The 57,671-nt window shown below is 68.2% G+C and carries 48 protein-coding genes and 1 pseudogene (1 of these 49 running past the window's edge); 28 read left to right on the forward strand and 21 right to left on the reverse strand.

What is annotated here, in order from left to right; all coding sequences use genetic code 11:
* Positions 1-49 precede the first annotated feature (49 nt).
* The 4 genes from N416_RS0113590 to N416_RS0113605 are packed head-to-tail and all read left to right on the forward strand — an operon-like array spanning position 50 to position 3,378.
* Positions 50-799 carry a DUF2786 domain-containing protein gene (locus tag N416_RS0113590; protein ID WP_024442653.1) on the forward strand — a complete coding sequence of 250 codons (750 nt, stop codon included), beginning with the start codon at positions 50-52 and terminating at the stop codon, positions 797-799.
* Positions 796-1,305: a TIGR04338 family metallohydrolase gene (locus N416_RS0113595; protein WP_024442654.1), complete on the forward strand. Its 510-nt coding sequence runs from the start codon at positions 796-798 to the stop codon at positions 1,303-1,305. Before N416_RS0113590 ends, N416_RS0113595 begins: the two co-directional genes overlap by 4 nt.
* A gap of 59 nt (positions 1,306-1,364) precedes the next feature.
* Positions 1,365-2,987: a TNT domain-containing protein gene (locus N416_RS22175; protein ID WP_024442655.1), complete on the forward strand. Its 1,623-nt coding sequence runs from the start codon at positions 1,365-1,367 to the stop codon at positions 2,985-2,987.
* Between the two features lie 58 nt (positions 2,988-3,045).
* Positions 3,046-3,378, forward strand: a complete 333-nt coding sequence (locus N416_RS0113605) for a hypothetical protein (protein ID WP_024442656.1) — start codon at positions 3,046-3,048, stop codon at positions 3,376-3,378.
* Between the two features lie 111 nt (positions 3,379-3,489).
* Here N416_RS0113605 and mymT read toward each other — a convergent pair whose 3' ends face one another.
* Entirely contained in the window at positions 3,490-3,639 is a 150-nt protein-coding gene (gene mymT, locus N416_RS22660) for a metallothionein MymT (RefSeq protein ID WP_081654569.1), read from the reverse strand.
* Between the two features lie 122 nt (positions 3,640-3,761).
* Here mymT and N416_RS0113610 point away from each other — a divergent pair, with 122 nt between their 5' ends.
* Both N416_RS0113610 and N416_RS0113615 read left to right on the forward strand, forming a co-directional pair.
* The gene (locus N416_RS0113610; RefSeq protein ID WP_024442657.1) at positions 3,762-4,421 is read left to right on the forward strand and encodes an O-methyltransferase; all 660 of its coding nucleotides are present in this window, start codon (positions 3,762-3,764) and stop codon (positions 4,419-4,421) included.
* Positions 4,422-4,550: 129 nt separating this feature from the next.
* Positions 4,551-4,994 carry an SPW repeat protein gene (locus N416_RS0113615; protein WP_036458012.1) on the forward strand — a complete coding sequence of 148 codons (444 nt, stop codon included), beginning with the start codon at positions 4,551-4,553 and terminating at the stop codon, positions 4,992-4,994.
* A gap of 57 nt (positions 4,995-5,051) precedes the next feature.
* Here the strand turns inward: N416_RS0113615 and ilvD are convergent, their stop codons facing one another.
* On the reverse strand, positions 5,052-6,773 hold the full coding sequence (gene ilvD, locus N416_RS0113620; protein WP_024442659.1) for a dihydroxy-acid dehydratase: 1,722 nt from the start codon (positions 6,771-6,773) through the stop codon (positions 5,052-5,054).
* Between the two features lie 76 nt (positions 6,774-6,849).
* Between ilvD and N416_RS0113625 the strand changes: the two genes are divergently transcribed.
* From N416_RS0113625 to N416_RS0113640, 4 genes are all read left to right on the forward strand, one after another.
* Entirely contained in the window at positions 6,850-7,422 is a 573-nt protein-coding gene (locus N416_RS0113625; protein WP_024442660.1) for a DUF305 domain-containing protein, read from the forward strand.
* A complete protein-coding gene (locus N416_RS0113630) occupies positions 7,419-7,712 on the forward strand; it encodes a metal-sensitive transcriptional regulator (RefSeq protein WP_024442661.1) in 294 nt (97 codons plus the stop codon). Before N416_RS0113625 ends, N416_RS0113630 begins: the two co-directional genes overlap by 4 nt.
* A 79-nt stretch (positions 7,713-7,791) precedes the next feature.
* Positions 7,792-9,003 (forward strand): MFS transporter, encoded by a 1,212-nt coding sequence (locus N416_RS0113635; protein WP_024442662.1) that lies wholly within the window; start codon positions 7,792-7,794, stop codon positions 9,001-9,003.
* A gap of 161 nt (positions 9,004-9,164) precedes the next feature.
* The gene (locus tag N416_RS0113640; protein ID WP_024442663.1) at positions 9,165-10,295 is read left to right on the forward strand and encodes a L,D-transpeptidase family protein; all 1,131 of its coding nucleotides are present in this window, start codon (positions 9,165-9,167) and stop codon (positions 10,293-10,295) included.
* 726 nt (positions 10,296-11,021) lie between these two features.
* Here the strand turns inward: N416_RS0113640 and N416_RS0113645 are convergent.
* Positions 11,022-13,007, reverse strand: a complete 1,986-nt coding sequence (locus N416_RS0113645; RefSeq protein ID WP_024442664.1) for a M13 family metallopeptidase — start codon at positions 13,005-13,007, stop codon at positions 11,022-11,024.
* Positions 13,008-13,058: 51 nt separating this feature from the next.
* On the opposite strand from N416_RS0113645, the gene N416_RS0113650 reads away from it, so the two are divergent.
* Together N416_RS0113650 and N416_RS0113655 are read left to right on the forward strand one after the other, a co-directional pair.
* A complete protein-coding gene (locus tag N416_RS0113650) occupies positions 13,059-13,775 on the forward strand; it encodes a hypothetical protein (RefSeq protein WP_024442665.1) in 717 nt (238 codons plus the stop codon).
* A complete protein-coding gene (locus N416_RS0113655; protein ID WP_024442666.1) occupies positions 13,772-14,485 on the forward strand; it encodes a hypothetical protein in 714 nt (237 codons plus the stop codon). Before N416_RS0113650 ends, N416_RS0113655 begins: the two co-directional genes overlap by 4 nt.
* A gap of 23 nt (positions 14,486-14,508) precedes the next feature.
* On the opposite strand, the gene N416_RS0113660 is transcribed toward N416_RS0113655, so the two are convergent.
* On the reverse strand, positions 14,509-15,003 hold the full coding sequence (locus N416_RS0113660) for a helix-turn-helix transcriptional regulator (protein WP_024442667.1): 495 nt from the start codon (positions 15,001-15,003) through the stop codon (positions 14,509-14,511).
* On the reverse strand, positions 15,000-17,996 hold the full coding sequence (locus tag N416_RS0113665; protein WP_024442668.1) for an MMPL family transporter: 2,997 nt from the start codon (positions 17,994-17,996) through the stop codon (positions 15,000-15,002). The genes N416_RS0113660 and N416_RS0113665 overlap by 4 nt, the downstream gene beginning before the upstream one ends.
* 388 nt (positions 17,997-18,384) lie before the next feature.
* Here N416_RS0113665 and N416_RS23915 point away from each other — a divergent pair.
* Positions 18,385-18,687, forward strand: a pseudogene (locus tag N416_RS23915) (hemophore); the annotation flags it as partial.
* Positions 18,688-18,703: 16 nt separating this feature from the next.
* Here N416_RS23915 and N416_RS0113675 read toward each other — a convergent pair.
* Entirely contained in the window at positions 18,704-19,837 is a 1,134-nt protein-coding gene (locus N416_RS0113675; RefSeq protein WP_024442670.1) for a YbhN family protein, read from the reverse strand.
* 189 nt (positions 19,838-20,026) lie between these two features.
* Here N416_RS0113675 and N416_RS0113680 point away from each other — a divergent pair, with 189 nt between their 5' ends.
* Positions 20,027-21,193 (forward strand): AI-2E family transporter, encoded by a 1,167-nt coding sequence (locus N416_RS0113680; RefSeq protein WP_024442671.1) that lies wholly within the window; start codon positions 20,027-20,029, stop codon positions 21,191-21,193.
* Here the strand turns inward: N416_RS0113680 and N416_RS0113685 are convergent.
* The 3 genes from N416_RS0113685 to trmB all read right to left on the reverse strand — a co-directional run bounded on the left by N416_RS0113685 (position 21,153) and on the right by trmB (position 25,608).
* On the reverse strand, positions 21,153-24,056 hold the full coding sequence (locus tag N416_RS0113685) for an MMPL family transporter (RefSeq protein ID WP_024442672.1): 2,904 nt from the start codon (positions 24,054-24,056) through the stop codon (positions 21,153-21,155). The two genes, N416_RS0113680 and N416_RS0113685, sit on opposite strands and share 41 nt — an antisense overlap.
* Before the next feature lie 74 nt (positions 24,057-24,130).
* The gene (locus N416_RS0113690) at positions 24,131-24,826 is read right to left on the reverse strand and encodes an NYN domain-containing protein (protein ID WP_024442673.1); all 696 of its coding nucleotides are present in this window, start codon (positions 24,824-24,826) and stop codon (positions 24,131-24,133) included.
* Complete coding sequence (trmB, locus tag N416_RS0113695) at positions 24,826-25,608, reverse strand: tRNA (guanosine(46)-N7)-methyltransferase TrmB (protein ID WP_024442674.1); 783 nt, start codon at positions 25,606-25,608, stop codon at positions 24,826-24,828. The genes N416_RS0113690 and trmB overlap by 1 nt, the downstream gene beginning before the upstream one ends.
* A gap of 157 nt (positions 25,609-25,765) precedes the next feature.
* Between trmB and N416_RS0113700 the strand changes: the two genes are divergently transcribed.
* From N416_RS0113700 to fadD4, 4 genes are all read left to right on the forward strand, one after another.
* Positions 25,766-26,710 carry a hypothetical protein gene (locus tag N416_RS0113700; protein ID WP_024442675.1) on the forward strand — a complete coding sequence of 315 codons (945 nt, stop codon included), beginning with the start codon at positions 25,766-25,768 and terminating at the stop codon, positions 26,708-26,710.
* Positions 26,707-28,185 (forward strand): hypothetical protein, encoded by a 1,479-nt coding sequence (locus tag N416_RS0113705; RefSeq protein WP_024442676.1) that lies wholly within the window; start codon positions 26,707-26,709, stop codon positions 28,183-28,185. The genes N416_RS0113700 and N416_RS0113705 overlap by 4 nt, the downstream gene beginning before the upstream one ends.
* 206 nt (positions 28,186-28,391) lie before the next feature.
* Complete coding sequence (locus tag N416_RS0113710; protein ID WP_024442677.1) at positions 28,392-30,212, forward strand: phosphoenolpyruvate carboxykinase (GTP); 1,821 nt, start codon at positions 28,392-28,394, stop codon at positions 30,210-30,212.
* Positions 30,213-30,356: 144 nt separating this feature from the next.
* Entirely contained in the window at positions 30,357-31,874 is a 1,518-nt protein-coding gene (fadD4, locus tag N416_RS0113715) for a fatty-acid--CoA ligase FadD4 (protein ID WP_024442678.1), read from the forward strand.
* A 21-nt stretch (positions 31,875-31,895) separates the two neighbouring features.
* On the opposite strand, the gene N416_RS24270 is transcribed toward fadD4, so the two are convergent.
* Positions 31,896-33,275, reverse strand: a complete 1,380-nt coding sequence (locus N416_RS24270; RefSeq protein ID WP_024442679.1) for a PGRS repeat-containing protein — start codon at positions 33,273-33,275, stop codon at positions 31,896-31,898.
* 279 nt (positions 33,276-33,554) lie between these two features.
* Between N416_RS24270 and N416_RS24275 the strand changes: the two genes are divergently transcribed.
* On the forward strand, positions 33,555-35,885 hold the full coding sequence (locus N416_RS24275; RefSeq protein WP_024442680.1) for a PGRS repeat-containing protein: 2,331 nt from the start codon (positions 33,555-33,557) through the stop codon (positions 35,883-35,885).
* Positions 35,886-35,959: 74 nt separating this feature from the next.
* Here the strand turns inward: N416_RS24275 and N416_RS0113730 are convergent, their stop codons facing one another.
* On the reverse strand, positions 35,960-37,111 hold the full coding sequence (locus N416_RS0113730) for an acyl-CoA dehydrogenase family protein (protein ID WP_024442681.1): 1,152 nt from the start codon (positions 37,109-37,111) through the stop codon (positions 35,960-35,962).
* 27 nt (positions 37,112-37,138) lie between these two features.
* Here N416_RS0113730 and N416_RS0113735 point away from each other — a divergent pair, with 27 nt between their 5' ends.
* Positions 37,139-38,107, forward strand: a complete 969-nt coding sequence (locus N416_RS0113735; protein WP_024442682.1) for a MaoC family dehydratase — start codon at positions 37,139-37,141, stop codon at positions 38,105-38,107.
* Positions 38,108-38,116: 9 nt separating this feature from the next.
* Here the strand turns inward: N416_RS0113735 and N416_RS0113740 are convergent, their stop codons facing one another.
* Genes N416_RS0113740 through N416_RS0113750 form a run of 3 tightly spaced genes read right to left on the reverse strand, consistent with a single transcriptional unit; the run spans position 38,117 to position 41,234 of the window.
* Positions 38,117-39,274: an acyl-CoA dehydrogenase family protein gene (locus tag N416_RS0113740; protein ID WP_024442683.1), complete on the reverse strand. Its 1,158-nt coding sequence runs from the start codon at positions 39,272-39,274 to the stop codon at positions 38,117-38,119.
* A 1-nt stretch (position 39,275) separates the two neighbouring features.
* The gene (locus tag N416_RS0113745; RefSeq protein ID WP_024442684.1) at positions 39,276-40,334 is read right to left on the reverse strand and encodes an acyl-CoA dehydrogenase family protein; all 1,059 of its coding nucleotides are present in this window, start codon (positions 40,332-40,334) and stop codon (positions 39,276-39,278) included.
* Positions 40,335-40,337: 3 nt separating this feature from the next.
* A complete protein-coding gene (locus N416_RS0113750; protein ID WP_024442685.1) occupies positions 40,338-41,234 on the reverse strand; it encodes an alpha/beta hydrolase in 897 nt (298 codons plus the stop codon).
* A gap of 89 nt (positions 41,235-41,323) precedes the next feature.
* Here N416_RS0113750 and N416_RS0113755 point away from each other — a divergent pair, with 89 nt between their 5' ends.
* Together N416_RS0113755 and N416_RS0113760 are read left to right on the forward strand one after the other, a co-directional pair.
* Entirely contained in the window at positions 41,324-42,553 is a 1,230-nt protein-coding gene (locus N416_RS0113755; protein ID WP_024442686.1) for an alpha/beta hydrolase, read from the forward strand.
* 44 nt (positions 42,554-42,597) lie between these two features.
* The gene (locus N416_RS0113760) at positions 42,598-44,016 is read left to right on the forward strand and encodes a wax ester/triacylglycerol synthase family O-acyltransferase (RefSeq protein WP_024442687.1); all 1,419 of its coding nucleotides are present in this window, start codon (positions 42,598-42,600) and stop codon (positions 44,014-44,016) included.
* 3 nt (positions 44,017-44,019) lie between these two features.
* On the opposite strand, the gene fadD12 is transcribed toward N416_RS0113760, so the two are convergent.
* Together fadD12 and N416_RS0113770 are read right to left on the reverse strand one after the other, a co-directional pair.
* A complete protein-coding gene (gene fadD12, locus N416_RS0113765; protein WP_024442688.1) occupies positions 44,020-45,654 on the reverse strand; it encodes an acyl-CoA ligase FadD12 in 1,635 nt (544 codons plus the stop codon).
* A 5-nt stretch (positions 45,655-45,659) separates the two neighbouring features.
* Positions 45,660-46,400: a 1-acyl-sn-glycerol-3-phosphate acyltransferase gene (locus N416_RS0113770; RefSeq protein ID WP_231384258.1), complete on the reverse strand. Its 741-nt coding sequence runs from the start codon at positions 46,398-46,400 to the stop codon at positions 45,660-45,662.
* Between the two features lie 189 nt (positions 46,401-46,589).
* Here N416_RS0113770 and N416_RS0113775 point away from each other — a divergent pair, with 189 nt between their 5' ends.
* Genes N416_RS0113775 through N416_RS0113790 form a run of 4 tightly spaced genes read left to right on the forward strand, consistent with a single transcriptional unit; the run spans position 46,590 to position 50,439 of the window.
* A complete protein-coding gene (locus tag N416_RS0113775) occupies positions 46,590-47,420 on the forward strand; it encodes an arylamine N-acetyltransferase (protein WP_036458018.1) in 831 nt (276 codons plus the stop codon).
* Entirely contained in the window at positions 47,420-48,046 is a 627-nt protein-coding gene (locus N416_RS0113780; RefSeq protein ID WP_024442691.1) for a S1 family peptidase, read from the forward strand. The genes N416_RS0113775 and N416_RS0113780 overlap by 1 nt, the downstream gene beginning before the upstream one ends.
* A 50-nt stretch (positions 48,047-48,096) precedes the next feature.
* Entirely contained in the window at positions 48,097-49,932 is a 1,836-nt protein-coding gene (locus N416_RS0113785; protein WP_024442692.1) for an acyl-CoA dehydrogenase, read from the forward strand.
* A gap of 15 nt (positions 49,933-49,947) precedes the next feature.
* Positions 49,948-50,439, forward strand: a complete 492-nt coding sequence (locus N416_RS0113790) for a hypothetical protein (RefSeq protein ID WP_024442693.1) — start codon at positions 49,948-49,950, stop codon at positions 50,437-50,439.
* Between the two features lie 8 nt (positions 50,440-50,447).
* Here the strand turns inward: N416_RS0113790 and N416_RS0113795 are convergent, their stop codons facing one another.
* The 3 genes from N416_RS0113795 to N416_RS0113805 form a co-directional block, all read right to left on the reverse strand.
* Entirely contained in the window at positions 50,448-51,203 is a 756-nt protein-coding gene (locus N416_RS0113795) for a hypothetical protein (protein ID WP_024442694.1), read from the reverse strand.
* 64 nt (positions 51,204-51,267) lie between these two features.
* A complete protein-coding gene (locus tag N416_RS0113800) occupies positions 51,268-52,740 on the reverse strand; it encodes an aldehyde dehydrogenase (protein WP_036458026.1) in 1,473 nt (490 codons plus the stop codon).
* A 54-nt stretch (positions 52,741-52,794) separates the two neighbouring features.
* Complete coding sequence (locus N416_RS0113805; protein WP_024442696.1) at positions 52,795-53,562, reverse strand: class I SAM-dependent methyltransferase; 768 nt, start codon at positions 53,560-53,562, stop codon at positions 52,795-52,797.
* Between the two features lie 43 nt (positions 53,563-53,605).
* Between N416_RS0113805 and N416_RS0113810 the strand changes: the two genes are divergently transcribed.
* Positions 53,606-54,760 carry a glycosyltransferase family 4 protein gene (locus tag N416_RS0113810; RefSeq protein ID WP_024442697.1) on the forward strand — a complete coding sequence of 385 codons (1,155 nt, stop codon included), beginning with the start codon at positions 53,606-53,608 and terminating at the stop codon, positions 54,758-54,760.
* A 12-nt stretch (positions 54,761-54,772) separates the two neighbouring features.
* Here the strand turns inward: N416_RS0113810 and N416_RS0113815 are convergent, their stop codons facing one another.
* A complete protein-coding gene (locus tag N416_RS0113815; RefSeq protein WP_024442698.1) occupies positions 54,773-56,104 on the reverse strand; it encodes an amidase in 1,332 nt (443 codons plus the stop codon).
* Between the two features lie 80 nt (positions 56,105-56,184).
* On the opposite strand from N416_RS0113815, the gene N416_RS0113820 reads away from it, so the two are divergent.
* Positions 56,185-56,610: a thiol-disulfide oxidoreductase DCC family protein gene (locus N416_RS0113820; protein ID WP_024442699.1), complete on the forward strand. Its 426-nt coding sequence runs from the start codon at positions 56,185-56,187 to the stop codon at positions 56,608-56,610.
* A gap of 144 nt (positions 56,611-56,754) precedes the next feature.
* Here N416_RS0113820 and N416_RS23550 read toward each other — a convergent pair.
* Positions 56,755-57,671: part of a hypothetical protein coding region (locus N416_RS23550; protein WP_024442700.1), annotated on the reverse strand (this coding region is incomplete at its 5' end). 345 nt of the annotated region lie beyond the right edge of the window; the window shows 917 of its 1,262 annotated nt.

The following is a 57,671-nucleotide window of genomic DNA, read 5'->3' on the forward strand; positions in this document are numbered from 1 at the left end:
GTCAATGAGACACGCCCTGGTGTCGCCGGCGTCGGTTAGCGTGGCGGCCATGAGCGACGACAAGATGTTGGCGCGGATCGCCGCCCTGTTGCGCCAGGCCGAGGGCACCGACAACGCCCACGAAGCCGACGCATTCATGGCGGCGGCGCAACGGCTCGCCACCGCGACCTCTATCGACCTGGCGGTGGCTCGTGCGCACTCAGCCACCCGAACAGCGGCCACCGCGCCGGTGCAGCGCACCATCACCATCGGAGCGCCCGGTGCGCGGGGGCTGCGCACCTATGTGCAGCTGTTCGTCGGGATCGCCACGGCCAACGACGTGCGTTGCGACGTGGCGACCAATTCGACCTATGTGTACGCCTACGGCTTCGCCGAGGACATCGACGCCACCCACGCCCTCTATGCCAGCCTGGTCGTTCAGATGGTCCGGGCCTCGGACACCTATATCGCCACCGGCGAGCACCGCCCCACCCCGACCATCACCGCTCGGCTGAACTTCCACCTGGCGTTCGGCGCGCGGGTCGGCCAGCGGCTGGCCGAGGCCCGCGATGAGACCCGACGCGATGCCGAGAAGGATCGGAACAGGGCGCCGGGTACCGCGATCGCGTTGCGTAACAAGGAGCTGGAACTGCGCGACTTCTACCGCGGTACGTCGAAGGCGCGCGGCACCTGGCGGGCCACCCGGGCGTCGGCAGGGTATTCATCCGCGGCGCGTCGGGCCGGGGATCGGGCTGGGCGCAAAGCCCGGCTGGGCGACAGTGCTGAGCTGTCGGTGGCGCGGTCCGCGCTGGAGCGGTGAGCGGCAACGCTTCAGAGCGCGATGGTCAGCGCGCCAAGGTCTACGCCGCGGAGGTCTTCATCCGCACCTTGTTCGACCGCGCCGCCGAGACCGGCAGGCGCAATCTGGAGTTCTTCGGTGCCGAGCTGACATTGCCGCCCGAGGCCCGCTTCGGTTCGGTGGCCGCCGTCCAGCGCTACGCCGATGACGTCATGGCACTGTCGACGGTGCGCGCTCGGTGGCCCGATGCGACGCAGTTGACCGTGCGCGCACGCCGCGGCGCCACGGCGGCGCATTACGAAAAGATCGGCGCAGCAGGCGTTATCGCCGTGCCGGATCAACGCGGCGTGGACTGGGCGTTGCGAGAACTGGTGGTGCTGCATGAGATTGCGCACCATCTGTGTGATGCTCGGCCGCCGCACGGCCCGGAGTTCGTAGCGACGTTCTGTGCGTTGGCCGAAATGGTGATGGGCCCGGAGTTGGGCTATGTGCTGCGGGTGGTGTTCGCCAAAGAGGGTGTGCGGTGACGTGCGCTCCGGTGCGGTGTCGGTCATGATCTGACGATGGCGAGTAGCGCGGGTGCGCCGTGAGTCGTCCGAGCCTGCAGCATCTCGGGCTCGGTGACCTTGTTGCCGCCGCGGGCGGTGATCCGTGGGCCGTTGACGACGGCGTGCAGGCCGGCAGCCCCGCCCAGATCAACTTCCTGGCGCAGGCGTTTCATTCGGCGGCCGGCTCGTCCACCGCGGCCGAGGAAGCCTTCCGCACCGCCCAGCAGCACTTCGAGCAGTACAACCGCGAGAACGGCGAGCAGCCGATCAACAACAGCGCCGAGGTGCAACGGGTCAAGGACGGCCTGCGCGCCTCCAACCAGCAGCTCGGCCAGATCGCAGCCGACTTGGAGACCATCGCCGCCGCCCTGGCCCAGGCCCGGCAGCGCTGCGATGAGCAGATCGAGGCGCTCAATGCGAATCTGCGGGGCTACGACGATTATCTGGCTGACTACAACACCCACTACTTGGCGTATACGTTGCACGGCGACGACGTTGATGGCCTGATCGAAAAGTGTTGGGACGGTGCGATAACCGACACACGGACGGTCCTGTCAAACGTCACGCTCATCCGCGGCGGCTATGCCAAGGTGCTGCAGTCTGCGCTGACGAACCTGCGGGTCAAGGATGGCTACGACCTCGGTGTCGTGGCACGCAGCTTCGAGGCCGACCGCGACGTGCCGGCAGACGGCGTGCCCGCTGCGCCGGTGCCGTTGAACCCCGCGGATGTGGAGAGTTTCAAGGTCTTGGCTCGGGACATCCTGGCCAACGACGGAGTTCCGCCAGATCAGATCGAAGCGCGCATCAACGCAGCGGTGCTGCAGGCCCAACAGCCGCTATCGCGCTACGTTGCCCCCGAGTCGCAGCGGCGGGCGCCGTTGGGGTTCGGCGATGCCTTCGGGGAACGTTGGCGAACCACCGAAGAGGCCGTCAAGAACCTGCTCGGGCAGGGCGGACCAGGCGCCCCCGGCGTCCTGGAATCGTGGGGTGGCCTGGCCAAGGGGCTCGGTGACTCCTTCCTCAACCCGGTCGGCGCGGGTGTCGCCCAAGTCAAAGACGCCCTGAATGCGCCCAGTCCCGCATACTTTCTGGGCGAGAAGGCTTTCGATGTCAGTTCGGCCGCAGTGACCCTTCCCTTTGGCGCGGAGGGAGCAATAGTCCGTGCGGGGCTGCCCGCCGAAGTTCTGACCGAGGGCGGTGCGCCGGCGGCTGTTCTGCGGGGCTGGAATCCGACCGGCGGTCTGTCGTGGCAAGAATTTGAGGCCAGCTTCGGCAGGCCTGAAACCCGGGTCTGGCCTGAAAACGGCGGGTTCCCGGCGGGCTATATTCCGCAGCCCGCACAGTTGACTGAAGGTACGATTATCGACAGGTTCGGTACTGAATGGGGCCACTACCTCTCGCCAGACGGCACACCATTTGCGGACCGGTCTTTGGCGCCGGAATCGGTCGGTTCGGACTACAATCGATATATTGTCACCGGGAAACCATTGCCTGACGGCTGGGAAATAGTGCAAGGGCCAGTTGAGCCTTACTACGGACAGGCGCCATCGCCAAATGCGACGCAATATGTAATCACTGCGCCCGACGGCATCCGGCCATCCGTGTGGGAGCTCGTAAGACGAGGGGTTCTCGATGAGTATGGACCGCCCTTTGGACGATAAATCCAACGCGCTCCAGGTGGAGATCGATCAACTGTCGGAAGCCCTAGGTGCCCGGTCCATGCCTGTCGGGCTACGGACCAATGACGGGCTCAATATCTTCGTCGACGAGGATGGCTCCTACCACTTCACCTTCTACGAGCGGGGAAAACTTGGATTCGACCGGGTGGGAAGTCTCGATGACCTACTTTATTGGTACTGCGCAGGTATCGTCTCGCGACAAGCATCTAGGGAAGTCGGTGACCGTCGAGAGCGTTTCAGGTATGAATACGAGGTGCTAAGCGAATTCAATATCGGCTGGGCGAAGAGAAATGTCCGTGAGACCGCGGCCCTCTTCCGCAACGGGCAACCGCAGGACATTGCGCTACTTCCAGACATCGGCGAACCCTTGTGAACTATCTGCGCCAGTCCTGTCGGAGCTTTAGCCCCCCGGTGGTGTACACCAAGGAAAGGCGTCCGGTGACGCACAACGGTCGAGGTTGTGCGTCACCGGCGCCGTCTGTTGTCAGCTCTTGACGGGTACCAGCTCGTCGCCGCAGGTGCAGCGGTAGGCCTGCCCCGAGCCAGAGCAGTGGCACGCCGTCTCGATGCGGACGCGGCAGCCGCAGCCTTCGTGGCCGCACGTCAGCAGGGTTCCATCCTCGTAGTTCGCCATGTGTCACACCTTCCTCTGTGATCCCCGGCGGCGGCCGGGTGCCCTGACTATATACCCCATAGGGGTATGGGGTAAAGAAAAATCAGGAGTCAGAACGGCGATCGCGGGCTAGCGTGGATGAAGTGACTGAAAAGCCCACGCCCCGCGATGTCGATGCCTTGCTGGACAACCTGTTCGCCGGAGAAGACCCGGCGTTGACAGCGGCGCTGGCCGCCAGCGACGATGCCGGTCTACCGCCCATCGCGGTCTCGGTACAACAGGGCAAGTTCCTGAATCTGCTGGCGACCGCGACCCGTGCCACCCGCATCCTGGAGATCGGCACGCTGGGTGGCTACAGCACCATCTGGCTGGCGCGCGCCGTCGGGCCGACTGGCTCGGTGGTGACGCTGGAGTACGAACCCACGCATGCCGAGGTGGCTCGGGGCAATCTGGACCGGGCCGGCGTCGGTGATCGCGTGCAGATTCGGGTGGGCGCCGCGCTGGACACCCTGCCCACGTTGACCGGCGAGCCGTTCGATCTGGTGTTCATCGACGCCGACAAGGAGAACAACGTCGGCTACCTGAACTGGGCCGTGCAGCTAAGCCGTCCGGGCTCGGTGATCGTGGTGGACAACGTGATCCGCGAGGGCGCGATCCTTCAGCCGCGCTCCGACGACGCGACGGCGCGCGGCAGTCGGGACGCCTTGGAGCTGATGGGCAGGCACCCGCGGCTGCGGGCCGCCGCCGTGCAGACAGTCGGGGCCAAGGGCTGGGACGGCTTCGCCCTGGCCGTCGTCGACTAGGAGTGGCCTGGCGCCGTTTGGCGGCGGAATTTTTCGTTGCTGACGAACAGCGTTCGGGCGTAGTCTTTCACCAGATGGATGGGTGCATCCGGCGTGAAACCGCCTGTTGCATAACAGAAAGGTTACGAAATGAGTACGGTCCATTCATCAATAGAAAACCACCCTGACCTGTTAGCTCTGCGCGCACGGTACGAACGCGTCGCCGAGTCGATGACGGCTCAGGGAACCTTCGGATTGACCCTGCTGACGGCCGTCTACGGGGCGGTATCCCCGTGGGTCGTCGGATTCGACGCGACCACCAGGCTGACCATCACCAACCTGGTCGTCGGACTCTGCGTCGCCTTCCTCGCGTGCGGGATGGCGGCGGCACTGGATCGCATGCACGGGCTCGCCTGGACCCTGCCGGTCTTCGGGGTGTGGTTCATCGCGTCGCCCTGGATTCTGATGCACGGATCGCCGAGCACCGAGATGATCTGGTCCAACGTGATCACCGGTGCGGTGTTGACGATCCTCTGCCTCAATGCCGCGTACTTCGGTATGCGGGCGCGCGGTGAGTCAGCCAGGCACGCCTGACGAACTCCCCGCGAGTGGTCCCCTCGCAGGCAGGTGGGCCCCAGGGGCCGCCGACGGTCAGCCGCAGACGGCGCCGTGGGCGGCGGAGCCCACCAGCTTGCGGTACTTGGCCAGCACGCCGGTGGTGTAACGCGGCGGTGGCGGGGTGAAACCCTGGGCGCGGGCGGCGAATTCATCGGGATCCGCCACCACGTCCAGGGTCGCGTTGGCCACGTCGAGGCGGATGGTGTCGCCGTCGCGCAGGAACGCAACCGGTCCGCCGTCCACCGCCTCGGGGGCGATGTGGCCGACGCACAGGCCGGTGGTGCCGCCGGAGAACCGACCGTCGGTCAGCAGCAGGACGTCCTTACCGAGGCCGGCGCCCTTGATGGCCCCGGTGATCGCCAGCATCTCGCGCATCCCGGGCCCGCCCTTGGGTCCCTCATAGCGGATCACCACGGCGTCGCCGGCGCTGATCGTGCCGTCTTCCAGCGCGTCCAGCGCTGCCCGCTCGCCGTCGAAAACCCGCGCGGTGCCTTCGAACACGTCGGTGTCGAAGCCGGCCGACTTGACCACCGCGCCCTCCGGCGCCAGCGTGCCGCGCAGAATGGTGATGCCGCCGGTCGGGTGAATCGGGTTGGTCAACGCGTGCAGCACCTTGCCGTCGACGACCGGGGGATTGAGCTCGGCGATGTTCTCCGCCATCGTCTTTCCGGTGACGGTCAGGCAGTCGCCGTGCAGCAGACCGGCTTCCAGCAGGGTCTTCAGCATGACCGGCACGCCGCCGATCTTGTCGATGTCGTACATGACGTGCGCCCCGAACGGCTTGACGTCCGCCAGGTGCGGCACCTTGGCACCCACCCGGGAGAAGTCGGCCAGGGTCAGATCCACCTCGGCCTCGCGGGCGATCGCCAGCAGGTGCAGCACCGCGTTGGTCGATCCGCCGAACGCCATCACCACCGCGATCGCGTTCTCGAACGCCTCTTTGGTCAAGATGTCGCGGGCCGTGATTCCCCGGCGCAGCAACTCCACCACCGCCTGGCCGCTGGCGCGGGCATACCCGTCGCGGCGCCGGTCGATCGCCGGCGGCGAGGCGCTGCCCGGCAGCGACATACCCAGTGCCTCAGCCGCACTGGCCATGGTATTGGCGGTGTACATGCCGCCGCAGGCGCCCTCGCCGGGACAGATCGAGCGCTCGATGATGTCGACGTCCTCTTGGGACATCAGTCCGCGCGAACAGGCGCCGACCGCCTCGAACGCGTCGATGATCGTCACCTCGCGCTCGGTGCCGTCGGACAATTTTGCGTAGCCCGGCATGGTCGAGCCCGCGTAGAGGAAGACCGAGGCCAGGTCGAGACGAGCCGCGGCCATCAGCATCCCGGGCAGCGACTTGTCGCAACCGGCCAGCAGCACCGAGCCGTCCAACCGCTCGGCGCACATCACGGTCTCCACGCTGTCGGCGATGACTTCGCGCGAGACCAGCGAGAAGTGCATGCCCTCATGGCCCATCGAGATGCCGTCGGAGACCGAGATGGTGCCGAATTCCAGCGGGTAACCGCTGGCTTCCAGGACGCCCTCTTTGGCGGCCTTGGCCAACCGGTCCAGCGACAGGTTGCAGGGGGTGATCTCGTTCCACGACGAGGCCACACCGATCTGGGGCTTGGCGAAGTCGTCGTCGCCCATGCCGACCGCCCGCAACATGCCGCGGGCGGCGGTCTTCTCCAGGCCGTCGGTGACGTCACGACTGCGCGGTTTGATATCGACGGACGCCCCGGCGGCGTCGGTGCTCGGCGAATTCACCAGCTCAGTATGCCGGTAGGGCTGGACCGGGCCAAACGAATAAATACCCCGCGGGGGTATGCGTTAAGGTGGGCGCATGAGACCGGTCCCCACCGTCGTCGTCGCGGCCATAGTCAGCATTGCCGCCGGCGGTTGCCAGCACGCGCCCACCCCGGCGCCCGAAGCGTCGACCAGCGCGGCAGGAATGAGCACCGGTAGTCCCGGCGACGTGAGGTTTCTGGAAGACATCGTGATCCACCACCAGCAGTCCTTGGAGCTGGCGGCCATGGTGTACAGCCAGAGCGGCGACCCGGCGCTGGTGGCGTTCGCCGACCAGAGTGCAGCCCAGCAACGCACCGAGCTGCAGGGTTGCCAGGCGCAGCTGCTGCAGTGGGAGGTCCCCGGCGGGGGCCCCGACCGCGACCACGCCGCGGACATTCCCGGCATGGTGGACACGGCCACCATCGACAAGCTGCGCACCTTGCGCGGCCCGGCATTCGACACGCTGTGGCTGCAAACGATGATCGCCCATCACCGCGGCGCGATCGCGATGGCGCAGAACCAGATTCAACACGGCAAGAGCCCGGAGGCGATCAGCATCGCGCAATCCCTCCTGCCGTTTCAGCAAGCCGAGATCAATCAGATGAACCGACTGTTGGGGGCGCCATGACCACCGAGGCTCCGGGGTACTCCCCGCGAAAAGACAACTACGCCAAACGGCTGCGTCGCATCGAAGGCCAGGTGCGCGGCATCGCCAAGATGATCGATGACGACAAGTACTGCATCGACGTCCTCACCCAGATCAGCGCGGTCAACAGCGCGCTGCGGTCGGTGGCGCTGAACCTGCTCGACGAACACCTCGCGCACTGCGTCAGCGGGGCCGTCGCAGCCGGTGGCGCTGAGGCCGACGCCAAACTCACCGAAGCCTCGGCGGCAATTGCGCGGTTAGTTCGTTCCTGACCCGCTCGCCGTTACCATGTGAGCCGGCAGTTACCGGGAGCGCCATGCGCCACACACCCCTCGACGCTGCCCCCAACACATGACTGTCGAAACCGGAAATGCCCGATTGCGGCCGTGGACACCACAGACCACGGCGCGGTTGGCGATCCTGTCCGCCGCGGCCTTCATCTACGCCACCGCCGAGATCCTGCCGGTAGGCGCGCTGCCCGCGATCTCGGCCGGTCTGAACGTCAGCGAAGCGCTGGTCGGGACGTTGCTGGCCTGGTATGCGGTGGTGGCAGCGGCGACAACGCTTCCGCTGGTGCGCTGGACCGCGTTCTGGCCGCGCCGCCGGGTGCTGCTGCTCACGCTGGTCTGCCTGACCGCTTCACAGGTGATTTCGGCGCTGGCGCCCAACTTCGCCGTGCTGGCCGGCGGCCGGGCGCTGTGCGCCGTCACGCACGGCCTGATGTGGTCGGTGCTGGCGCCCATCGCCACCCGGTTGGTGCCTCCCAGCCATTCGGGCCGCGCGACGACGGCGATCTATGTCGGCACCAGCCTCGCGCTGGTGGTCGGCATCCCGCTGACGTCGGCGATGAGTCTGCTGTGGGGGTGGCGGTTGGCGGTAGTGGTGATCACGGTGGCGGCGGCGGCCATCACCCTGGCCGCCCGCATAGCGCTGCCGCCCCTGGTGCTCACCACCGATCAGCTGGCGCTGGTCGGAAACCATCACCACCGCAACGGGCGACTGGTGGCGGTGAGCACGCTGATGCTGATCGCCGTCACCGGGCATTTCATCTCCTACACCTTCATCGCGGTGATCATCGGTGATGTGGTCGGTGTGCCGGGCGCCCGCCTGGCGTGGTTGCTGGCCGCATTCGGTGCCGCCGGGTTGATCGCGATGCCGCTGTTGGCCCGGCCGGTCGACCATCGGCCCAAGCTGGTCACCGGCGGCTGCATGGCCGCGATGTCGGCGGCGTTCGTCGTCCTGGCGGCGCTGTCCATCGGCGGGCATCACACCACCGGCACGACGGTGGCGGGCGCGGGCGCGATCGTACTGTGGGGGGCAATGGCGATGGCAGTGTCGCCGATGCTGCAGTCGGCGGCCATGCGCACCGCGCCCGACGATCCCGACGGTGCGTCGGGGCTGTACGTGACGGCGTTTCAGGTCGGCATCACCGGCGGCTCGCTGGCCGGCGGGCTGCTGTTCGAGCGGGCCGGGACCTCGGCCATGCTGGCGGCCTCGGCACTGCTGGTCGGTGTCGCCGCGGTCGGCATCGCGGCCAGTAAACGCCTGTTCGTAGTTCCCTGAAGCTTTTGCAGCGGTAACGTTCGCCACTTCGCCGGCCGTCAAAAGGCCAGTTCAAGACCATCGTCTAACACGTGTTGCGTCGTATGTCGCCCGTTTGGAGAGTTAGCTGGAGACCATCCTGTGAGACACTGGAGATCAAGATCGTGACCGGAGGTAGGTAGATGTCGGGATGGAAGCTCGCGCAACTCGGCGCGTGGCTCAGCACCGCTGGTTTGGCCGTCAGTCTCACGCTCGGTTGCGGAACAGCACTGGCCGACCCGCCGCAGCAGCCCGGCGACCCAGCGGCCGCCGACGCCGGCCCGGCCGACCCGGCGGCGCCGCCCGCGCCTGAGTTCCCGCAGTTCCCGCCGCCCCCGGCGGAGCTGCCCCCGCCCCCGCCGGGCGACCCGATCGCGTTCCCGCCGCCGCCACCCGAACTCGCGCCCGGCCTACCCGCCGCGCCCGAGGGCGTCCCCCCGGGTCCGGACCCGCAGGCAGTTCCGGCTGGGTCGACAGACCCCGCAGCCCCGGGGCAGCCCGGTGCGGTGCCGGCCGCCGCGTCCGGACCGGTCGTGGGACAGAACCCGGAGCCGTTCACCGGCACAGCGCCGTTCCTGCCGCCGTCGTTCAACCCGGTCAACGGATCGATGGTGGGTGTCGCCAAGCCGATCATCATCGACTTCCAGCGGCCGATCGCCGACAAGGCGATGGCCGAGCAGGCCATCCACATCTCGTCGAACCCGCCGGTGTCCGGCAAGTTCTACTGGATGACGCCCAGCCAGGTGCGGTGGCGTCCGCTGAACTTCTGGCCCGCCCACACCGTCGTCAACATCGACGCAGGCGGCACCAAGTCGAGCTTCCGCACCGGTGATTCCCTGGTGGCGACCGCCGACGACAAGACCCATCAGATGACGATCACCCGAGACGGCAAAGTGGAGAAGACCTTCCCCATGTCGATGGGGATGAGCGCCGGGGGACACGAGACCCCCAACGGCACCTACTACGTGCTGGAGAAGTTCCCCACGGTGGTGATGGATTCGTCCACCTACGGCGTTCCGGTGAACTCCAGTTGGGGATACAAGCTCACCGTGCAGGATGCGGTCCGGATCGACAACAGCGGGGGCTTCGTGCACAGCGCGCCGTGGTCAGTGGCCGATCAGGGCAAGCGCAACGTCAGTCACGGCTGCATCAACCTCAGCCCGGCCAACGCCAAGTGGTTCTACGACAACTTCGGCAGCGGCGATCCCGTCGTGGTGAAGAACTCCGTCGGTACCTACACCAAGAACGACGGTTCGCAAGACTGGCAGATGTAGGCCCGCGAGAGGGCATGGCAGCTGGCCGCGATGGTGGCCTGCCGACATAGCTGATAGCAACCTCCGTCGCCGGGCTCATCGCTGGGGCCCGTGAGGCGGTACGTGCAGACCACGTGACGTGGGAACCGGGACAATCGAGCTTTTTAAGCTTGGGGCGCGACAGCGACGTACTACTCCCAACTCCGCCAAAGTAGGATTACTATCCACTAGAGTGCACCATGGACCGCGCCGCCGTCATGTCGGAATGCGCTGGAACCTTCGGAGGACACACATAGTGAAGTCAAGTAGGTCACTTGCTCAGGTAGTGACGATGACCGCCGGAGTCCTGGTGCTCTGCCTTGCTCCGGCCGCAGCTGCTGAAGGCGACCCGCACGTACCGGACGCCCGGGCGGACTGGTGTCCTGGTGGTCACTTCTTCGAGCAGGGAGGAAGACAGTCGTGTTGGGGAGAGAAGTTCCCCGACGGCAGCGTCTATGTCCAGGATGGCGGATTCGGGCCGAGCGGTCCCTTTGGCCCGTTCAGTTGGAACTCGCCGTCCTGCTGGGGGCCGGGAACGACACGGAATATATTCATGCCCAACGGCAGATGTGGTTAGACAGGAGCGGGTGACGCCCAGCTTCCATCGGGAGTTGCTGGCTGGGGCTCACTGGCAAAAACCGCTGTGCCTGTCACCACCGGCAAAAGTGCCACCGTCTCGGTGCTCACCCCGTCGAACTGAGCCCCCGCTCAGTTCCAGATCCGGACCCGGGCAGCGGGCTCAAGGTAGAGCGCGTCGTCTGGCGTGACGTCGAAGGCGTCGTAGTAAGCGTCCATGTTCCGGATCACCCCGTTGCAGCGGAACTCCGGCGGAGAGTGCGGATCCACCGCTAGACGCCGGATCGCCTCGGCGTCACGGGATTTCGTGCGCCACACCTGCGCCCAGCCGAAGAAAACGCGCTGGGTGCCGGTCAACCCGTCGATCACCGGGGCCTCGGCGCCGGCCAGGGACAACTGGTAGGCCAGCAGAGCAATGGACAGCCCACCGAGATCGCCGATGTTCTCACCAACGGTGAAGGCGCCGTTCACGTGGCGGTCGCCGTCCAGTTCACGCGGCACATATTTCTCATACTGGGCGATCAACGCCTTGGTGCGGCAACCGAATTCGGCGCGGTCGGCATCGGTCCACCAATCGATCAGGTTGCCGTCGCCGTCGTACTTGGCGCCCTGATCGTCGAACCCGTGCCCGATCTCGTGGCCGATCACGGCGCCGATCCCGCCGTAGTTGGCTGCGTCGTCGGCGCCGGCATCGAAGAACGGCGGTTGCAGGATCGCGGCGGGAAAGACGATCTCATTCATTCCCGGGTTGTAGTAGGCATTGACGGTCTGCGGTGTCATGAACCATTCGTCGCGGTCTACCGGCCCGCCCAACTTGGCCAGTTCGCGGTCGTAGTTGACCGCATAGCCGCGTAGGTAGTTGCCGTACAGGTCGCCTCGGTCGGTGACCAGCGCGGAGTAGTCCCGCCACTTTGCGGGATAGCCGACCTTGGCGGTGAACTTGTCCAGCTTGGCCAGCGCCCGCTCGCGCGTTTCCGGTGTCATCCAATCCAGATTGGTGATGCTCGCCCGGTAGGCCTCGCGCAGGTTGCCGACCAGCTCATCGATGCGTGCCTTGGCGTCCGGCGGGAAATGCTTTGCCACGTAAAGCTTTCCGACGGCATCGCCCATCAGGGACTCCACCACGGACACGCCGCGCTTCCAGCGGTCCCGGATCTGCTCGGTGCCCGACAGTCGGCGTCCGTAGAACTCGAAGTCCTCGGCGATCAACTCTTCGGTCAACAGCCCGGCGCGCGCATGAATGACCCGCCAGCGCGCCCAGTCCTGCCAGTCGGCGAAGTCCGCGCTCTCCCACAATGCGGCGAACGCCGTCAGGAAATCGGGTTGCCGCACGACCAGCTCGCCGGCAGCAGCCACCGAGACGCCGAGCGCACCGACCCAGCCGGCCCAGTCGAAACCGGGCGCCTCGGCCGGCAGCCCGGCGAAGGTGCGCAGGTTGTAGGTCAGCTCGGCGTCGCGGCGTTTCACCACGTCCCAGTGCGCGCTCGCCAGTCGGGTCTCCAGCGCCACAATGCGTGCCGCGGTCGCGGCGTGCGCGTCCGGTTGCCCGCCGTAGACCAGAGCGAACATCGCCGCGATGTGCTCCGGGTAGGCCGCCAGAATCTCGGCGTGCTGTTCCTCGCGGTAGTAGGACTCATCGGGCAGTCCGATGCCCGACTGGTTCAGGTGCAGCAGGTAGCGAGTCGAGTCCTTCGAGTCGGTGTCCACGTAGAGCCCGACGCCGCCGCCGACCCCGATGCGCTGGCCCGCGCCCACCACCCGCGCCAAGGCGTCGCGGTCACCGGCATCGTCGATGGCGGCCAGCTCCCGGCGCAGCGGCTCCACTCCGCGCTCACGGACGGTCTGCTCGTCGGTGAAGCTGGCGTAGAGGTCGCCGATCCGGCGCTCATCGGTGCCCGTGGCCGCGGTCGATCCGCTGGCTTCAATGAGCAGGTCGCGAACCTGGATTTCGGCCCGATCGAACAGGGCGCGGAAGGCTCCGTCGGTGGCGCGGTCCGGGGGCATCTGGTAGCCGTCGAGCCAGCGGCCGTTGACATGACCGAACAGATCGTCCTGCGGGCGGACACCACTATCTACGTAGCTGAGATCAAGCCCGGAACGGGTGGCTGGTGAGGTCACCGTCCCATCCTTCCACGACGGATGCCGCAGCTCTCCTGTAGCGTCACCGCCATGCCTGACGAGCAGCAACCCGACGACGCCACCGAGGTGGACCAGGAGCTCACCGAGCCCGATGCCGTCACTGGCGAGAGCCTCGAGGACCCGGCCGCCGCAGAAAAGGTGCACGAAAAGGCGCCGGCGAAGACCGGCAAGAAAACCACCCACGCGCAACCGGCTGCGGCGGCCTCCGGCGGTGGACTCTCCGGCTACGGGTGGGGCTCGGTGGCCCTCGGCGTGGTCGCGGTGGCGGCGCTGATCTTCAGCCTGATCACTTGGTACGAACACCACGAAGATGTCAATGAGCGCGGCTACCGCAGCCGGGTGCTGCAGACCGCCGCCAGCTGGACCAGCGTGCTGATCAACTTGAACGCCGAGAACGTCGAGAAGGGCATGGCCCGGCTGCGCGACAAGACCGTCGGCGAACTCAACAGCGAGTTCGATGCCGCCTTGGCGCCCTACCGTGACGTGGTGCAGCGAATCCAGTCGCGCAGCACCGGCCGGATCGAAGCTGTCGCCATCGAGCTCGAGCACCACGACCTCGACGAGCCGGCCGCGACCGGCAGCGACGAGCCGTCGAACCCCGGCCGTACCGACCCGGTGATGGTGATCGCCACTTCGATCGCCGAGAACGTCGGCGGCAGACCCCAGACCGTGCACTGGGCTCTGCACCTCGACGTCACCGACGTCGCCGGCAACATGATGATCTCCCGATTGAGGTCGATTCGATGAGCAAGCTGGAACTCTTGAAATCGCAACCTCTGTGGCGGGTGGTGTTCGTCGACATCGCCGCGCCGCTGGCCGCGGTCGGGGGTCTGCTCCTGGTGGGGCTGACGCTGGACTGGCCGGTCTGGTACGTGTCGCTCTGCTCGGTGTTGATCCTGCTGATCGTCGAAGGCATGGTGGTCAATTTCGTGCTGCTGCGCCGTGACGCGGTCACGGTCGGCACCGACAACGAGCGGCCCGGTCTGCGCTTCGGGGTCGTCGGACTGGCCGCGGCCGCGCTGGTGGCCGCGGCGGTGCTCGGATACCTGCGCTGGACCGTTCCCGACCGCGACCTGGAGATCGACTCGGGTGAGGCGGTCAAGACCGCCGTCGCCATGGCCGAAGCTGCGGCCACGGTCTCGCCGGCCAACCCGGACGCATCGATCGAGAAGGCTGCCACCTACATGGTCCCGGACCGGGTCAATGCGTTCCGGGAGAGCATTGGCCGGACCGCCACCGACATGGCCAACCGCAACATCGCGGTGGAGGCGCAGACGCTCAGTGCCGGTGTCGAGGCGCTCGGGCCGTCGGCAGCGCGGGTGGCGGTCGTGATGCGCAGCGTCCAGACGGTGGCGAACCAGCAGGTCAAGCAGTCGGTTGTGCCGGTGCGCCTGACGCTGACCAAGCGCGGCGGAAAGTGGCTGGTGCTGGAGATGTCACCGATCCACGCCCGCTGACCCGCCGGGCGGGGCGGCCGGCGTCAGACGGCGTCGGGCGTCTCGCGGGTGTGCAGCTTGACGAAGCGGTCGGACAGTCGGCGCATCCGGATCATCAGTGAGGCCGGTGGGCTGACTGTGCCGTTGAGGTAGTCACCAAGCGTGTCGGCGGGAACCCCCACCCGCGAGGCGAACTCTTGCTGGCTCAATCCCGACCGCTCGATCAGCACCCGCATGTGACGCGCGACCTCCGCGCGCTCGTTGGCCTCCAGATGCGCGCGGGCACGGGTCAGGACCTCCGACAAAGCTTTGGCGATACCGAAGGATTCGGTGCCTTCCAGCACCTCTTCGACCTGGCGGGCGGTACGGCCGTAAGGATCGCGCTTGAGTGCCACCACGATGAGCTGCCAGGTGGCGATGTCGCCGGTCTGTAGCGCAGCCCGGATGGCCGACGTGGGCCAGAACTCGACCGGCCGGTCGGTGTCGCCGGACGGCTGCCGGGGCAGCGGCCCACGGCGTCGGTCCGCGGCCAACGTCACCTCGCCTCCTCGAGCATCGCCACGGCAACTGCCAGGCAGCGCCCTTGGACGTGTTCCCAGTCCGTACTCGCCCCAAGCGCATCGTCGCCGGGGGTGTAGTCGCCGCGTGCGGTGGGCTCCGGATCGGCGAGTCGACATACCAGCTGGGTGGCCATCCAGTGTCCGTCGGCTGGTTGACCAGAGTAGTACGCATCAATTCCGCTGAGGGCCCCAGCAACGGTTTTCGGGCCCAGCGCATCGGCGAGGTCGGCCAGCCCGGCATAGTCGCGCGGGCTGTTGCGTGCCAGTACCAGGTAGCCCGCCAGGCGCAGGGTTTCGGCACCGGTGGGGATCTGCAGCCGGTCTCCGGTGGGCAGTTGGACGGCCGCGGCCTCCATCGGACGGCACCGGGTCAACGCCGGGACGTCGAGCCCGATCTCGCTGGCCGCCCATGACTCGGTTTCCAGCGCGTCGAGCGCGATGGCGAGCCGGCGTCGCCACACCGTGACCGGGTGAACCGGACGAATGGTGCGGGGCTGCGCCCGGACCGTGCCGGCACGCGACTGCCAGCCACCTGTCAGCCGGGCCAGCGCGTGGCTCACCCCTCTGCCGCCCGCCGTGGGCGGTGCTGCCGGCCCGGTGGTGACCGGCACCGCTTCGATCTTGCTGGTGGCCATCTCGGCCACTCCGCAGCCGCGTAGCGCCAACGGGTCGCTGACACAGACCGCGTCCGGAACCAGCCCTTTGAGCCGGGCCGCCGACTTGACCACCACACGAAGGTCAGCGCTGGGCGTGATCAGCGCGGAGATGTCATCGGGTATCACCACGACGTCACCCAAATCCACTGTGGGCAGCGGCTTTTCAAAGTCGACCGACGGCAGGATCCGGGCCAGCCAGCGCGGCAGCCACCAGTTCCACTCGGCGAACATCGCCATCAGCGCCGGAACCAGCACCAGCCGAACCACGGTGGCGTCGACCGCGATCGCCACCGCGCAGGCCACCCCCAGTTCGGCCACCAGCGGCATCCCGGCAAACGCGAAACCGATGAACACCGCGATCATGATCAGGGCGGCACTGGTGATGGTGCGCGCGCTGGTGCTCACCCCGTAGGCGACCGCGTCGTGGGTGTTGCCGGTCTGCAGGAAACGCTCGCGGATGCGGGTCAGCAGGAAGATCTCGTAGTCCATCGACAAGCCGAACGTCATCGCCAGCACGAGCGGCGGAATGAACGTGTCGATGGAACCGGTCGATGCGAAACCGAACCGTTCCAGCCAGCCCCACTGGAACACCATCACCAGGCTGCCGTAGGCAGCTGCCACCGACAGCACCGTCATCACGACGCCCTTGAGCGCCAGCAGCACCGACTGGATGGAGACCAACAGCATCAGGAAGGCGATCAGCGCCACGAAAACCAGCACCATCGGTTCGGCCGCTGCGACCCGGTCGTCGAAGTCCTTGATCAATGCGGTCGGTCCGCCGACGTCCACCTGCACTGCCGGCGAGCCGGCCGCTTCCGGCAGGTGTTCGCGCATCCAGTCCACGGTGGTCCGTGCGGCCATGTCCTCGGGATCGACGGACAGCACCGCAGACAGCAGGCCGCTGCTGTTGTCGTTGCCGAAGACCGGCGGGGACACCGAAGCGATGTTGGGGGCCTGCGACATCTCCTGGCGGATCGCCGCAAACGTCTCGGCGTGGGCCGGCGCCGAGGCGTTCGCGCCGGGGATGGTCACCAACACCCGGACCGGTCCCAGCGCGCCCGGACCCAGGGCTTGGGCTGCCGCGGCCACCCCGCCCCGGATCTCGTGGGAGGAGTCGAACTGGCGAAGCATGCTGTTGCCCAGCGACAGCGACAGCGCCGGCGCCGCGAGCGCCAACAGGAATCCCGCCGCCGCCAACGCCGAGGCCCAGGGGCGCCGCATCACCGACGCCGTCCAGCTGGTCCAGAACCGCGACTGAACGGTCTGGGGGCTGCGTGCCCAGTGCAGCAGCGCCGACCGTTTGGCCACTGCCCGGCCGAACACGGCCAGCACCACCGGGGTCAGGCTGACCGACGCCAGCACCGCCACCGAGACAGCCAGGATCGCTCCGGTCGCCATCGACACCAGCACCGGCGTGTTGATCAGATAGATCCCGGTCAGGGAGGCCACCACGGTGAGGCCCGACAGCACCACGGCCAGCCCGGACGTCGCCATCGCCGCATCGACGGCCTCCTGCGGCTGGCGGCCGGCCCGCAGTTCCTCGCGGTAGCGCATCAGAATGAAGAGCGAGTAGTCGATCGCCAGTGCGATCCCGAACATCGACACCGTCGACGTGACGAATACCGACATCGTGGTGAACAGCGACAGCAGATAGACCAGTCCCATGGTGACGATCACTGTGCCGATCCCCAGCGCCAGCGGGATGGCGGCGGCCGCCAGTGAGCCGAACACTGCCAGCAACACGACCAACACGATCGGAAGATTCCAGCGCTCTGCCGCGCCGATGTCCTGTTTGGTCTTCGCCGACGCCGCGGCGCCGAGGGCACCCTGCCCGATCACGTAGAGGTTGACCGAACCGTTTTCGACCCGGCCGGGATGTTCGTCGGCCACGCCCAGCTTGGTGCGCAGCTTCTTGGCGACGTCGACGGCGCCGGTGTTGTTGAAATCGACTCGCAGGGACACCACGTATGGCCGGTCGGGACGCGGCGGCGGTTGCGTCGTATCGGGCAGCACCGTCACGCTGGGAACCTCGCCGGCAGCCCGCTGCAGCAGCGCGACGGCGTCTTTCATGTCCAGGTAGGTGGCGTCGGCGCGGGGTGCGGCCACCAAGGCCAGCGGTGAGGCGCCCTGCTCGGGAAAGTGATCCTCGAGCTGGTACTGCACATGCAGCGACTGCGATCCCTGGACCTCGAAACCCCCGCCGGTGAGATGACCGGACTGGGTGGCCGCCAGGTAGAGCGAGGCGAGCACAGCAAGTAACCACCCTGTGAAGACCACCCAGCGGAATCTGCGCAGGTTGTTGCTGAAGCGCATCATGAACTGCTGGATTTCGTCTCTCCCCGCTCTCGCCCGCACCGGTGCGTCGCGTGCTGCGAGCCTACCGCAGCAACCTATTGCACTGGCCGTTTCTGTCGCCTCTGAGCTGCTCCGATGCCGTCCGGGAACCACACTGTGACCAGGCTGACCTGTGCTCGGGTGGCGGCACCGGGTGGTTACTGTCAGGATGGGGAAAAGGCCGTCTTTCGATCTGCCGTTGCTGCCGGGGGGCATCGCGCGCACACCAGACCATCGTCGAAGCGTCATCCGCAATGTGGCGGGACTCGTCGGGGCGGATCGGAGATCTCGCCAGTCGTGAGGAGAATTCGTGAACATCACCCGCGCCACGGTGCGTCGCAGTCTGTCGGGCAAGGGCGTCCTTGCCGCCGTGCCTGTCGTTCTGGGCGGGGCCGTCACGGCCGCGCTGCTGGCCACCCCGTCGGCACCCTCGGCGACCGCGGCCAAAGACCCCTGCGTGGCCAGCGAGATCGCCCGGACCGTGGGCAAGGTCGTCACCTCGACCGGTGACTACCTGGACTCGCACCCGGACACCAACCAGGTGATGACCGGCGCGCTGCAGCAGCAGCCCGGCCCGCAGACGCTGGCAAACCTCAAGGCGCACTTCGACGCCAACCCGAAGGTCGGCGACGACCTGGCCAAGATCACCGCGCCGGTCCAAGAGGTGACCGACCAGTGCAAGCTGGCGGTCAGCCTGCCGCAGGTGCTCGGGCTACTGCAGGCCGTGCAGGCTCAGGGCGGCCTGCCCGGGGGCGGACTGCCCGGGGGACTGCCGGTAACCGGCCTGCCGGTCGGTGCGGTGACCCAACCGGTCGCGGTTCGCTGAGGACCGCCGCGTACTCGTCGGTGTCGCGGTCGGCCGCGTTGTCGGTGCGGAAGACGAAGAAGAACACGACCCAGCCGGCGGCCGATATCAGCACCCAGCTGATCATCCGGTAGATCAGCACCGCAGAGATGGCGTCGGGCACCGTCAGCCCGCTCGACACCAGGCCAGGCACCAGCACGGCCTCCACCACCAGAAGGCCACCGGGAATCAGGGGAATGGTCCCCGCCGCGCGGGCAGCGGCGTAAGCCACCGTCAAACCGGCAACCGATGCCCGCCCACCGGTGGCATAGGCGGCGCAGGCCAGGCAGGCCACATCGGCCACCCAGTTGAACAACGACCAGCCGAACGCCGTCGACAAGTCCCGGCGGCCCAGGCTCACCGATTCCAGCTGGCCCAGCAACCGGCGCCAGGTCGCCATCCCGGCGTCGGTGGGCCGGGCGCGCATCGAGTTGAACCAGGACAGCACGCGGACGCCGATGCCGTCGATCAGTTCCGGTCGGGTGGCGACGGCCTGCGCCAGCAGGAGCAGCGCGATGAAGCCGCCGAGGGTGAACAGCAGGGAGAACGGGTTGCTACGGGCCCCGAGCAGGAAAGCACCGCCGAGGCCCAGGAGGGCCAGCCCGACCGCCTGAAGTACCCCCGACATCACCAGCTGCCATGACGCCACCACCGGAGTCGCGCCCCACCGGCGTTGCTGCCGGTACAGGAAGGTGGTCGACAGCACGGGGCCACCGGGCAAGGTGGTACTGAGCGAGTTGGCCGCGTAGAAGGCGGCCTCGGACTGCCGCTGCGACACGTGCACACCGGCCGAGCCCAGCAGCGTCCGCTGGATCTGCGCGAAGCTGTGCATCGATGCCGCCGCGGCCACCACCGCCCCGATCAGCCAGCGGGCGTCGGCCCGGCACAGGCTGCACCACGCGGCGGAAACCTGGTCCCACACCAGCACGAGTTCAACCGTGAGCACGATCGCCACCAGACCCACCAGGACCGGGCTCACCCACCGGTATTTGCCAACGGAGCGCTGTGAACCCGAGGGGTCTCGCCCGCCGACGCCATGAACGACGACGTCGGGAACGACGCAGTCGTGCGAAACGGGGGCGTGGGGCACGAATCCAAAGGTTAGCCGCGCTAGGTCGATATTCGGCTACCTGATGTGCACCCGCTGCGGCATCGTTACGCTACCGGAATGTCAGCCAGCGCAGACGAATCCGTACATCCGACGGTGCGCAAGGCGGCCGCGTGGGCCTGGCGCCTGCTGGTGCTGTTCGCCGCGGTGCTGCTGGTGCTGCTGATCATGCGGCGCCTCGAAGTGATCGTCGTCCCGGTGGCGATCGCGATGATGGTGTCGGCTCTGCTGCTGCCCGGCGTGGACTGGTTGTCCCGGCACGGCGTGCACAGGGGTCTTGCGGTGTTCCTGCTACTGCTGAGCGGCCTGGCCGTGCTCGCCGGGTTGCTGACCTTCGTCGTCGACCAATTCATCGACGGGGTGCCCGAGCTGGTCGATCAGGTCACCCAGGTGGTCAACTCGACCCAGCACTGGTTGGTCGAAGGGCCTCTGCACCTGAGCAGGGAGCAGATCGACAGCGCCGGAGACAGCGTGGTCAACGGACTGCGCAACAACCAGGCGAAACTGACCAGCGGTGCGCTGTCGACAGCCGAGACCATCACCAAGATCTTCACCGGCGCGTTCGTGGTGCTGTTCACGCTGATCTTCTTCCTCTACGGTGGCCGCGACATCTGGCGGTTCACGGTGAAGTTCTTCCCGAGCCAGGTGCGCCCCACCGTGCACGCGGCCGGTGTGGCGGGATTCGAATCACTGATCGGCTATGTGCGGGCCACCTTCCTGGTAGCCCTGGTCGACGCCCTGGGAATCGGCATCGGCTTGGCCGTGATGGCCGTGCCGTTGGCGTTGCCGCTGGCCTCGTTGGTGTTCCTGGGGGCCTTCATCCCACTGGTCGGTGCGGTGCTCACCGGGTTGCTGGCCGTACTGGTCGCCCTGATCGCCAAGGGGTGGATCTACGCTCTGGTCACCCTGGGGCTGATCATCGCGGTCAACCAACTGGAAGCCCACGTGCTGCAGCCGCTGGTCATGGGGCGTGCCGTCTCGATCCACCCGCTGGCGGTGGTGTTGGGCATCTCCACCGGCGGAATCCTGGCCGGCATCGTCGGTGCGCTGCTCGCCGTTCCGTTGATCGCCTTCGTCGACCGGGCGGTGCGAGTACTGGTCGGAACCTCGGCTTCAGGTACTCCGGACGCGGAGGATGCCCTGGAAGTCGTGGATGACGATACGCCGGACCCAGAATCCGGCGACGTCAGTACCGACCCTCCCGACGCAGCAGTTCAGCAGCGCTGAGACCGCCGGTGGTACCGCGCCGCTGCGGGGTCTGCGGGTCATCCGTCGCGTCGTCGCCGGGCTGATCGCCGACCGCGGCGAACTTCTCGGTGGCCGGGTTCTCGGGGTCGGCTTGGGGGCTCTGAACCGGGATCGCCGTCGTGGGGGCGTTCTCGGTGTTGTCCGCGTCCCCAGTGGGTTTGGGCAGGGACCGGGTCCGCTCGTCGGAAGCGTCCGGCTCAGGTTCCCCCTGCCGGCCGCGGCGGGCCTGAGGCGCCTCACGGCCGCCGCGCAGTTCGCCCAGCCATGACTCGATTTCGCGCTCCTCGCCCGCGCCCGGGGACTCCTTGCCGGGGGACGCCACTCGCTCGGTCGCCGGGTCCGCTGCCGAGAAGCGGGTGGTGGGCGGTTCGGCGGGGCCGGTGTTGATCCGATTGGTCCGGGCGTTGGACGGATTGCCGCTCACCGGCCGGGTCGGCAGCTGTTCTGCGGCACGCTGCGCCGGGGCAGCGCGGCCCGGCGAGGGGTGGGTCGGGTCGTGGGTCGGGCGCGGGGCTGCCGCACCGGCGGGGGCCGGCGCGACAGTTGCCGTCGCGGGACGGCGGGTCACCCGGCGCCGCTCGTCGGGCAGCCGGATCTCGCCCAGACCGATCCGGTTCTGCAGGCGCTTCATCCAGCGGGGCGCCCACCAGCAGTCGTCGCCGAGCAGCTTCATCACCGACGGCACCAGGAACATCCGGACCACGGTGGCATCCAGCAGCAGTGCCGCCATCAGACCGAACGCCAGGTACTTCATCATCACCAGGTCGGAGAACACGAACGACGCGGCAACCACGGCGAGGATCAGCGCGGCAGCGGTGATCAGCCGGCCGGTTGTGGCCGTGCCGATCCGGATCGCCTCGGTGGTCGACATCCCGGATTCTCGTGCCTCGACCATCCGGGAGACCAGGAACACCTCGTAGTCGGTGGCCAGACCCCAGCCCACCGCAACGACCAGCGCGATGACCACCACCATCAGTGGCGTCGGGGTGAAGTTCAGCAGGCCGGCGCCGTGCCCGTCGACGAACATCCAGGTCAAAATGCCCATCGTCGAGCCCAGCGTCAACGCGCTCATCACGGCTGCTTTCAATGGCAGCACCAGTGACCCGAACGCCAAAAACATCAGCAGCGTCGTGGTGATCAGCAAGATCGCCAGCATCAACGGTCCCTGAGCAACTAGCGCATGGATGCTGTCCTGCTCGAGCGCTGGTGTCCCGCCGACCAGCACGTCCAGACCCTTGGGTGTGCTCATGGCGCGCAGCGCCTTGATCTTCTGCGCGGCGTCGTTGCGGTTGACCAAGCCGTTCTCGATCACCCGGACGGAGTGGTCTTTCGAGGCCCCCGGAAGGTAGGGGCGCTCCTTCCACATCTCGGCCGGATCGTCGTCGGGAACGACGAACCCGTTGATCGCCATCGCGCGGTTGCGGATATCGGCGACCTGCTGGTCGGTGACCGGCTTGTCGGAATCGCTCTTGATCACCAGGGTCAGCTTCTCGGTGCGGAAGCCGGGGAAGATCTCGTCGAAGTGCTCTTGGGCAACCCGGGCGGTGTTGTCCGGCGGCAGATACTTCTCGCTCATCCCGCCGAACGACAACTTCCCCAGCGGGATGATCAACAGGATCATCGCGATCACGATCGGGATCGCGAACGCCAGCGGTCGCTGCATGACGAAGTTGACCAGCTTCCCCCAGAACCCGGCCTCGACTTCTTCGCGGGTCTTGGTCTTCTGGGTCTTCTCGGCGAGCCAGCCGATGATGCGGTTGTGGATCTCCCAGTCCCGCAGGATCGGCACCCGGTAGAGGGTGCGCACCCCGAGCGCGTCCACGTTCTTGCCCAGCACGCCCAGGATGGCCGGCAGCAAGGTGATCGACAGCAGCGCGGCCAGGCCCACAGAGGCGAAGATGGCATACGTGATCGCCTTGACGAATCCTTGCGGCAGCACGAGCAGACTGGCACCCGAGACGATGATCAGCACCGCCGAGAACACCACCGTGCGTCCGGCCGTCATCACCGACCGGCGGACCGCCGCTTCGGTGTCGTAGCCCTCGGCGATCTCCTCACGGAATCGGCTCACCACGAACAACCCGTAGTCGATCGCGATACCCAGACCGATCAGCGAGACCACCGGCTGGGCGAAGAAGTTGATCGGCCCGAACATGGCGGCGAAGCGCAGGATGCCGGTGGCTCCGGCGATGCTCAACCCGCCGACGATCACCGGCAGGCTGGCCGCGACCACCCCGCCGAACACGAAGAACAGCACCACGGCGACCAGCGGAAGTGCCAGCACCTCCATGCGCTGCTGGTCGGTGGCGATGGTGCCGGTCAGTTCACTGGCGATCGGCTGCAGACCGCCGAGTTCGACCTTGCCGCCGTCGAGCTTCTGCAGGTCCGACTCGGCAGCCTGGTAATTCTTGAGGATGGTGTCGTCGTCGTCGCCCTTGATCTGGATCGACGCGAACGCGTGCTTCTTCTCCGGGTCGGCCATATTGGCCAGCGCCTCGGGATTGGTGAAGTAGCCGACCCAGCTCATGATCTGATCGGGGTGGTCGTTCTTGACCTTGTTGAGCCCGTTCTTGACCGCGTCGAACCATTCCGGGTCGTCGACCGTCTCGCCCTTGGGCGCGGTGAAGACCGCCACCACATGGCTGGTGCGGTCCCGGCCGTAGACCTCGTCGCCGGCGATCGACGCCTGCACCGACTGGCTGCCCTCGTCGTAGAAGCCGCTCTGGGTGACGTGGTCGCCCAGGCTCATTCCGTAGACGCCGCCACCCAGGCAGAGCGCCACCATCACGCCGATTACGATGAACCGGTAGCGGTATACAGTTCGACCCCACCAGGCGAACACCTATACGCTCCTTACTAAGGTCTGTGGAGACATCTTTCGGACTCGCGCTTCCCTGACTTCAGGCTCTCCAGTTGTCACTCTCGCGAGGTAAGCAGTGAGCTCAGCGGCCGGAACGGCTGGAGCCACGCCCCCTGTTCCGGCAGCGAATCAAGGCTGATCCGCGGCAGCCGCTCCCGGAACACACCAGGGATGTCCTCCAGGTCGACGAACTCCAAGGTATCCGAGGCTAGCGCCCAGCTCGCATGTTCGCGAAATCCGAGCACAGAGGCGGCTATGCCCAGACCGCAGAGTTCTTCCAGCGGTTCCCGGAACGCCTGGCCATCGGCGGAGGCGACCGCCACCGCCACCAGTCCCTGTTCTTTCCGCAGCGCGATGTGTTCGAGCATGTCGGAATCGACATCACTGTCCTCATCGATCTTCGGCTTGGCGAAGACTGCAAAACCCACGTTACGCAACGCTTCGACCCAGGGCCGGACGACGTCGGCGCTGCCCGGGGCGATGTTGGTGAATACGGTCGCCTCCGGCTCCACCTTGAGCTGCGGATGCGACGCCGCCACCTCCGCGGTGCGGCTGAGCAGCCAGCGGCCCAGTGCGTCGAAGCGGGGCCGCTCCACGCCGGTCGGACGACGGCCCAGGATCGCGCCCAGGCCCATGTCCAGGTTCGGGGCGTCCCAGACCAGCAGCACCCGCTGCGTGGGCGTCCCCTCGGCGGTCGGTTCGGTCCCGGTCGGCTCGCCGTCCACTCCAGCCCGCAGGTCGGGGCTGGTCATCAGGCCCGCACCCAGACGAACTCGTTGATCACGCTGCCCGCATCGCGGCCCTTCGCCTCGTACTTGGTGGTGGGGCGAGCGACCGAGATAGGTAGGCGGACGTCGACGAGAGGGCCGGCCACCCGGCGAAGGCCCGGCTCACCGTCGCCGGACTCGGCGATCTGCACCGCGTAGTCGGCATGGTCGGTGGCCGCGTGCAGCACCCCGCCGGGCTGCAACCGATCGGCGATCAGGGCCATGGTGGCCGGCTGCAACAGCCGCCGCTTGTGGTGCCGGGCCTTGGGCCACGGGTCGGGGAAGAAGACGCGCACCCCGATCAGCGAAGCCGGGGCGATCAGGTACTCCAACACATCGAGGCCGTCGCCGCGCAGCAGCCGGATATTGCCCAGTCCCTCGCGGTCGATCGCGCACAACAGTTGCGCCAGCCCGCGCTCATATATCTCGACAGCCAGCACGTCCAGGTCCGGTTCGGCCTGCGCCATCGCTACCGTCGAGGTGCCGGCTCCGCAGCCGATCTCGAGCACCACGGGTGCATCGCGACCGAACCAGCGGTGCGGATCCAGGGGCTGGGGGCGATGGTGGGGACCGTCGGGCGGCACCACATCGGCGCCCAGGTCGGGCCAGAGCCGCTCCCAGGTCTGGCGCTGACCGTCCGACAGCGCGGAGTGCCGGTAGCGGACGCTGAAGTTGCGGAAACGGCGTGGAGCCGGGGTGTCGACGCCAGTGACGTCTGATGCTGACTCGACGTCGCGCGGCGCATGCATCAGTCCATGGTGGCCCATGGATGCATCTGTACCCACTTCGCGGTCCACATTGATACCCAACAGTTGCTTAGCGCGGCCCGTCGGCGCGGCCAAGTCGCCCTGGGGAGGGTGACTCGCGTCGCCGCGGAGCAGCTGACACCATGGCCCGGAGCCGATTGCGCGGGGAGGCAGGGTCGTGACACAGGGGCACCAGCTCTTCGCCGACGAGCTGACCGCGCTGGCCACCCAGCACTCCGACCCCCGACTGGCGGGGATCGCCGCAGCCATCACCGCGCCCCTGCAGGTCGCGGTGCGTGGCCGCCGCGGTGTCGGCCGGCGCACCGTCGCCGCGGCGCTGGCCGCCGCCGGGCTGAGCATCGCCGAGCAGCCCGCTGGGACTGAAATCGCCGAGCTGGCCGTTTATGTGGTCGCCGAGTCGGTCAAGCCCGAGGACATCGCCGCACTGCATGCCACGCGGCGGCACCCGGTGCTGGCGGTGCTGAACAAGGCCGACCTGCGCGGGCACGATGCCGCCACGATGCCGGTACCGGTTGAACCGATGTCGGCGATATTCGCACTGGCCGCGCTCGGCGGTGGGCTGGACGGGGCACTGTGGGAGGCACTGGGCTGCGTGGCCGCCCGGCCCGCCGATCTGCGCTGCGCCGAGCAGTTCGTGAGCGGTCCGCACCCGGTGCCGCGTCAGACCCGCGAGCGGCTGTGCGCCACCGTCGACCTCTCCGGGATCGCGGCACTGCTCGACCTGGCCGGAAGCAACGGCACCCTGTCGCAGGCCCGCGCCCGGTTGCGCCGGCTCAGCGGTGTCGATCGTGTCGTCGCCCGGCTGCAGGTGATGAGCGCTGCCGTTCACCACCGTCGGATGTCGGAGGCGGTGATCCGGCTGGAGGCGATGGCAGTCGGGGACAGCCGCATCGACGAATTCCTGAACCGTGATGCGACGGTCTCCGCTCGGCTGACCGCGGCGGCGGCCGCGATCGAGCTGCCGGAGGAACCGGCGCTGGCGCGGGCCCGTCGCTGGCAGAGTCACCGCAGCGCACCGGTCAGCGCCGCCCGGCGGGCCTGCGCCGCCGATATCGCTCGGGGATCGCTGCGGGCCTGGGCCGCGACGCGGGGCCGCCCATGACCGCCGAGGGTGGCGGATCGGCCGAGGCGGGCCCGATCACCGGGGTAGATGCCCTGGTCGCTGAGGTCGCTCCCGACGTGCTTCCACCGCCGGTGCGGCGCTGCGACGTGGTGGCGGTGACCGGCCCCTGGCTGGCCGGGGTCAGCGCGATGACGCAGGCCCTGGCCGACCGGATGCCGCAGCGGCTGGTGATGGAAGCCACCGACCTGGCACCGGGGGAGGTGCCGCTGGCGGTGGTGTTCGTGGTGTCTGCCGCCGCCGCACTGACGGAGTCGGACTGCGCGCTGCTCGATGCGGTGACCCCTCACACCGATGTGGTGATCGGCGTGATTTCCAAGATCGACGTCCACCGGCAGTGGCGCGAGATGCAGACAGCGGCCCGCGAAACCCTCTCCGGCCACGCGCCGCGCTACCGCAACGTGGCGTGGGTGGGGGCGGCCGCGGCACCGCAGCGCGGCGACCCGCGGGTCGACGACCTGATCGCGGAACTGACCAGACAGCTCGAGGACGGCGATGCTCAGCGTCGTAACCGGCTGCGCTCGTGGGAGTTTCAGCTGCGCACCGACGCCGATCGCATCGACCGCGACGCCCGCGCGGCAGGCCGCCGCACCCGGGTGGCGCAACTGCAGGAGCAGCGTGACGAGGTGGTGCGGCAGCGGCGAATGTCGAAATCGGAGCGCGTGATCGCGTTGCGCAGCCGCATCGCCGCGGCCCGCGTGCAACTGTCCTACTTCGCCGCCAAACGATGCGCCTCGGTGCGCAGCGAGTTGGGCGAAGACGCAGCGGGCATGACGCGCCGCCGGTGGGCGGCGTTCGAGTCCTATGTCCACGCCCGGCTGACCGAAGTGGTGACCGAGGTCGACCAGGGAATCACCGAGCATTTGGCCGATGTCGCCCAGGAACTGGGGCTGGTCGCACCCGAAATGCCGACCGGAGCGGCGGTGCCGGTGCCGCAGGTCGACTCCGGCAAGCCACCGCTGGAGTCCCGACTGTTGGAGACCCAGTTGATGGCGGTGCTGGGAATCGGTTTTGGGCTGGGCGTGGCGTTGACCTTGAGCCGGCTCTTCGCCCACCTCGCGTCCGGACTGGCCGCGCTGGGTGCGGCCGGATGCGCCATCGCCGGGGTGGCGGCCACGGTGTGGGTGGTCAGGATTCGGGGGCTGTTGCGCGACCGGGTGGTGCTCGATCGGTGGGTGGGACAGGCCACCAGCGCGGTGCGGTCCTCGGTGCAGGAGCTGGTGGCCCTGCGGGTGGTGGCCGCCGAGTCGGTGCTCACCGCCGAACTTGCCGGACACAACGAGACCGAGGCCGCGCGCGTCGCCGACCGGGTCGCCGCATTGGACCGGGAACTGCGGGAGCACGCGGCCGCCGCCGCCCGCGCTGCCGCGGTACGTGATCGCAGGCTGCCGTCGTTGCGGCGGGCGTTGGAGAATGTGCGCGCTGAGCTGGGCGATTCAGCGAGGCTCGACGGATGAGAGGCGAAGCTGGGACCGCCCCATGAGCTGGGTGAATCAGGCCCGGTAGAGGCTGCCGTCACGGGCGACAGATAGCTCGAGTTGCGATTGTTTCGATCCGTGTAGCTATTGACGGTAATCTCTTATTTAATGACGGTATAAGAGGTGACAGCGGCGCGCAGCTGCGGCAACGCCACCGAGTGACACAGGTTACACAGGAGAGCTCAATGACCTCAGCGACCATTCCCGGTCTGGACACCGCCCCGACGAAGCATGGTGAGTTGTTGGCCTGGGTTCGGGAGGTCGCGGAGCTCACCCAGCCCGACCGGGTGGAATGGTCCGACGGTTCCGAGGAGGAATGGAACCGGCTGATGGGCCTGCTGGTCGAGTCCGGCGCCGCGGTCAAGCTCGACGAAAAGAAGAAGCCCAACTCCTACCTGGCGCTCTCCGACCCGGCCGACGTCGCGCGGGTCGAGTCACGCACCTTCATCTGTAGCCGCACCCAGGAAGGGGCCGGCCCCACCAACAACTGGATGGACCCGGACGAGATGCGGGCCACCATGACCGAGCTGTACCGCGGTTGCATGCGCGGTCGCACCATGTACGTCATCCCGTTCTGCATGGGCCCGCTGGGCGCCGAGGACCCCAAGCTGGGCGTCGAGATCACCGACTCGCCCTACGTGGTGGCCTCGATGAAGGTGATGACCCGGATGGGCACCGCGGCGCTGGAGAAGATCGGCACCGACGGCGCCTATGTCAAGGGTCTGCACTCGGTCGGCGCCCCGCTGGCCGAAGGCGAGCAGGACGTGCCGTGGCCGTGCAACTCCGAGAAGTACATCACCCACTTCCCGGAGACCCGCGAGATCTGGAGCTACGGCTCGGGTTACGGCGGCAACGCGCTGTTGGGCAAGAAGTGCTACGCGCTGCGGATCGCGTCGGCGATGGCCCACGACGAGGGCTGGCTGGCCGAGCACATGCTGATCCTCAAGCTGATCTCGCCGGAGAACAAGGCCTACTACGTGGCGGCGGCGTTCCCCTCGGCCTGCGGCAAGACCAACCTGGCGATGATCCAGCCGACCATCCCGGGCTGGCGTGCCGAGACCCTCGGCGACGACATCGCGTGGATGCGGTTCGGCAAGGACGGCCGGCTCTACGCGGTGAACCCGGAAGCGGGCTTCTTCGGCGTGGCTCCGGGCACCAGCCGCAGCTCCAACCCGAACGCGATGATCACGCTGGAGCGTGGAAACACCGTCTACACCAACGTCGGCCACACCGATGACAACGATGTGTGGTGGGAGGGCATCGGCGGGGAGACCCCGGCGCACCTGACCGACTGGAAGGGCAACGACTGGACGCCCGAGTCGGAAACCCCTGCCGCTCACCCGAACTCGCGGTACTGCACCCCGATGTCGCAGTGCCCGATCCTCGCGCCGGAGTGGGACGACCCGCAGGGTGTGCCGATCTCGGCAATCCTGTTCGGCGCCCGTCGCAAGACCACGGTGCCGCTGGTGAGTCAGGCCCGCGACTGGCAGCACGGCGTCTTTATCGGCGCCACCATGGGCAGCGAGCAGACCGCGGCCGCCGAGGGCACGGTGGGCAAGGTGCGCCGCGACCCGATGGCGATGCTGCCGTTCATCGGCTACAACGCCGGCGACTACATGCAGCACTGGATCGACACCGGCAAGCACTCCGACGAGTCGAAGCTGCCCAAGGTGTTCTTCGTCAACTGGTTCCGTCGCGGCGACGACGGCCGCTTCCTGTGGCCGGGCTTCGGCGAGAACAGCCGGGTGCTGAAGTGGATCGTCGAGCGGGTCGAGGGCAATGCCGGCGGCCAGGAGACCCCGATCGGCACCGTGCCCAGCGCTGCCGACCTGGACTTGGATGGGCTGGACGTGGCCGCCGCCGACGTGGATCAGGCGCTGATCGTTGACGCCGACGAATGGCGCGCGGAGCTGCCGCTGATCGAGGAGTGGTTCGAGTTCATCGGCGACAAGCTGCCCACCGGGCTGCGCGACGAGTTCGAGGCACTCAAGCAGCGCCTGGGCTAGTAGCCGGGTTTCGAGCACTTCGCAGAACCGCACCCAGGGGGATTCCCCGGGTGCGGTTCTGCATTCTCCGGGTGCGGGGGACGGTTCGCGTCCCTGACGCCCCCACTTGACAGCCGTCAAGTTTGGCCCCAGTACAGTCAGCCCATGCAGATTCGCGAGCAACTCGAAGCCGAGAACCCGGCCATCATCCTGCACCCCTCCGGCATCGTCGTCACCTTCGCTGAGCTGGAAGCCCGGGCGAACCGGCTGGCGCACTTCTTCCGCGCCGCAGGGCTGGTGGAGGGCGATGTCGTCGCGATCATCATGGAGAACAACGAGCACATCCACGCGGCGATGTGGGCGGCACGGCGCAGCGGCCTGTACTACGTGCCGATCAACACTCATCTGACAGCTGCCGAAGCCGCGTACATCATCGACAACAGCAACGCCAAGGCGATCATCGGCTCGGCTGCGCTGCGCCAGACCTGCGCCGACCTCGCTGAGCACTTGCCGGCCGGCCTGCCCGAGCTGCTGCTGATCGCCGATGGTGACCTGGACGGCTGGCAGCGCTACCCGGAATGCGTTGCCGACCAGCCGGAGACACCCATTGCCGATGAGATCGAAGGTGATCTGCTGCAGTACTCGTCGGGCACCACCGGGCGGCCCAAGGGCATCAAACGTCCGCTGCCGCATCTGCCTCCGACCGAGGTGCCGGGGCTGATGGCGATGCTGGTCTCGGTATGGATGGGCCCGGGTTCGGTCTATCTGAGTCCCGCTCCGCTGTATCACACCGCGCCGTCGGTGTGGTCCATGCAAGTGCAGGCGGCCGGGCTGACCACGGTTGTCATGGAGAAGTTCGACGCCGAGTCCGCGCTCGAAGCCATCCAGCGCTATCGGGTCACCCACGGGCAGTTTGTGCCCGCACACTTCACCCGGATGCTGAAACTGCCTGCCGAAGTGCGGGATTCGTATGACGTCTCCAGCCTCAAGCGGGTCATGCACGCCGCCGCTCCGTGCCCGGTGGAGATCAAGCAGCAGATGATCGAGTGGTGGGGGCCGATCGTCGATGAGTACTACGCCTCATCGGAGGCGCACGGCTCGACGCTGATCAGTGCCGACGAATGGCTGAAGCATCCCGGCTCGGTGGGCAAGGCGATGTTCGGTGCGGTGCACATTCTCGATGAGGACGGCAATGAGTTGCCGGCCGGCGAGGCCGGCGAGATCTACTTCGAGGGCGGGAACGCTTTCGAGTACCTCAACGATCCGGACAAGACCGCGAAATCGCGCCACGCGCAAGGCTGGACGACCGTCGGAGACGTCGGCTACCTCGATGATGAGGGCTACCTGTACCTCACCGACCGGCGCCACCACATGATCATCTCCGGCGGGGTGAACATCTACCCGCAGGAAGCGGAGAACCTGTTGATCACGCACCCGAAGGTGTTGGACGCGGCCGTGTTCGGGGTCCCCGACGACGAGATGGGCCAGAGTGTGAAGGCGGCCGTGCAGACCGTCGACCCCGCCGACGCCACGCCTGCGTTCGCCGCAGAACTACTCGACTGGGTGCGGGACCGCTTGGCGCACTACAAATGTCCGCGGTCGATCGCGTTCGAGGAGCAGCTGCCGCGCACCGACACCGGCAAGCTCTACAAGAACGAGCTGGTGGCCAAGTACTCGGCGTGATGCCGGCCCGTCAGGGCCCGATCAGGACGCGTCGCCCGGCTGGCCCGGGGTGCCTTGGTTGCCGGCTTGCCCGTGGACGGTGCCCGGGCCGGCGGCGCCGCCAGGCCCGCCCGCGCCGGGGGTAGCTCCATCGCCCCCGTTTCCGCCCGCGCCGCCGTTGCCGCCGTCACCGCCGAAGCCGACCCCGTGGCCGCCGGCGCCCCCGTGGCCGCCGGTCCCGCCGGTGCCCCCGACGCCAATCGCCTGGCCGCCGTTGCCGGCCGCGCCGCCGTTGCCGCCGTCGCTCCCGCTGGTGCCGACGATCACCGGGGTGGCGCCGCCGCCGGCCCCGCCATCGCCGCCGCGGCCGCCCCGGCTGCCCGTCCCGGTGGCCGTACCACCGTCGCCGCCGTGGCCGCCCTGCCCGCCTCCGGCCGGATCACCGCTGCCGCCGATTCTGCCGCCGTCACCACCGTTGCCCCCGGACCCGCCGGTAGTGCTGTTGCCGGTTGCGGCCCCGCCGTGGCCTCCGGTGCCTCCCGCGCCTCCGCCGCCGCCCAGTTGGCCGCCGTCGCCTCCGCGGCCGCCGTTACCCCCGGTCCCGGCGGTCTTACCGTCGCCGGCGGCGGCGCTGCCGTTGCCGCCGTCCCCACCGGCGCCCCCGCTGCCGTAGAGGTAATTGCTGTCGCCGCCGTTGCCACCGTTGCCGGCGGAACCGCCGTCGCCGGCGCCGTCCCCGCCGTTCCCACCATGGCCGCCGTTGCCCCACACGCCGCCGCCGTGGCCGCCGCTACCGCCGTCGGCGCCCAGGCCGCCGGCGCCACCGTCGCCGCCGTCACCGAACAGGCCGGCGCTGCCGCCGTTGCCACCGGCGACGCCCTCGACGTCCGAAGACCAGCCGTTGCCCCCGTCGCCGAACCACAACCCGCCGGCCCCGCCCTCGGGATGGTCGGCCGTCCCGTCGGGGCCGTTGCAGATCACGCCGCAACCGCCCTCGGCCAGCGGTGCGAACAGCGGATTGACCAAGTTGCCGAACAGCTGACCGGACGGACTGTCGATCCAGTCCTGCACAGCCTCATGCAGCCACTCGTAGAACCCGGCGGCGCCGGACGCGTCCGCGGCCAGTGCCAGCGCGTCACTGCCGAAGGGGTCTGCGCTGGTCAAGCTCCACACGGTGGGATCCAGCCAGGCCCAGCCCGCGGCCGAGGCGCCCGTGTCCTGCTCCGGCACCCCGAAGAGCGGGCTGAGCAGATCGGTGATCCAATCGAACTCGTTCGCGTGGGCGCACGGCGCCGGACCGACCGGACCCAGGCCGAAAGCGGCCAGTGCCGCCAGCGCGGGAACGGTCCGTCGTATGCGCCGAGCCGTTGCGGTGGGGTGCGCCTGGCGGCGCCGGGGAACCTTATTGCGGTGAAGTGGCATTGCTGAGCGACCTCCGGGCGGCACGTCAGGCGAAGCGGGCAGTCGGTGCCCGTCGGGGTGGACCCCTATGAGCAGGTCAGCCCGTCGCTCACCTGGCGACTTGAAGTATATGCGCACTGGGACAAACGAAACTATTGGTATGACTTTATCGCACTTAGCCACATCATCACATGGACAGCGGTCCGCTGAAGCGATACTGTCAAGCACTGTGGGGGAAGGGCACAGTCTTCACTAAGCCCAAACAAAGTTTTCGTAAAGCTCAGAAGGGGTGGACCAACGGTGGCACATCATCGGCGCAGTACTCAGAACGCTCAATCGATCGCGCAGCGGCGGCGGGACCGTGCGATCGGGGCGGCAGCCGCGGTCGGCGCATTCGTGGCGTTCGGAATGGCGCCCCTGGCGTCCGCGCCTTCCGCGCAGGCCGAGGACTTCGGCCTCGACGCGTTCTGGGACATGTTCGGCGTCGGCGACACCAACACCTCGGGATTCGACCTTTTCGACGTCTCGGCGTGGGGCGTCCCGGGCGCGGCCGACGGTGGCCTGTTCGACGCAGACTTCGCCCAGATGTGGCAGGACAGTTTCTACCTCCCGCTGCACGCCATGATGCAGGACTGGATCACCAGCGACTTCGGGTCGAGCGTCAACGGGGTGGTCAACCAGCTCTTCGCGCCGTTTACCGACGGCTTCTGCGGGATGATCTGCAACGGCGCCGACGGCACCGAGGACAGTGTGAACGGCCAGGCCGGTGGGCTGTGGTTCGGCGACGGCGGCAATGGCTGGGACTCGAACCTCGAGGGCATAGCCGGCGGCAACGGCGGCCACGCCGGCGGTATCGGCAACGGCGGCGACGGCGGCATGGGCGGCCTGGGCGCCGACGGCGGCAACGGGGGCCACGGCGGCGAGATGTGGGGCAACGGTGGCGACGGTGGGGCCGGCGGTAGCGGCACCGCCACGTTGGACGCGGGTAACGGCGGCAACGGTGGCTCGTCGGGTCAGGCCCAGGACTTCTTCGGCATGGGCGCGTGGGGCAATGGCGGCAACGGCGGTGCAGGCGGCACCGGTTGGACCGGTACCAACGGCTCCGCGGGCAGCGGCTCCGGCGGGACCGGCGGTGACGGCGTAGCCGGTGGCAACGCCGGAAACGGTGGAGCGGGCGGCGCCGGTTCCTCCTACGTCGGCATCGGTGGCAACGGTGGTGAGGGCGGTGTCGGTGGCGCCGGCGGCAATGGGGGCAACGGCGCGGCCGGCGACGGAGGCACCTTCGCCGACAACGGTTCCGGAAACGGCGCCGTCGGTGGCAACGGTGGCAACGGTGCCGTCGGTGGCAAGGGCGGCGTCGGCGGTGCTGCCGGTAGCGGTGGCTCCGCCGATGGCACGATCGGTGCCAACGGTGACGGCGGTGTCGGTGGTAACGGCGGCCTCGGCGGCGACGGTGGTAGCGGTGCGGCCGGCCTGGCGGTGAACGGCGTTGGCGCCAACGGCAGCGCCGGTGGCAACGGTGGCGCGGGCGGCAACGGTGGTGCTGCAGCGGCCGGCGGCGCGGCCGGTGGAGCCGGTGCCAACGTGGGCGCTGCCGGTGTCGACGGTGACGGCGGCGACGGTGGCAACGGTGGCGACGCCTCGGCCGCGACCGATGGCCGCGACGGCGTCAACGGCTACCGCGACGGCGGAACCCCGCCCGACGTCTCGGCGACCAGTGGCGGTAGCGGCGCTGCCGGAGGTACCGGTGGCGCCGGCGGCAACGGCGGCGGGACCGCGGGCAATGGTGGCAACGGCGGGGCCGGCGGGGCGGGCTCCGACGGTGGCAACGGTGGCCACGGCAGTGCCTCGATACACGGAACGACCGATTCCGTGCACGGCCTGTACAACGCCCCCGGCAACGGTGGCTCGGGCGGCGCCGGCGGTAGCGGCGGCGCGGCTGGATCCGGTGCGGCCAACGGCAACGACGGTGTGATCGGCAACGGCGGCAGCGGTGGCAACGGCGGCAACGGTGGCGACATCGCCGATGTGACCGGACACGCATCCGTGGAAGGCCCCGGCGGCTTAGGCACCCTGGGCCCGCAGGGCTCGGCCGGTACCGGTGGCGCCGGCGGCAACGGCGGTTCAGGCGCCACGGGCGGTACCGGTGGCAACGGCGGAAACGGTGGCAGTGACCCGAACGCCGGCGGCGCCCACGGGGGCGACGGTGGGACCGGTGGCACCGGCGGTGCCGGACTGGCCAACGCCGACGGCTCCGGCGGCGTGGGCGGCGACGGCGGAACCGGTGGAAATGGCGGCAACGGCAGCAACATCCGTTGGGGTGACCCGGACTGGAACACCACCTCCGGCGACTCGTCCTCGGGCCCGATCGACAACGTCCACGGCGGTGCCGGTGGCGACGGCGGTGCCGGCGGTGCCGGAGCCAACACCGGGGGCACCGGCGGTAACGGCGGTGATGGCGGCGACGTCATCACCCCGCACCTGGGCGATGACGGCCTCAACGGCGGTGCCGGCGACACTCCCGGTACCGGCAGCACCGGTGGTGCCGAAGGCGCTGGTGGTGCCGCAGGTGCCGGTCCCGCCGCGGGCGGCGCGGGCCAGGACGGCACCCCGGGCGTCGTCGTCCCGTAGTAGGACAGCCCAGGAAAAACACCCCGCACAGATCGTGCGGGGTGTTTTTCGTTGCGCCGGGGACAGCGTGGCGGCTAAACCCCGCCGCGGGCAACCAGTTGTGCCGCAATCACATTGCGCTGAATCTCGTTGGTGCCCTCGCCGACGATCATCAGCGGTGCGTCCCGGAAGTAGCGTTCCACGTCGTATTCGGTGGAGTAGCCGTAGCCGCCGTGGATGCGTACCGCGTTGAGCGCGATCTCCATCGCGGCTTCCGATGCGAACAACTTGGCCATGCCGGCCTCCATGTCGCAGCGCTGCCCGCTGTCGTAGCGCTCAGCGGCGTATCTGGTGAGCTGGCGGGCGGCCGTCAACTTGGTCGCCATGTCGGCCAGATAATTGCCCACGCTTTGGTGCTTCCAGATCGGCTGTCCGAAACTCTCCCGTTGTTGGGCGTAGGTGAGGGCATCTTCGAGCGCGGCGGTCGCTACGCCCAGGGCCCGCGCCGCCACCTGGATGCGGCCGGTCTCCAGGCCCTTCATCATCTGGGCGAAGCCGCTGCCGGGCGTGCCGCCGAGCACCGCAGCCGCCGGCACCCGGCAGCCGTCGAAGCTCAGCTCGCAGCTCTCCACCCCCTTGTAGCCCAGCTTCGGCAGGTCCCGCGAGATCGTCAGCCCGGCGCTGGGATTCTCCACCAGCAGCACCGAAATGCCGGTGTGCCGCGGAGTGGCCTTCGGATCGGTTTTGGCCAGCAGCGCTATCAGTCCCGAATAGCGGGCGTTGGAGATCCACGTCTTGGACCCGTTGATCACCAGCGTGTCCGGGTCGGCCGACGGCACCGCGGACGTCGTCATGTTCTGCAGGTCACTGCCGCCGCCCGGTTCGGTCAGGGCCATCGTGGCGCGCAGCGCTCCGGTAGCCATGGCCGGCAGGTAACGCTGCTTCTGTTCGTCGGTACCGAACAGGCTCAGCAGCTTCGCGACCACGGTATGGCCGCCCATGGCCCCGGCCAGGCTCATCCAACCGCGAGCCAGCTCCTGGGTGACCAGGACGTAGCACGGCATCGACACCGGTGTGCCGCCGTATTCCTCCGGAACGGCCAGACCGTAGATGCCGAGGTGCTTCATCTGTTCGATCCACGCCTCCGGGTAGGTGTTGGCGTGCTCGACGTCGCGGACCGCCGGTTTCACCTCCCGGTCGATGAACTGACGCACCGTTTCGACCAGGATCGACTCTTCGTGGTTCACCGGTTCACCGTATGTCAGGATTTTCGTGTGACCAGCGGCCCCTACTTCGACGAGCTCCGGGTCGGCCAGGTGTTCGACGCAGCTCCGGCGATGACTCTGACGGCCGGTGCGGCGGCACTGCATCAGGCGATCCTCGGAGACCGGCTACGGCTGCCGCTGGACGCCGAATTGTCTCGGGCGGTGACGGGGTCCACGACCCCACTGGCTCACCCCGGGCTGGTCTGCGACGTCGCGATCGGGCAGTCCACGCTGGTCACCCGGCGCGTCAAAGCCAACCTCTTCTACCGCGGCCTGGCCTTCTTCCGGTATCCGGTGATCGGCGACACCGTTTTCACCCGCACCGAAGTCGTTGGATTGAAGCAGAATTCAGCCAAGCCCGGGCGAGAACCCACCGGCCTGGTGGCACTGCGGATCACCACCATCGACCAGGTGGACCGGCCGGTGCTCGACTTCTACCGGTGCGCGATGCTGCCGCTGTCGCCTGATGCCGCTGATACCGGCCACGGCGATGACCTGTCTGCCATTGGCGCAGGGCTCGCGGCGCCTGTGGACGTGACCGCGGACTGGGACGGCGCGGAGTTTCGGCAACGGGTGCCGGGGCCCCACTTCGACCCGGATCTCGTGGGGACCGTCCTGACCAGCACGGGCGACGTGGTCTCGGGTGCCCCGGAGCTTGCCCGGCTGACACTCAATGTTGCGGCTACACATCATGATTCGCGGGTCGCTGGGCAGCGACTGGTCTACGGCGGGCACACCATCGGGCTGGCGCTGGCGCAGGCGTCGCGACTGCTGCCGAATCTGGTCACGGTGCTGGGCTGGCAGTCCTGCGATCACACCGCGCCGGTGCACGAAGGCGACACCCTCTACAGCGAGCTACACATCGAGTCGGCCCGCGACAACGTGTTGGGGCTGCGATCGCTGGTCTATGCCGCCGGTGCCGATGGTGAGCCGGACCGTCAGGTGCTGGACTGGCGTTTCACCGCCTTGCAGTTCTGAGCGGCCATGTCAGTGCGGTAGATCCCGGAACGGGGCGTCGCGATAGGGATCGGGCTCCTTGGGCAGGCCCAGCACTCGCTCGCCGATGATGTTGCGCTGAATCTGGTCCGTGCCGCCGCCGATCGAGGTGAAGTAGGCGTTGAGCGCCCGGAAGGTCACCGCGTCGCCGACCGGATTGTCCGGACCGCTGAGCATCGACTCGACGCCGACGATCTCGGTCTGGACCCGGGCGGTCTCGTGCAGGATGCGCGACATGGCGATCTTGCCGAGCGCCAGCAGGGTGGCGGCCTCGGCGCGGTCGGTGCTGGTCTTGGCGCGCTGGTTGTTCCAGCGGTTCACCGTCGTCAGCGCCTGGATGCGGGCGACCTCCTGGCGAATGTGGGAGTCCGAAAGGCGCCCGGCATCCCGGGCCAAGTCGACTAAGCCGCTGGACTTCTCCTTGCGGCGTGCGGTGCGCGCGACATCACCCATCAGGCGCCGCTCGTAGCCCAGTGCCACCTGCAGCACCGACCATCCTTCGCCGGGTTCGCCGATCCGGTTGGCGTCGGGAACCCGGGCGTTGGTCAGAAACACCTCATTGAACTCTGATTCGCCGGTGATCTGGTGGATCGGCCGGACCTCCACGCCGGGCTGGCGCATCGGCAGCATGAAGAAGGTGATCCCGTTGTGCTTGGGTACGTCCGGGTTGGTGCGGGCCACCAGCATGCCGTAGTCGGCGGTGGTCGCGAACGACGTCCAGACCTTCTGCCCGTTGACAACCCAGTCATCACCGTCGCGCTCGGCGCGGGTGCGCAGACCGGCCAAGTCCGATCCTGCGCCGGGCTCGCTGTAGAGCAGGCACGACTTGGTTTCGCCCCGCAGCGCCGGGGGCAGCAGCCGGTGCTTCTGTTCGTCGGTGCCCCGGTCATGGATTGTGCAGGCGAACAGGTCGGCCCGGTCGTGACCGGTTCCTGGGGCGCCGACGGCAGCGAATTCGGATGCCACCAAACGGGATTGCCGGTCGGTCAGGCCACGGCCGTAGCAGTCCGGCTCCCAGCTCGGAGCGGTCCATCCGGCGGCGAGCATCGCCGCGGCGAAGGTGGCCCGGTCGGTGCCGGGCGCCCAGTTGGCGGCTAGCCAGTCGCGGACTTCGGCGCGAAGTGCGTCGTCAGGGTCGGGCAGCGTCATCTCACGCTCCGATCTCTTGCAGGTACCGCTCCCGGTGCCAGGACGGGCTGCCGAACAGGTGGGCATCGCTGCGCGCCCGGCGCAGATAGCGGTGCGCGGGATGTTCCCAGGTGAATCCGATTCCGCCATGAACCTGGATGTTGGTGGCACCCACAAAGACGAAGGCATCCGAGCAATATGCCTGGGCCAGTGCGAGATCCGCGGTCCAGTCAGCCGATCCGCCCGCCCCGGCCGTGGCCACCTGGCGAGCAGCCGTCACCGCCGACTCGGCCTCCAACAACATGTCGGCGCACATGTGCTTGACGGCTTGGAAGCTGCCGATGGCGCGGCCGAACTGGAAGCGGGTCTTGGCGTAGTCGCGGGCCATCTCCATGGCGAACCTGGCGGCACCGGCCTGTTCACCGAGCAGTGCCACCGCGGAACGGTCCAGCGCAGCGGTCAAGGCGGCGACCCCGGCTCCGGCCGAGCCGACCGCGGTCGCCGGGGCGTCCGTCAACCGGACCAGGCACAGCCGGCGGGAGGGGTCGACGGTGGTCAGTGGTTCCACGGTGACGCCCGCTCCGGCCGGGTCGACGGCGAAGATCCCGGGTCCGTCCTCGGCGTCCGCCAGAACGTAGAGCAGGTCGGCGGTGTCCGCGTCGAGCACGAACCGCTTCTCGCCGGAGACCAATCCACCGCGGGCCGTGGTAGCCGGTGTGGCGGGTGGTCGGGTGGAATCGCTCTCGGCGAATGCGACCGTGACCCGGGTGCGCCCGGCGGCGATCGCCGGTAGCACGGCCTCGCGTTGTGCCGGGTCGTCCACTGCCAGCAGCAGATTGACCGCGAGCACCGCCGTCGACAGGTACGGACCGGAGTACAGGACCCGGCCCAGCTCTTCGGCGACCACGCCTACCTCGACCAGTCCGGCATCCGCACCGCCGTACTGCTCGGGCACCAACAGTCCGAGCAGGCCCATCGCCGCCAACTCGGACCAGACATCGTCGTCGGGCGAGCGTTTGGTCATCAACTCTGCGACCGCGCCCCGCAGCGCCCGCAGTTCTTCGGGGCTGGAACCGGCCACCGCTCAGGCCCCCCGGCCGAAGGCGTTACGCAGGCTCTCGCACTGTCGGGCGAAAAACGCCCGTGACACCGCGACTTTGGGCCTCAACAGGTCGAACCCGTGGAATGCCCCGGGGACGGTCTCCACCTCGCAGGGCACGCCGGCCTGCCGCAGTCGCTCTGCGTAGGCCAGATCCTCGTCGTGGAACAGATCAAAGGTGCCCACCCCGATCCAGGCCGGCGCCAGCCCGCTCAGGTCGGCACGTCGTGCCGGCACCGCGATCTGCGGATCCGTGTCGCCCAGATAGGCGGTCCAGCCGAACAGGTTGCTCCGCGGATTCCACAGTCGGTAGCTCCGATTGGCCGGCAGTGCCGCGCTGCGATCGTCCAGCATCGGGTACACCAGCAGCTGCAGCACGGGGGAGACCTCGCCGCGGTCGGCGGCCAACTGCGCCAGGGCCGCGGCCAGCCCGCCGCCGGCACTGGCACCGCCGATCGCGATCCGGGCCGGATCGACCCCGGGCAGCTCCGCGAGCCGGGTCAGTGCCGCCCAGCAGTCCTCCAACGCGGCGGGATAGGGGTTCTGGGGCGCCAGTCGGTAGTCCACCGACGCGACCGTGGCACCCAGTTCCGTGCTGAACCTGCGGCAGAGCCGGTCATCCTGGGCTGCCGTGCCGATGACGTAGCCGCCACCGTGGATCCACAGCAGTGCCGGCGCGGGATCGGCGGTGCGATTCGGCGGCCGAAAAACCCGGATGGTGGCCCCCGAGGGCAAACCCAAGACCTCGACGTCGGCGGGGGTGCGTCGGCCCTGCATCCCGGTGAGGGCCTGCAGCACCGGCAGGGTCCGGCGCCCGAGCCCGCCACGCGGAAGGAACCGGGCAGTTCTGCGCAGATCTGGATGGAACCCGCTGCTTACCATCGGCTCAGTATCGCTGGCGCCGGATCGGCGGCGCCGCCAACCCACCCGATTGCGACCGCCTCCGACCCCAAACGCGATACCCTGCGCGAATGACGGGACGATCGCAGACCCCGGAGACCGGACTTAACCTGGCTGGCCGGCTGCGCTGGCTGAAGCGAGCCCGAACGGCCGACTATCTGCTGGCGTTCAGCGTCGCCTCAGCGTCGTTGCCGGTGGTCGGGAAGCACCTGGAACCCCTGGGCGGGATGACCGCGATGGGGGTGTGGGGCACCCGTCATATGCCGGAGTTCTTCTCCAGCGCCGCTAAGTCGTGGCTGGCCCCGGGGTCCGCGGCCGTCCGCAAGCAGGAGCGCGAGCAGACCCACGTGGTCAGCGATGCCGCGCTGCGTGGGGTGGTCTCGGCAGCCGATCTCGACATCGACTGGCCCGAGCCGGAGCAGGCGCCGCCGGTGGCAAAGGCGCTGCAGCACCGCCGGAACATCTATCGCTCCGGGGTGCAATACGGCAGCGACCCCGCGCAGGTACTCGATGTGTGGCGGTCCCGCGAGCTGCCCGACGGTCCCGCCCCGGTGCTGATCTACGTCCCCGGTGGTGCCTGGGTGCATGGCAGCCGGCTGTTGCAGGGTTATGCGCTGCTGTCCCATCTGGCCGAGCAGGGCTGGGTGTGTCTGTCGATCGACTACCGGGTCGCACCGCACAACCGGTGGCCGAGCCACATCGTCGACGTCAAGACCGCGATCGCCTGGGCGCGCGCCAACGTCGACAAATTCGGCGGTGACCGCAGCTTCGTTGCCGTGGCGGGTGCCTCGGCCGGCGGGCATCTGGCCGCCCTGGCCGGGCTGACCGGCAGTGCGGTCGACTTCGAGTTCGCCGACCAACTGCCGGCAGGTGGGGACACCTCAGTCGACGCCGTGGTGGGGATCTACGGCCGCTACGACTGGGAAGACCGCTCCACCCGCGAGCGGGTCGCCTTCGTCGATTTCCTGGAGCGGGTCGTGGTCGGTCGCTCGATGCGGCGCCATGGCGACATCTACCGGCAGGCCTCCCCGATCGCGCGGGTGCATCCGGATGCGCCGCCGTTCCTGGTGGTGCACGGCAGCGCCGACACGGTCATCCCGGTGCAGCAAGCCCGTAGCTTCGCCGACCGATTGCGGGCGGTGTCGCGTTCCAAGGTCGGCTACCTGGAGCTGCCCGGTGCAGGGCATGGTTTCGACATGACCGATGGCGCGCGCACCGGTGCGATGAGCACGGCAATCGGTTTGTTTCTCAACCAGATTCACCGCGACCGCACCACCGTCGGGAGCAAACAGATCATCTGAACCCGTACGCCACGGTATGGTCCCTGCATGACGAGGGGTCACGGGTGAAGCGGCTCACCGGGTGGGATGCGGTTCTGCTGTACAGCGAGACGGCAAACGTGCACATGCACACTTTGAAGATCGCGGTGATCGAGCTGGACGCCGATCGGCGCGGGTTCGACGTCGAAGCCTTTCGGCGGGTGATCCACGGCCGGCTCTACAAGTTGGATCCGTTCCGATACCAACTGGTGGACATCCCCGGTAAGTTCCATCACCCGATGTGGCGGGAGAACTGCGAAGTCGACCTGGCCTACCACATCCGGCCGTGGTCGCTGCCCGCTCCGGGCGGCCGCCGCGAACTCGATGAGGCCATCGGCGAGATCGGCAGCACGCCGCTGGACCGTAGCCGGCCGTTGTGGGAGATGTACTTCATCGACGGGCTGGCAAACAACCGGATCGCGGTGGTCGGCAAGATCCACCACGCCCTGGCCGACGGGATCGCGTCGGCGAACCTGATGGCCCGCGGAATGGACCTGGTGGCCGGCCCACAGCACGAGCACGACTCCTACGAAACCGATCCCGCCCCCACCAGCGGACAGTTGGTGCGCTCAGCGTTCCGCGACCATTTCCGGCAGATGGGCAAGATCCCGGCGACCATCGGCTACACGGCGTCCGGTATCGGGCGGGTCCGGCGTAGCACGCGCAAGCTCTCCGCCGACCTGACTCGGCCGTTCACTCCGCCGCCGAGTTTCCTCAACCACGTGCTGACCCCGGAACGGCGCTTCGCCACCGCAACACTGGCGCTGGCCGATATCAAGGCGACCAGCAAGCAGTTGGGTGTCACCATCAACGATCTGGTGCTGGCCATCTCAGCCGGGGCGTTGCGCACGCTGCTGCTGCGCTACGACGGAAAGGCGGATCATCCGCTGCTGGCGTCGGTGCCGATGAGCTTCGACTTCTCCGCGGACCGGATCTCCGGCAACAGGTTCTCCGGAGTGCTGGTGGCGTTGCCGGTCGATGTGGCCGACGTTCGAGAACGGATCGCTAAAGCCCGGGAGGCGGCCGATCTGGCCAAGGAGGCCCACCACCTGGTCGGACCAGAGCTGGTCAGCCGGTGGTCGGCGTACCTGCCGCCCGCGCCGGCGGAGTCGTTGTTCCGGTGGTTGTCGGGCAAGGACGGTCAGAACAAGGTTCTCAACCTCAACATCTCCAATGTTCCCGGCCCGCGGGAGCGTGGCAGGGTCGGCGGTGCGCTGGTCACCGAGATCTATTCGGTGGGGCCGTTGACCGCCGGCAGTGGTCTGAACATCACGGTGTGGAGCTATGTCGACCAGCTCAACATCTCGGTGCTGACTGACGGTGCCACCGTTGAAGATCCGCATGAGGTGACCACCGCACTGGTCAACGAGTTCATCGAGATCCGCCGTGCCGCTGGGTTTTCCGAGGAGCTGACCACCGTCGAGTCGGCGATGGCGCCCGCTTAGGTCTCAGTCGGACGCTGCCAGCGCCTGCAGTTCGCGACGCAGGACCTTGCCGGTGTTGTTGCGCGGCAGCGCATCCATGATGGTGATATCGCGCGGCACCTTGTAGCCGGCCAGATTCTCCCGGACGTGCTGCTTCAGTTCGTCGGGCGAGGCTGAGCTACCCGGCGTCAACACCACGAAGGCCGCCAGTCGCTGTCCGTAGTCGGCATCGTCGACACCGATCACCGCGGCCTCTGCGACGGCGCCATGCTTGATCAGCGCCTTCTCCGTCTCGATCGGGTAGACGTTCTCTCCCCCCGAGACGATCATCTCGTCATCCCGTCCGACCACGAAAAGCCTGCCGGTGCTGTCGAAGTAGCCCAAATCGCCGGACGCCATGAAACCGTCGTGGAACAACTTCGAATCGCCGCCGGTGTAGCCGTCGAACTGCGAGGAGTTGCGAACGAAGATCTGCCCGGTCACCCCGGTCGGAACCTCGGCGAAATCGGCGTCCAGGATTCGGATCTCGCTCCCCGGTGCCGGACGGCCGGCGGTGTCGGGGGAGTAGCGCAGGTCCTCCGGTGTGGCCAGCGCGATCATGCCGGCTTCGGTGGCGTTGTAGTTGTTGTAGACCACATCGCCGAAGGTGTCCATGAACGCCGTCACCACGTCGGGATGCATCCGTGAACCAGAGGCTGTTGCGAACCGAAGTGACTTACAAGGGTATTGGGATCGAACATCATCGGGCAGCGCCATGATCCGGTCGAACATGACCGGTACGACGCACAGCCCGGCCGCCTGGTTGGACTCGATCAGTCCCAGGGTGGCTTCGGGATCGAATTTCCGTCGGGTGGCGATCGTGCACGCCATGGTGAGCGCCAGCGCCAGCTGGGAGAACCCCCAGGCGTGGAACATCGGCGCGGCGATGACCACGGTTTCCTCGGTGTGCCAGGGGATCCGGTCGAAAATGGCTTGCAGGTCGGCGATTCCGCCTCCACCGCGGCCGGAGCGGCGAGCCCCCTTGGGGGTGCCGGTGGTTCCGGAGGTGAGCATGACCAGCTTGCCGCTACGAGACGCTTTGGCCGGTCGGCGGCCGGCATTGGCGTTGATCAACTCGTCTGCCGTCAGGCCGGGGACCGCACTGTCGGCCCAACTGACCACCCGCGTACACCCCGAGCCGGCCGGCACGGCCAGATCCACGGCGGCGGTGAACTCCTCGTCGTAGAAGATCAGGTCGACGCCTTCGCGGGCGACGACTTCGGCCAACGCCGGGCCAGCGAAGCTGGTGTTGAGCAACAACACGTCTGCGCCGATCCGATTGGCGGCCGCCAGCGCCTCGATGAAGCCGCGGTGGTTACGGCACATCAACGCGATCGCCTGCGGCGTCCGGCCGGGCAGCCGTTGCAGGCCGGCGGCCAGCGCGTTGCAGCGCCGGTCGAGTTCGGCGTAGCTGCAGGTGCCGTGCTCGTCGATGATCGCCGGGCGGTCACCGCAGCGCTGGGCTGCCATGGCGATACCGGTAGTGGTGGTGCCGCCCTCGGCGGCCGCGGCGACGGCGATCCGCAGGTACTTGTCCGGGCGCATGGGCGCCAACAGTCCGGCCCGGGTGAAGGTCACCAGCATCGAGCCGACCCGGTTTAGCGAGTCGAAAAGGCCCATCGCGTTCAGCCCAGGACCGGCAGACGGCGTTCGCTGGCGAGCTTGTCCAGCGCTTTCTGCATGACGGCACGCACGTGCGCGTCGACGAGGTCGATGTCGGGGTCCTCGCCGAACTCGGCGATGATGTCGATCGGCTCGCACACCTGCATCACGATCTTGGTGGGCAGCGGCAGGTTGACCGGCAGCACCGCGGACAGGCCGAAGGGGAAGCCGAACGAGATCGGCAGAATCTTGACCCGCATCAGCTTGTCCAGGCGCAGCGCCTTGGCCAGTCCGGTGCCGCGGGACAGGTAGAACTGGCTTTCCTGGCCGCCGATCCCGACCGTCGGCACGATCGGCACACCGGCGTTGATCGCGGCGCGAATGTAGCCCTTGCGGCCGCCGAAGTCGATCTTGTTCTCTTCCAGCGTCGGCCGGTAGACGTCGTAGTCGCCGCCGGGGAAGACCACCACCACGCCGCCGGAGCGCAGCGCCTCGTCGGCGTTGGCATGGTTGGCCGGGATGAACCCGGTCTTGCGGAAGAAGTCCGCGGTGACGCCGGTGAAGATCAGGTCGTGGCTGAGCGTGTAAACCGGGCGGTCGTAGCCGAATGTCTCGTAGAAACCGGTGGCGAACACCGGCACGTCCATCGCGAACAGGCCACCGGAATGGTTCGACACCACCAGTGCGCCGCCGTTGGGGAACGACTCCAAGCCGCGCACCTCAGCACGGTGGTAGCCCTTGATGAACGGTCGTAACAGGCCCATGACCCGTTCGGTCAGACCCGGGTCCCACTTCGTGATGGGCCGGGGAAGGTCGTCCGACCAGTCGTTGTCCGGCGTGTCCACCACGGCCCCCTTAAGTGAAACGTGTTCTAGTTTTGTCCATGTTACCGGGTCAGGACCCCTGGTGGATACCATCAGCGAACTGTTCCGGGTAGCCGAAGGGAGCTCCGCATCGACGTGCAGGCGTACTTCGACCGCATCGGCTATCGCGGTGGCACCGAGCCGACGCATGAGACGCTCACCGCCCTGGTGTCCGCGCACGTCCGCGGCATCCCGTTTGAGAATCTCGACCCACTGATGGGTGTTCCGGTGATCGACCTCAGCTCGGCCGCACTGTGCGCCAAGCTGGTGGCGCGACGTCGCGGTGGCTACTGCTACGAGCACAACAACCTGATGCGCGACGTGCTGTGCGCGCTCGGCTTCGGAGCCGAGCGACTGGCCGGGCGGGTGGTGTGGATGAGCCCGGAGGGACTGGACGGGCCGTCGCATCCGCAGACCCACCAGGCGTTGGCGGTGACGATCCCGGGGGCCGGGCAGCGCTATCTCGTCGACGTGGGATTCGGCGGGCAGACGCCCACGGCACCGATCCCGATGATCCCCGACGAGGTTCAGCAGACCTCCCACGAGCCGTTCCGGCTGCGTACCCGCGGTAGCGGCGCAGATGAATGGGTGTTGGAGACACTGATCGGCGAGCGCTGGCGGCCGCTGTACATCGTGGGACTGCAGCCACGGCCGCTGATCGACATGCAGGTGGGCAGCTGGTACGTGTCCACCTACCCCGAGTCGAACTTCGTCGTCGGCCTCAGTGTGGCGCTGGTGACCGACGATGCCCGCTGGAACCTGCGCGGTCGCAACCTGGCGATCCACTCCCGCAGCGGCACCGAGCGGATTCGGTTCGACGACGCCGCGCAGGTGTGTGAGGCTCTGACCGACCGCTTCGGCATCGATCTCGCCGGTTTGGGCGACGTCGAGACCAAGGTGGCATCGGTGCTGGACACCTGATGGTCAAGATCGCGTTGGCGGGCGTCCTGGCAGCCGCGGGCCTGAGCTTCGCCGGCATCGCGTCGGCCGGGCCGATGCCGGGCATCGAGTTGCTGGACGACAGCAGCAGCTGCACAGCGGGCTTTCTGGCCCAGGACGACGCCGGCGGCTACTACCTGCTGACCAGCGGTCACTGCGATTCGCACGACGGGTCGCAGTGGACCGACATCTTCGAGACGCCGCTCGGAATCATCACCGCCAGCGAAGACAATGGCGAGGACCGCGACGCCGCGATCATCCGGCTCGAGCCCGATGCCGGCCGGCCCAACCCCAAGATCGCTGGCCGTTATCCGGTGGCCGGTGTGCTGCCGCCGGATCAGATCCACGTCGGTATGACGATCTGCAAGGTCGGTGCCCAGACAGGTGAGACCTGCGGTCCGGTGACCGCCGTCAACGGCAACCTGGTGGAAACCCGCGTGTACAGCACCATCGGTGACAGCGGCAGCCCCGGCTTCGTGGTCAACCCGGACGGCACCGTCAGCGCGGTCGGGATTCTGCAGGGCGGACCGGTCGACGACGACTCGAGCACCGACTTCGTCCTGGTGGAGCCGATCCTGCGACAGTGGGGATTGCACGTAGTGCGTTAGAACGTTGCGATTCCGGCGACCTGCGCCGCATCAAGGTGCATGCTGGAATGATGGGTCACTTCAAGAGCAATGTGCGCGACCTGGAATTCAATCTGTTCGAACTGCTGGGCCTGGAGCAGTGCTTGGCTGACGGCGCGTTCGGAGATCTCGACGGCGACACCGTGCGCCAGATGCTGGCCGAAGCCGCCCGGCTCGCCGAGGGGCCGGTGGCCGAGTCCTTTGCCTCCAGCGACCGCTATCCGCCGGTGTTCGACCCGGCCACCCACAGCGTCACGCTGCCCGAACCCTTCAAGGAGTCCCTGCGGGCCTGGAAGGAGGGCGAGTGGTTCCGGATCGGCCTGGACGAGGCGGTCGGCGGGGTGCCGGCGCCGTCGATGGTGTCCTGGGCGATCAACGAATTGGCGCTGGGCGCCAACCCTGCGGTGTTCATCTTCATGGCCGGCCCGATCTTCGCCAACATCCTTTACGGGCTGGGAAACGAACAGCAGCGGCACTGGGCGTCCATGGTGATCGACCGGAACTGGGCCGCCACCATGGTGCTCACCGAACCCGACGCCGGTTCTGACGTCGGAGCGGGCCGCACCAAGGCCATCGAGCAGCCCGACGGCACCTGGCACATCGACGGCGTCAAGCGATTCATCACCAACGGCGACACCGACGACATGTTCGAGAACATCATGCACATGACCCTGGCCCGTCCCGAGGGTGCCGGACCGGGAACCAAGGGGCTCAGCCTGTTTCTGGTACCTAAATTCCTGCCGGATCCCGAGACGGGGGAGCCCGGCGAGCGCAACGGGGTGTTCGTCACCGGCCTGGAACACAAGATGGGACTGAAGGTTTCGACCACCTGCGAACTCACCTTCGGACAGCACGGCGTTCCGGCGAAAGGGTGGCTGGTCGGCGACAGCCGCAACGGCATCGCGCAGATGTTCCGCGTCATCGAATATGCCCGAATGATGGTGGGAACCAAGGCAATCGCCACGCTGTCAACCGGCTACCTCAACGCGCTGGAATATGCCAAGACCCGCATTCAGGGGGCCGACCTGACCCAGATGACGGACAAGACCGCGCCGCGGGTGTCGATCATCCATCACCCGGATGTGCGGCGCGCCCTGATGATGCAGAAGGTTTACGCAGAGGGGATGCGGGCGCTGTATCTCTACACTGCCGCCCACCAGAACCCGCAAGTCGCCTTGCAGGTCTCGGGCGCTGACGCCGAGATGGCCGAACGGGTCAACGACCTGCTGCTTCCGATCGTCAAGGGTGTCGGTTCGGAACGTGCCTACCAGTACCTGACCGAATCGTTGCAGACGTTCGGCGGCTCGGGTTTCCTGCAGGACTATCCGATCGAGCAGTACATCCGTGACGCCAAGATCGATTCGCTGTATGAGGGCACCACGGCGATTCAGGCCCAGGACTTCTTCTTTCGCAAGATCGCTCGTGACCGCGGTGTGGCGCTGGCGCATCTGGTGGGCCAGATCGAGGCGTTGCTCGACGACGCCGACGGTCACAAGGAACTGGCCGATTCGCGCAAGTTGCTGGCCGCCGCGCTCGACGACGCGCGGGCGATGGTGGCCGCCATGACCGGATACATGTTCGGCTCACAGCAGGACGCCCGAGAGCTCTATCGGGTGGGCTTGGGTTCGGTGCGGTTCCTGCTGGCCGTCGGCGATCTGATGATCGGCTGGCTGCTGATGCGTCAGGCCGAGATCGCGCTGACGGCACTGGACCAAGGAGCGTCCGGCGACGAGCAGCATTTCTACCGCGGCAAGGTGGCGGCGGCAAAGTTCTTCGCGGCCAACGTGTTACCCCGGCTCGCCGCGGATCGCCGAATGGTGGAAAGCGAGGACCTCGCGTTGATGGATCTCGCCGAGGACGCGTTCTAGCGAAAGCGCCCTGCGGTGGACACCCACACCCGGAAATACCGGCTTGCCGATCGCGGCTATGCCATCGTTCGGTGGGCCCATGAGCTGGCCCAGGGCCGCGGCGCGGTCGTGGTGGAAGCGGACATCGAGGCGATCCGGCGTCGCGACGGCGCACTGGCTTTCGTCGACGTGGCACCGTTCAAGACCGTGCCGGACGGGCCGTTGTCGGTGTTGCGCGAACTGCTGGACCTGGAAGCCCTGGAGTTGCGCGCCTGGAGCAGGCGGGGGTTCGCCAGGTTTCACAAGCGTGCTGCGGCCAAACAGGCCGAGCGGATCTGCCGGGAACAGGGCAGCGAAGCTGCCGTCGACTGGGTGCTGGCCAACGCCACCGCCGATCAGGTGGATCTCGACGAGCTCCGGGACCGGCTCGGCGCGCGGCTGTACACCGCCGGCGGGCGCGACGAAGACTACTACCGCGCCCAGGTGGGGCGCTGTATCGAGCATCGAAGGCGCCGCCTCAACGGCTGAGCCGCCGGTCAGCTGCGGCGCTGCCGCACCTTGTAGGTCGAGGGCCACGACACCCGGGTGTCGTCGCCTGACAGCGGTGTTCCCTTGGTGCCGACGGTGACGTTGTAGGCCTCCTCGCCGGGGGCGACCTCACGGTTGGCGTGTTCGGTGGCCAGGTAGTACAGCTGATCGATCTCCAGGTCGACGAAGGCGACAAAGCTCGTCTTGCGCACCGCATCGCCGAAGCCGGCCGTCATGTGATCCGCCACGATGCGCGATGCGATCGCCGCGGCGGCCAGAACCGTGACCGGAATGACCCAGTAGCACAGGTAATTCAGCGGTGTGCCGGCGGCGGGCAGCAGGAGCGCTGGGATCACCGCCGAGACGAACATTGCCGTCACAGCGCCCAGCCAGATCCACGTCACCCGGTGCACGACGGGACCGAACAGCTCCGACTGCGCCACCGCCGCCGGCAGATCCGCCTTCACGACGGCTTCCACCACCGATCTGCCCAGCGCGATGCCGGCGAGCAGCGTCGCGAACAGTCCGGCGACGCTCAATGCCAGCACCCAGTGCTGCGCCCCGGTCAACGCCAGCGGCAATACCGCCAGCACCGCGAACGTCGCAACGGCCCCGATGCCCAGGAGGCGTAACGAGGAGCCGCGGCCGCTGACCACGACGCTGAACGCAAAGACCAACGCCACCGCCGCCGCGATCACCGGTGGCGCGTTGCCCACCAGCACCCAGTACACCGCCCAGGGTGCAAACCACACCAGCACGCCCACGCACGGCAGTATAGGGGCTTACCGTTGCCTCAACGGCAAGGTGAACTGCTCCGGGGCGCTCCGATCAGGCGTCCAGGGTGTAGCCCATCGGCATTAGCACGCTCTTCTGCTGAGTGAAGTGCTCGACGCCCTCTTTGCCGTTCTCCCGGCCGATGCCGGAGTTCTTGAAGCCGCCGAACGGGCAGCACGGGTCGAAGGCGTACCAGTTGATCCCGTAGGTGCCGGTCCGGATCTTGCTCGCGATCTCGATCCCGCGCGGGACATCGGAGGTCCACACGCTGCCGGCCAGTCCGTACACCGAGTCGTTGGCGATCGCGATCGCGTCGTCCTCGGTGTCGTAGGCGATGATCGACAGCACCGGCCCGAAGATCTCCTCCTGGGCGATCGTCATGGAGTTGTCCACGTCGGCGAACACGGTCGGCTCCACGAAGAAGCCGGAGTCCAGCCCCTCGGGGCGGCCGCCGCCGCAGACCAGCCGGGCGCCTTCCTCAATACCCTTGGCGATGTAGCCCTCGACGCGCTCGCGCTGCTTCTCGCTGATCAGCGCACCGATCTGAGCGCCCGGGTCATCCGGCAGGCCGACCGGCAGCGCGGTGACGAAGTTTTTGACCGCCTCCACGACCTCCTCGTAGCGCGAGCGGGGCGCCAGGATGCGGGTCTGGGCGACACACGCCTGCCCGGTGTTCATGATCCCGGAGAACACCAGCATGGGGATGGCCGATGCCAGGTCGACGTCCTCGAGGATGATGGACGCCGACTTGCCGCCGAGCTCCAGCGTGCACGGCTTGAGCAGGTCCGCGGCGCGCTTGCCGATCTCCTTGCCGACGGCCGAGCTGCCGGTGAAGGAGAAGATGTCCACGCCCGGGTTGGAGGTCAGCGCCTGACCGGTCTCGGCGCCGCCCGGCACCACCGAGAGCACGCCTTCCGGCAAGCCCGCGTCGGCGAAGGTCTGCGCCAGCAGGTTCGCGCTGAACGGTGTCTCGGCCGCAGGCTTGAGCACCACCGTGCAGCCGGCCAGCAGGGCCGGCCCCAGCTTGTTGACCGCCAGGAACAGCGGCACGTTCCACGCGACGATCGCGCCGACCACGCCGATCGGTTCGCGGCGCACGATCGTCTGACCGTAGGCGCCGGTGCGGATCTCTTCCCAGCTGACCTCGTCGGCGGCCGGGCCGGCGAAGAAGTTCAGCGCGCCCAGCGAGCTCATCCAGTGCATTGTCTCGACGCTCAGCGGGGGCTGGCCGGTCTCGGCGCCCAGCAGCGCGGTGAACTGGTCTTTGCGCTCTTCCATCAGCTTGATCGCGGCGGCGATCACCGCGGCCCGCTCGGCGGGCGGGGTGGACGGCCACGGGCCGGAGTCAAACGCGGTGCGCGCGGCGGCCACCGCCGCGTCCACATCTGCTTTGGCAGCCAGCGGCACCTTGCCGACATACTCGCCGGTGGCCGGGTTGTGCACCTCGATCACCTGATCGGTGGACGGGGCGGTCCACTTGCCGCCGATGAAGAGGGTGTCGTATTCGGTGATGCTGGAGTCGGTCATGGGCGCCACCCTACCTAGCCGACGGACGGATTAGAACACGTTGCAGTCAATCCGTTATTCCGTTTGCAGCACCAGCACCAGGTTGCTCACACCGAACTCGCGAATCCCTGGCACCTTGGTGATCGACCACGCCCATCGCGGGTGATAACGGGGGAAAGCTGCGACCAGAGCGCCGGTGTGGCGAGCCCACTCCAAGCCCTCGGCGGCAGACACCGCGAACAATGACGAGCCGTAGTTGTTCTTGGGCGGGTGGCCGTGCCGGCGGGTGTAGCGCCGGGCGGCTCGCTGTCCGCCCAGGTAGTGGGTCAGGCCCATCTCGTGACCGCCGAAGGGACCCAGCCACACCGTGTAGGACAGCACCGCCAGCCCGCCGGGCCGGGTGACCCGCAGCATCTCGTTGCCCAGCTGCCAGGGCCGCGGCACGTGCTCGGCGACGTTGGAGGACAGGCAGATGTCCACGCTGGCGTCGGCGAACGGCAGCGCCATCCCCGAGGCCCGCACGAACGTCCCCGCGGCGCCCGCGGGCAGAGGGCCCGCCGCGTGCACTTCCCCGGGGTCGGGTTCCACGCCGATATAGCGCAGACCGGCCTCGGCGAAAGCGGTGGCGAAGTAGCCCGGACCGCCGCCGACGTCGAGGACGGTCTTGCCGGCCGGATCGTCGCCGCAGACTCCGCGCCACAGTTCGGTGACCATGGCGGCGGTGTCGTCGGCCAGCGCACCGTAGAACCGATCCGGCGCGGTCTGCTCGTAGCGGAACTGGGACAGCAGGCGCACCGAACGGGCCAGCGTCGCGCGTCGCGCGAACAGGTCGGTGGCAGCCACCGAGCCAGCCTAGGCCGCCAGTAGGCCGACTACCCTGGTCGGCGTGTCTGCTGTCCGCTCGGTCCTGCTGCTGTGTTGGCGTGACACCGGGCATCCGCAGGGCGGCGGCAGCGAGACCTACCTGCAGCGCATCGGCGCCGAGCTGGCCGCCGCCGGCGTGACAGTCACCCTGCGCACCGCCCGCTACCCGGGCGCGCCCAAAGACGAGGTCGTCGACGGCGTGCGCATCAGTCGGCGCGGCGGCCCCTACACCGTGTATCTCTGGGCGCTGGCAGTGATGGCGGCGGCGCGCATCGGGCTTGGACCGCTGCGCGGGCTGCGACCCGACGCGGTGATCGACACCCAGAACGGGCTGCCGTTCCTGGCGCGGCTGATCTACGGGCGGCGGGTCGCGATGCTGGTGCACCACTGCCACCGCGAGCAGTGGCCGGTGGCGGGCCCGGTGCTGAGCCGGATCGGCTGGATGGTGGAGTCGAAACTGTCGCCCTGGCTGAACCGGCGCAACCAATACCTGACCGTGTCACTGCCCTCGTTGCGCGACCTGATCGAGCTCGGAGTCGGTCCCGAGCGCATCGCGGTGGTGCGCAACGGCCTCGATGAGGCGCCGCCGGCAACGCTGACCCGCCCTCGCTCGCCAACGCCGCGGGTGGTGGTGCTGTCTCGCCTGGTGCCACATAAGCAGATCGAGGACGCGCTGGACGCGGTCGCGGCGTTGCGTGCCCACGTGCCGGGCCTGCACCTCGATGTCATCGGCGGAGGTTGGTGGAGCGAGCGGCTGGTGGAGCACGCCGCCGAACTCGGGATCACCGACGCGGTCACCTTCCACGGCCACGTCGATGAGGTCACCAAACACGAACTCGTGCAACAGGCCTGGGTGCATGTGTTGCCGTCCCGCAAAGAGGGCTGGGGCCTGGCCGTCATCGAGGCGGGCCAGCACGGTGTGCCCACCATCGGCTACCGGGCCTCCGGCGGGTTGTCCGATTCGATCGTCGACGGAGTCACCGGGACCTTGGTCGACGATCGCGACGAGCTGGTCGAGCAATTGCGGCGATTGCTGGCGGATGCCGTGCTGCGCGAGCAGCTCGGCGCCAAAGCGCAGGACCGCAGCGCAGAGTTCTCCTGGCGGCAAAGTGCCGAAGGCTTGCATGCCGTGCTGGCGGCCGTCCAGGAACGTCGCTACATCAGCGGTGTGGTCTGAGGCGGTAGCTCCCTAAGCGGTGCGCGGCCAGGGTTGGAGCTGCTCGATCTGAGCGGCTAGGCCTAGCAGGGTCCGCTCCGAGCCGGGTTTGCCGACCAACTGCACGCCGACGGGCAGACCCTGGCGGTCGAGTCCGGCGGGCACGTTCATTGCGGGCCAACCGATGATGTTCCACGGTGCGGCGAAGGGGGCGTAGCGAGCGTTGGCGACCAGCGAGGCGAGCCAGCCCCGCTGCGCCCAGCGTCGTGATCTGATCGGCGGTTGAGCCAGCGTCGGCGTGACCAGGACATCGGTGTCGGCGAAGAAGTCCAACGCGCGCCGCCGCCATACCTCGCGTCCCTTGGGGCTCGCGAGTCCCCGCTTCACGACGGCGTCTCCGATCCGCACATGGATGCGGTTGCGGCGCTCCAGTAAGGCGACGTTCGTCGAAGCGTGTGCATCGGCAGCAGCTCCTGCCGTCCATAACGCCAGTGCGGTCGTGTTCATCAGCGTGGCCGGGTAACGCGGGGTCGCCGACCGAATGCGGTGGCCGCCGCGAAGAATTTCGGCAGTCCGATGGACCGCCTCGGTCCAACCGCGTGCCACCGGCGTCGCGAGGCTGGGAGCCGTGGTCGACACCGCGATCCGCAGGGTGGGCGGATCGATCAGCGCCGCGGCACCGGGATCGCAGGCCAGGACCGAGAACATCAGCGCGGCATCTGCGACCGTGGTCGTGAGCGGCCCGTTCTCCGACATACCTCCCCAGGATGTGTGTGCCTCGCCGACCGGCACCACCCCGTGCCCAGGTTTGAGGCCCACCAAGCCGCAGCACGCAGCCGGGATCCGAATCGAGCCCATGCCGTCGTTCCCGTGGGCGACGGGGACTGCTCCCGATGCGACCGCAGCCGCGGAGCCCCCGGAGGAGCCACCCGGCGTCCGCTGCGGATTCCAGGGATTGCGGGTGACGCCGAAGACTGAATCGGTTGCGCCCCAGACGCAGAGCTCGGGGACGCGGGTCAGTCCGACGATCACCGCGCCGGCGGCGCGGAGGCGACGAACCACCTCGTGATCGGTTGTTCGCGGTGCCGCGCTGGTGGCCAGCGAGCCCTCCCGCATCGGTTCCCCGGCTACGGCGATGTTGTCTTTGATGGCGATCGGAACGCCCGCCAAAGGAAGTGAGCCGCGGTCGTCGCGAGCGTCGATCAGGTCCGCCTCGGCCAGCGCGGCGTCGGTGCGGATCACCTGCCACGCGTTGAAGGCCGGCTGGGTCTGCTCGATCCGGTGCAGCGCTTGCTGTGTGGCGGCTCGCGCCGTCAGAGATCCGCTCTGAACTGCGGCCGCAATCTCGGTCGCGGTGAACTCCACGCCGAGACCCTATCGCGCGCACCCGCGTCCTACCGGCTCATACTGGCCGAAGGAATTGTGCGGAAGCTGGAGGTGTGTCGATGCCCGACGATCGCGCTACGCCGGTGCTGCTTTACGACGGTGTCTGCGGGATCTGCAATCGATCCGTGCAGACCATCCTGCGGTTCGACCGGCGCGGCACCCTGCGATTTGCCGCATTGGAAGGTGACTTCGCGCGCGAGATCATCGAGCGCCATCCGGAGCTGCGAGACATCGACTCGATGGTCTTCGTGGCGAATCCCGGCCGGCCCGATGAGCACATCGATGTTCGATCGGCGGCGGCACTGCGGGTGCTGAGCTACCTGGGTGGGCCATTCCGGCTACTGCTCGCGGCGCGCATCATCCCGGCAGGGCTGCGGGACTGGCTCTACGACCGCTTCGCCGCTGTCCGTTATCGGTTAGGCGGTCGGTACGACACCTGCCCCATCCCCGGGCCCGGTGTACGGGCCCGCTTCCTGGACGCCTAGGTGTCCGTCCCGGCATATGTAGTCGACACGTTCACGGCGGTCAGGTTCGGGGGGAACCCCACCGGCCTCTGCGCGAGGCGGGCAATTGCGGGTCCGCGCTGACGGCGATGGTGTCATCCTGACCGGTCACGCCGTGACCGTCTTTCACGGCGCACTTCGCCGGTGACCGGGCAAGCGTCGTCGTATCGCCGGCGCCGCCAGCCCTCCCGCACCCACCACCAGCATCGCCAGCCACCCCAGGTGCGTGGCCATCGCGGCCCGGCGCGGTCCGGCCGACGCCTTCGGCGCGTGCCCGCCGACCCGGTAGAGGGTAAGACCGGAATCTCGATAGGCGACGGGAAGCCTGTTCAGAGTTTCTGCCGCAGCACCCATTTCGCCGTCCGTATCGGACTCCGTGACCACCCAACCCACGCCTTTGACGCCGAGCGTGGCCGGCTCAGCGCCCGACAACAGTGCCTGCTGGACTTCGCGGGCGTGGCTACCCTCGCCGGTCACGGTCTGTCCGCCGACGGTCAGGTCGCCGGTCGCGAGCACCTCGGCGCGCACCCACCGGGGCAGCGGATCGAGCACCGGAGCCCGCCCCGCCCAGGGGAAGTGGCGCATGGTGTCGGCCGGCAGCACGGCCACCGGGCGCGGGTCGGCATTGATCTTGGCCGCCACCGCCGCCCAACCGGGCGGGTAGTGCACTGGCGTGAGCCGCCCGGCCACCCCCCAGGCCAGGTCGGGCAGGACGACGATCAACGCGATGCAGCACACCAGCGCCGCCCGCGCCGGTGCCAGCCGGTCTCGCAGCCCCATGACCGCCCCGGCGCCGGCCAGCAGGTAGCCCGGCACCGCCAGTGCCACCCACTTCTGACCGTCACGCAGCACCCCGAGCCCTGGTGCGATGTCCGTCGCCCAGCGCAGCAACGCCAGCCCCGGCCCGGTCGCCAGCAGGGTGAACACCAGCACTGTCGAGCCCGCTAGGATCAGTAGCGGCCGCACCGCGGGTAGGTCGCGCACCGACGCCCAGCCCAGCCCCAGTACCCCGATGAACACCGCCGTCGCCAGCAGCGCAAAAG

It is taken from the genome of Mycobacterium sp. UM_WGJ (assembly GCF_000455125.1).
Taxonomy (GTDB): Bacteria; Actinomycetota; Actinomycetes; order Mycobacteriales; family Mycobacteriaceae; genus Mycobacterium.

Bases quoted from the DNA above. Each gene is read 5' to 3' on its own strand.
- N416_RS0113590 (WP_024442653.1), top strand. From the start codon at position 50: ATGAGCGACGACAAGATGTTGGCGCGGATCGCCGCCCTGTTGCGCCAG.
- N416_RS0113605 (WP_024442656.1), top strand. From the start codon at position 3,046: ATGCCTGTCGGGCTACGGACCAATGACGGGCTCAATATCTTCGTCGAC.
- mymT (WP_081654569.1), bottom strand. From the start codon at position 3,639: ATGGCGAACTACGAGGATGGAACCCTGCTGACGTGCGGCCACGAAGGC.
- N416_RS0113615 (WP_036458012.1), top strand. From the start codon at position 4,551: ATGAGTACGGTCCATTCATCAATAGAAAACCACCCTGACCTGTTAGCT.
- N416_RS0113625 (WP_024442660.1), top strand. From the start codon at position 6,850: ATGAGACCGGTCCCCACCGTCGTCGTCGCGGCCATAGTCAGCATTGCC.
- N416_RS0113630 (WP_024442661.1), top strand. From the start codon at position 7,419: ATGACCACCGAGGCTCCGGGGTACTCCCCGCGAAAAGACAACTACGCC.
- N416_RS0113635 (WP_024442662.1), top strand. From the start codon at position 7,792: ATGACTGTCGAAACCGGAAATGCCCGATTGCGGCCGTGGACACCACAG.
- N416_RS0113640 (WP_024442663.1), top strand. From the start codon at position 9,165: ATGTCGGGATGGAAGCTCGCGCAACTCGGCGCGTGGCTCAGCACCGCT.
- N416_RS0113650 (WP_024442665.1), top strand. From the start codon at position 13,059: ATGCCTGACGAGCAGCAACCCGACGACGCCACCGAGGTGGACCAGGAG.
- N416_RS0113655 (WP_024442666.1), top strand. From the start codon at position 13,772: ATGAGCAAGCTGGAACTCTTGAAATCGCAACCTCTGTGGCGGGTGGTG.
- N416_RS0113665 (WP_024442668.1), bottom strand. From the start codon at position 17,996: ATGATGCGCTTCAGCAACAACCTGCGCAGATTCCGCTGGGTGGTCTTC.
- N416_RS0113680 (WP_024442671.1), top strand. From the start codon at position 20,027: ATGTCAGCCAGCGCAGACGAATCCGTACATCCGACGGTGCGCAAGGCG.
- N416_RS0113690 (WP_024442673.1), bottom strand. From the start codon at position 24,826: ATGACCAGCCCCGACCTGCGGGCTGGAGTGGACGGCGAGCCGACCGGG.
- trmB (WP_024442674.1), bottom strand. From the start codon at position 25,608: ATGGGCCACCATGGACTGATGCATGCGCCGCGCGACGTCGAGTCAGCA.
- N416_RS0113705 (WP_024442676.1), top strand. From the start codon at position 26,707: ATGACCGCCGAGGGTGGCGGATCGGCCGAGGCGGGCCCGATCACCGGG.
- N416_RS0113710 (WP_024442677.1), top strand. From the start codon at position 28,392: ATGACCTCAGCGACCATTCCCGGTCTGGACACCGCCCCGACGAAGCAT.
- fadD4 (WP_024442678.1), top strand. From the start codon at position 30,357: ATGCAGATTCGCGAGCAACTCGAAGCCGAGAACCCGGCCATCATCCTG.
- N416_RS24270 (WP_024442679.1), bottom strand. From the start codon at position 33,275: ATGCCACTTCACCGCAATAAGGTTCCCCGGCGCCGCCAGGCGCACCCC.
- N416_RS0113740 (WP_024442683.1), bottom strand. From the start codon at position 39,274: ATGACGCTGCCCGACCCTGACGACGCACTTCGCGCCGAAGTCCGCGAC.
- N416_RS0113750 (WP_024442685.1), bottom strand. From the start codon at position 41,234: ATGGTAAGCAGCGGGTTCCATCCAGATCTGCGCAGAACTGCCCGGTTC.
- N416_RS0113755 (WP_024442686.1), top strand. From the start codon at position 41,324: ATGACGGGACGATCGCAGACCCCGGAGACCGGACTTAACCTGGCTGGC.
- fadD12 (WP_024442688.1), bottom strand. From the start codon at position 45,654: ATGGGCCTTTTCGACTCGCTAAACCGGGTCGGCTCGATGCTGGTGACC.
- N416_RS0113770 (WP_231384258.1), bottom strand. From the start codon at position 46,400: ATGGGCCTGTTACGACCGTTCATCAAGGGCTACCACCGTGCTGAGGTG.
- N416_RS0113780 (WP_024442691.1), top strand. From the start codon at position 47,420: ATGGTCAAGATCGCGTTGGCGGGCGTCCTGGCAGCCGCGGGCCTGAGC.
- N416_RS0113785 (WP_024442692.1), top strand. From the start codon at position 48,097: ATGGGTCACTTCAAGAGCAATGTGCGCGACCTGGAATTCAATCTGTTC.
- N416_RS0113800 (WP_036458026.1), bottom strand. From the start codon at position 52,740: ATGACCGACTCCAGCATCACCGAATACGACACCCTCTTCATCGGCGGC.
- N416_RS0113820 (WP_024442699.1), top strand. From the start codon at position 56,185: ATGCCCGACGATCGCGCTACGCCGGTGCTGCTTTACGACGGTGTCTGC.